The following is a 57671-nucleotide window of genomic DNA, read 5'->3' as shown; positions in this document are numbered from 1 at the left end:
TGTAATTTAAAAATCCTGAATCGGATTTCAGTTCTTCCATAATGGAATAGGGCAATGGCTTCGCACCAGGTGTGCTGCTGATGAGTTCATGTTTCTGGGTCAGGAGATAAATGGAACTTTGGTTAGCCAGCTCAATTTGCCGTATCATTTCATGCACCTTTGATTCATCTATCAGTACGGTAAGGTTACCTCTTATATCCGTTAAGTCATTAACCGGCAACGATTGCATAAAAGTGATTACCGACGGCGTACCATAAAATCATAACGGCAATCACGGGCAGAGATAGGGGGATAAGCTGCCTGATGTTGTTGATTTTGCATGGAACAGCTACCCTGGCGGTGCCCAGAAAGCGATCAGGGCCTGCTGCTGCTGCCCGTCATCTTATGGTTTGCTCTCTATGCGAATATCGACGTATTTAATCGTTATCCCAATATCCATACGATCGCCGGTCGCTGCTCCGGTCATCATATTATCTGTGCTGTTTGAAATAAGAATTTCCCTGAGCACCAACTGAAGAAAGATGACACTTTAAAAGTGCCACTTTCGGGTTGTTCGCGTTCCGAAATGGAGTGATGAATTATGGCAAAACGTGCGATGACTTCTGAAGCAAAGGCTTTAAAAGCTCAGGCTATTCTAGATAAAGCGGCAGAAATTTTTTTCTCATCAGAATATGAAAACAGCAATCATCAGTCTTTTTTTGTGATTCAACTTCATTCATTCACCGCGGTAATAGGTTATAAATAATTTGAGGTGACCACATTGTTAGAACTAAACAAACAACAACCGCTTTTATGAGCTGAACCCCGAGGAGCTGTGGACGAAGTGGGAAGCTCCGTCATGACGAATAGGGAAAAAGCCGTCCCGGCAGGTCGATAGACCTCTCAGGACGGCTTTTTACTTTTAAAAATAACGCAATTCAAGAACGAAGGATCGTTCGTTTTCTCAATTGAACCGCAAGATGGAAATATACTTTTGAGGAGCATACATCAAAAATGAATGAAATGGAACAATAATACAAAAAAAGGATGTTATATGTGAAGACCTTATCCACATGGCAGTTGTATGGCCTCTTGCTTCTGTTTTTATTGGGAACCAGCGTTGTCTTCGGTATTGCAAGCTCTGCTAAGCAGGACGCATGGATTACCGCTTTCATTAGCATTCTTCTTGGCGCCGCCCTCCTTTGGTTATATTCGAAACTTTATGAAACGCATACAGACAAGAATTGGTCTGGATTATTAACGGTCTCATTCGGACGATTTATCGGATCGATCCTATGTGTGACTTATGTTTTTATTTTTATTTATTCAGCCGGACGGGATTTGCGTGACATCGGAGAACTAACGAATACATTTTTGCTTCCGAAGACTCCAATCGGGATAACAATGGCTCTGTTCCAGATCCTGGTGTCCTACATTTGTTATGCAGGAGTGGAACGAATGGGGCGTTTGGCGGAGTTGAATGTTCCTGTTATCTTCATTATATTTCTGCTGGAAGTCATTTTATTAGTCGCTTCGGGTACCGTTCACTTATCGTTGCTGACTCCGGTCGCCGCAGAATGGAAACCGATTATTAAAGCCGCAATTCCGGGGAACTTGACCGTACCGTATGCGGAAGCCTTCGCTTTCGCCGCGTTTTGGTCAAAGACGATGCCGCCCAAAGGCTTCCGAAAAGCCGCCTTGCTGTCGTGTGTAACGGCTGGGTTGATATTTATCATATTGGATATTCTGGCGATCAGTACGATCGGGCCGGAACTTTTTTCCCGTTCTTTCTTCCCCCTGATGGCAACGTTTCATTTGGTCAACTTTGCGGATTTTATCCAAAATATCGATCCGCTCATCGTAACCGCCTTTATGATCGGTGTGCTATTCAAAATTTCGATCTTCACCTACGCGTCATGCGCGATGATTTCGGATCTGTGGAAGGTGAACGTCAGGTCTGCCGTCATCCCCGTATCGGCAATCGTTTTCCTATTCGCTTTTTACATGACAGAGAGCCTCAGCAGTCATCTTTTTACTGGTCATCAATGGGCCACATGGGTCGTCTTTATGCCTTTTTACGTTATTTTTCCCATGATTGCTTTACTCGTAATCAAACTTAAAAAAATGGTCGGCATAGGGGGGAGCTAGGATGGCACAGCAATCGATACGCTTATTAAATTCGACTGACTTGGAACAGTTTACGGAGGAGCTGAAACGCATGTTAGGCTCCATGCCCGATCTGGTCTTTCGTTCTGTAGGCGCTTCCCTGATCGTTTATATTTCCGGCCTTGCGGACGAGCAGCGGATCGAGCGGGAGATCGTTGATCCGTTATCGGTAAATCAGGAGACTGAACCCCTTTTTATCAAAACGCCTTCCGTGCAGCTGACAGATAATTATCAAGAAACGGTGCAAGCGATTTTATTCGGCAAGGCAGCAGTCGCTATATGCGGAAAAGATCAGGTGATATTGGCGAACGTGTCCGCATCCCCGAATCGCGGAGTGCCCGAGCCTCACGTCGAGACAGCCGTTCTCGGTCCTCAGGAAGCATTCTCAGAGGACCTTAATATCAATATCGCATTGATTCGCCGCATCACGAAAAGCGAAAAGCTCCGAATGAAGGTATGGCATTTCGGATCGGTCGCACATACTGAAGTCCGGTTGTTATACTTCGATCAGGTGGCTCCCGACGAACTGGTGGGGGAAATGTCCAAACGCTTGGATCGTGTCCATTTGGAAGATCTTTTAGGGAGCAATTATATTGCGGAGTCCATTAAAGACCAGCCGCTGAGCTGGTTTCCTACCGTACAAAAAACGGAGCGGCCGGATGTTGTCGCTAATGCGCTGATGAAGGGCAGAGTCGCTGTAGTCGTCAACAATACGCCTATTGCATTGCTTTTTCCCTTTACGTTCTGGAACTCCTTTGAAACGGTAGAAGATATTTATCTATCTTACAGCAGCGCCACGTTTTTACGCTGGATACGGGCAGTATTCATACTTTCGGCTCTGCTGCTGCCATCCTTGTATGTTGCAATCACAACCTTTCATAATGAAATGCTGCCCGCGAATCTGCTTCTGTCCATTGCGGCATCCCGGGAAGCCTCTCCCTTCCCCGCACTTGTCGAAGCATTAATCATGGAAAGCATCTTTGAAGCCATACGGGAAGCCATCGTACGAATGCCGCGTGTATTGGTTCAAGCTGTCAGCGTCGTCGGCGCTTTGGTCATCGGACAAGCGATCGTTCAGGCCGGCATCGTATCAATTCCCATGATCATCGTCGTCTCCATTACAGGCATCGCCTCCCTGATGATTCCCCATTATGAGACGACGTTTTCCATTCGGATTCTTCGTATCATTCTGCTCTTGTTAGCGGGAGGATTGGGTTTTTTCGGCATAGCGATGGGCTTGTTTTTTACCCAAGTATACTTGACCGGCCTCCGCTCCGCAGGGATGCCTTATTTGACTCCAGTCGCTCCGTTTACATGGAAAAGCTTGAAAAATTTAATTATCCGGCAGCCCTTTGAGCGGCCTTAATACTTTTTTCAGTATCGATTTGTTGGAATCAGGAAAAGAGGAGGATGGATCCGGCTTGAATAGAAAAATTGCCCTCTTAGTTCCCGTTCTATTGCTAACGGTATGGATTTGCACAGGATGCTGGGATCGAAGAGAGATCATAGATGTGGCCATTGTGATGATAACCGGAGTAGACAAAGGTCAAAAACCGGGGATTTATCGGGTACATGTACATATCGCCGAGCCGATCCAGATTGGCGGGCCGGGGGAGTCCGGATCAGGCCAAAAAAAGAAGGAACCCGTCACCCACATCGTTACGGAAGCACGCAATATCGACGAAGCGCGTTCGAATGTGGAGCGAATGCTGCCCCGGGACATCGTAACCTCTCACCGCCGCGTTTATCTTATAGGTGAGGCGTTGGCTCGCCAGGGAATTCAAGACCTACTCGATCAGATCAGCCGCAGTCCAATGAACCGGTTAAGCACCTTGTTGGTCGTAGCCGAAAACACAAAAGCGGAAAAGCTTATGGATTTACAAGTTCCGCTGGAAAATTTCGATGTGGAACTCTTTCGGGAGTTAAGCATTAGAAAAACACGTATTCCGACTTCGTTAAAAGATTATTTTATCGCTTCAACTACGCCCGGGCAGCAGCCAATAGCGATAAGCTTTGCCAAAACGAAAGAAAACAAAATCATGATGAGCGGCATCGCTATCTTTCGCGATAACAAGCTGAAAGGTTTTGTGAAGGGGAAAGAGGCCGTTGCCTTGACAGGTATGCTGGGCGGAAAAACAGGCGGAAGCATAACGATCCACCTCTCTAAGGTCAAAGGGGATCTCTCCATACGTCTTGACCGTTTAAAGCTGCGGCGCAAGGTAGCCATCTCAAAAGGAGAACCGAAATTCACCTTTCAAGTACAGGCTGTTGGGCGCATTTTGGACAATCGTACCAATCTTGATCTATCTGACCCCTCTATAATCGAGAAGCTGAACAAAGCTTTCGCCGAAGAAATGGAAAAAACGTTTCAATCACTGTTTCGCCGTTTGCAAAAAGATTTTCGTACGGACAGCACAGGCATGGGTGCAATGATTTATAAGAAGTATCCCGACTATTGGAAACGGATTGAGAAGGATTGGCCGAAAATATATGCGGATCAAACGATCAAATGGCAAGTAAGTGCCAAGATAACCGGCGTCGGTTCCATTGGAGCACAGCTGTTTATCCCGGAAAACGAGGTTAAGAAGTGATGTGGTTATCTATTTCGTTGTTCACTTTAGGGGCAATCATTGTCGCGGTGCAGCAATTTCAGTATTGGCACAAATACGGAAAAGGTACGGAAAAGTGGGTGTTACTGGGCTGGGTGATTGTAGCTTGGACTATTGGTATCCTTTTCATAGCCGGAATGAGGTTCCCTATTCCCGTTCGCCCGCTTTTTCCTGCGTGGAAATGACCTTGTGTCTGTTACACAATAAACGTTGAAATCGTAAACCGCTTGCTTTCGTGTCCGGCGGCCATTCGAAACTCGACCCCGCTCGAAGGGTCGGTCGCAAGGCGATTGTCACACACATACTTCAGGATAATTATGGACAAACTGATCGGTTATCGAGTTGGGCTATGGGAGGTTAAGATCGCAGCAACTATTTGCCTCTTTTAATTAAGCAATGAATTTGAGACAATACATTTTACCAAATTAATTTTCGAAGAAGGGAAAGCCATATGAAACTGTCCTATCTTAAGAAGCTTCCCATTATGGTTCAGTTATCTTTACTGGGCTTATTAATTGTGTCGATTATGCTGTTGATCATGGCGGCAAATTATATAAGTGCCATCCATGTTGTAAAGAAGAATAACACAGAAAATGTAAAAAGAGTTATTTCACAGCTGAATCAGTCCATTTCTTCGAACAATAATGATTACAAGAGAAGTATTGAGACGGTTGCCTACAACAAAACCGTACAAAAATTTTTAAGTGCTGCAGATCCAATCCAAAAGTTTGAATTGTTTACCCAGTTGAGAGCATATTTGTCAGACATGGCGGGGATGAAAGAGGGGATTCTGGATATCGCATTGGTCGACAAAAACGGCGTCGTCTACAATCTTCAGGCCAATGCGGATCAGCTCGCGCCACTTTCCAGGGAAATTCCGCGAAATAACTTGTATTATTTTTTGGGACTCAATATGATTGATTTGCCTTATAATCCAACGCCGGTATTGGTGGCGGGAGCCCGTATCTACTCTACAACTGATTTTGAGGCAGACAAAAATGAACTGGGCACTTTACTGCTGCTCATCAATAATCGATTGTTATTCGGCGACGGCAACCCTGTGCTTTTACCCGAGGGAGCTTTCGTTTACATGACGGATCGTAAAGGAAGTCTCCTTTATACGAATGATGATTCAAGCATGCTGGGGGAGCCTATTCCTAAAGATACATTGTTGAATGAAAAGCATGAATATATGATTCAAAGGGAGGCCATTCCGGATTTGAACGGCGAGATTATTATTAAAATGCCGAATCGTGTGCTTCTTCAAGGCCTCAACAAGATCCGTCAAGAGCAGCTTATCATGGTTGCAATCGCACTCGTTCTGATGATCATACCGCTTCTGTACGTAAGCAACAACATTCTGCAGCCGTTGAAGAAGCTTATGAGACTGATGGGGGAAGTCACGCTCGGGGAGAAAAAAAATCTCAGCAAACGAGTCGAAGTGGATGGTTATGCGGAAATGATTATTATGGCTTCGCGATTTAATGAAATGCTCGCGGAAATTGAGGATTTGACGGATCGTTTGCTGGAGAGCAAGCGTGTCCTCTACGAGACGGAATTGATCAAGCGGAGAGCGGAGCTCAGCTTTCTGCAAAGTCAAATCAACCCGCACTTCTTATACAATACGCTGGAGTCGATCAAAGGGCTTGCCGCGGATGAGGGCTCTTCGCAAATATTCGAACTGACAAAAGCGCTTTCATTGTTTTTCCGTTACAGTATCAAGGGACCCGATATGGTTTCCTTGGATAAGGAATTGATTATTGTAAAAAACTATATTTTCATTCATCAAATCCGATTCGGCAAACGGCTGCAAGTGGAATACGATATACGCTCGGATTGCCTCGCCTGTCTAGTCCCTAAAATGATTCTGCAGCCCATCGTGGAGAATGCCATCAAGCATGGCATCGAGCCGCTTGAGCGAACCGGTATGCTCAGGATCAAAGGTTATAGGGACGGAGAGAACTTGCTGCTATTCGTCGAAGATAACGGTGCGGGAATAAGTCCGGTCAAGTTGGCAGAGATTAACGCTTCGATTGAACGCCGCCAATCGCCAGCCGATACCCTTGACGGCTATTCCGAATCCGGCATTGGACTTGCAAATGTGCATGACCGCATCCGCATCAGTTTTGGAGAAGCGTACGGAATCGGGATAACGAGCGAGCTCGCAGGCGGAACGACGGTCTCGATTACAATTCCGGTCAGGAGGGAAGGGTAATGTATAAGGTCTTTCTTGTCGACGACGAAGAGTTGGTTATCAAAAGCCTTAAAGCGACGGTGGACTGGAAGGGCAGCGGCTATGAAGTTGCGGGCTATGCATTAAGCGGTGAAGAAGCTGTGGAAGCGGTCAAACGAATACGTCCGGACGTGATTTTCTCCGATATCCGGATGCCCGGCATGAACGGGCTGGAGCTGAAGAAACGATTGGACGATGCCGGCGTAACCGCCAAATTTCTTATCGTCAGCGGACTGGCGGAATTCGCTCTCGCGCAAAAGGCGATCCAGAACGGTATCTCCGGGTATTGCCTCAAGCCTTTCGACGAAATGGAAATCACGGGGTATCTCAGGAAGCTAAAGCTGGAATTGGATGCCTCTCGTCTGCTGCCTGAGGGGGAAATACTTGATTTGATCGAATCCGGTACGCCGGAAGCACACAGCAGATTACAGGATGAGTTGGCTTTGGCCGGCATTGCCGGCTCCGAGGAAGACGGCTTGCGGATCATGCTTTCCGTAAGAAGGGACAAGCTGCCGATCCATGAGAAAATACCATGCCTTACGGTACGCATCGGTTATCGCAAGTTTTTATACGTGATGGCTGACAGAGACGCGGATGAGTTAATGGCCAGCTTTGCTTCTGAAGACCGTCAATTCTTGAAAGGTATCGGTTTCAGCAAACGGGGTATCGATCCGGCGGGATTTGCGCTGGCCATCCAGGAAGCAGAACTACAGGCTTATCAATATTTCACTCTAGCCGAAATTTTCACCTGGGAACATTCATGGCAAACGAATGACATGAAGTCGGCATTTGCCATGCTGGCAGAAGGAGATGAGCAGGCGTTTATAACGCAGCTTGATTCTTTGCAGGCCATGTTTCGGAGCGGCCATCTGAATATCCGGCATGCCCTGTTGTTGTATAACGATTGCATTTCGCAGTTAAGCCGAAAGGGAATGGGATCGGACGAGTTATATCTCTATTCTTTTGAACAATTGGCAGAGCAGTTTGAAGATGTTCGGGATATGATCGATGATTTAAAGCGATTATTCCAGGAGGAGAAGGGCCAGATCGATCATCAGCAGGTTTCCGTACAACCAGGACGAAGCAGTACATTCTCTGTCATGCTGGAGTACATCAACGAGCATTTCGGCGAGGATATTACAATATTGGGCTTAAGCAAACGATTTAACTTAAATCCGAATTACATCTCGCAATTATTCCGTAAAGAACTGGATAAAACCTTTACCGAATATTTAACCGGTCTTAGAATGAACCAAGCTGCAGTGCTGCTCCGGACGACCTCCATCCCGATCAATGAAATCGCGGATCAGGTAGGGTACAAGGATTATTTTTATTTCAGTAAAATGTTCAAAAAAATAATGGGCGTTCCGCCAAGAGGGTATCGCTTCGACCAAAATCAGAATAACTCCATTCCGGCTCCTTTTTGACAAGGGGCTGTTTTTTTGTACTTCTTATCGAAAACTTGTTCTTGAATTAGTTTTTCGACATTTTCCTACCTTTTTCAACATGTAGTTGTTTTAGGTTACAAATAAAAACCGCTAATCGAGCGACATACCCTTAAGAAAGCGCTTGCTTTATAATTTTCCTGATAGAGAAGATTTGGAGGCGAGAGGGATAATGCAAAATTCAGTAAGCCAAATCAAGTACAGGAGGCAGTCGGGATTAGAAGCCAACCGTCGCAAGTGGCGGGAAGTCGTCAAGCATAAGTACTTCTATATGATGGTATTGCCAACCGTGTTGTTTTTTCTGATCTTCGCATACGTGCCTATGTACGGCGTGATCCTGGCTTTTAAGGATTTCAATTACATGTTGGGGATTATGGATAGTCCCTGGAACAACTTTCAAAACTTTCGTGATGTACTAGGCGATCCGAACTTTAAGCATGCGTTTAATAACACCTTGCTCATCAGCTTTGGGCGTTTGATTATCGAATTCCCGATTCCGATCCTGCTGGCGATCCTGTTGAATGAAATGAGATTCGGAAGACTAAAGCGGATCTTTCAAACCGTATTTACGTTTCCGCATTTCATCAGCTGGGTCGTGTTAAGCGGAATCATCACGAATATTCTGAACGATCAAGGTGTGCTCAATCAAATTCTGGTGCTGTTCGGATTCGAGAAAAATTCGATACTGTTACACAACGGGAGTTTTCTGGGCTTGATTTTCACGTCGAATATTTGGAAAGAAGCAGGCTGGTCATCCATTATTTATCTGGCGGCCATCGCGGGCATCAACCCCGAGCTTTACGAGGCGGCGGACATTGACGGCGCTAACCGTTACCAGCAAATGAAAGCCATTACATGGCCGGTGCTTCGCAATACGGCCGCGATTATGCTTATATTGGCAGTCGGCGGCATTATGAACGGCGGATTCGACCAAATCTTCAATTTGTATAACCCTGCCGTTTATGAACGTGCCGATATCCTCGATACGTTCGTGTACCGCAGCGCATTTGTGGATGCTACGGGGTTCGGCTACTCAACAACGGTCGGTTTGCTGAAATCGGTCATCGGTTGCTTGCTCTTGTTCGGGGCAAACTTTGTTGTGAAACGTGTTTTTAAGGAGGAGGGCCTCTATTGAAGCGGTTTTCGATATCTAATGCACTTATCACCCTCATCTTGGGGCTCGGCGCGATTGCGACTGCATTCCCGTTTTATCAGACGCTTGTTCAATCCTTGTCCACCATATTGGACATGAGGGCAGGAGGGGTTATGATTTGGCCCCGATCGATTGATTTTTCTTCGTATCAGTATATCTTTCATCAAGGGCGGGTCGTCAATGGCTTGTTGATATCGGTTATCGTGACCGTATCGGGCACATTGGTCAGTCTGGCGGTCACGACGGCAGGAGCTTATGCGTTATCCAAGAGCTCGATGCCCGGGCGCAATATCATCTTTATTGGCATCATCTTGACGATGTTTTTTTCAGGCGGCCTTATTCCCTTATATTTGACGATTCAGGGACTTCACCTGCAGAATAGTTTGCTTGTCATGATTTTGCCTGTGGCTGTAAACGCATTTAACTTGATCCTGATGAAAAACTTCTTCGGGTCCGTCAATCCTTCTCTTGAGGAATCGGCAAAAATCGACGGGGCTAACGATTTGATTATACTCATTCGTATCATTGTACCTGTTTCTTTGCCTATTATGGCGACCATGTCCTTGTTTTATGCGGTTGACCGATGGAATGAATGGTTTCTGCCGATGCTGTTTATTAACGATACCAGCCTGCACCCGATGCAGCTTGTGCTAAGAGATGCTATCACTAATCTGAGTCAGGTCATGAATAATTCGATGGGCGCACAGATGGCCGCAAAAACTCAAAACGTGTATAGCGAATCGGTAAAGTCGGCGATGATCATCGTCTCCGCCGTTCCGATTCTGATGATTTATCCCTTCTTGCAGAAATATTTTAATGCGGGAATCATGATCGGTTCCGTAAAGGAATGATAATAATGGCTTCGGCCGTTGTTATATATATTCAGGTTTCAAAAACATAAAGGAGGGTTTACAGATGAAGTTGAAACAAAGAGTAAAGGTTGGGGTGGCGCTGCTTCTTGCTGTAATGACAGTGTTAACTGGCTGCGGAAAAGGGGGAGATCAGTCTCCAAATACATCCCCGGGCCAAGCGGCTAACACGACACAAAACGCGGATGATTTGAGCAAGCCAATAGAGCTGAGCGTTGCCGTATGGGACATCCAGGCGGGATTTGAAGCTCCGAATGCAAAGGATGATACGGTTTACAACGATTTGACCGAGAAATTCAACATTACGATCAAACCGATTCAGATTACCTGGAATGACTGGCAGGAGAAGGCAAAAGTATGGGCCGCGTCCAAGCAGCTTCCCGATATGTTCGCCAACGAGGTTGATATGGGGGTGTACCAAACCTGGGCCAAGCAAGGCGTTCTCAAGCCGCTCCCTGACGATTTGAGCCCATATCCGAATTTGCAAAAATTTATGTCCGATGAGTCTGTGAAGCCGCTCAAGGTTGATGGGAAATTTTATTCGATTCCGCGTTTTGGTAGCGAGGATATCGGTGACGCCAGGTTGGGCAGACCAATCCGTTATCGGATGGATTGGGCGGAGCAAGCCGGATTTACAAAAGAGCCGCAAAGCTTTGAGGAATTCCTGGCTATGACCAAAGCCGTCATGAAGCAGCATCCTGGAATCGCCGGCTTGACGGTTAACAACAAAGGTTACCTGTTAACGCAATTCCTGGGAAGCTTCCCTGAAATGGTGGCCACCCGTAACTGGACTCAAGAGAACGGCAAGTGGATTCCTGCCTTTACGTCGGAGAGAGCCTATACCGGAATCCAGCAGCTTCGTACACTGTATACGGATGGTGTTCTTGACAAGGACTTTGCCATTCAGAAAGACGCCGACGGCACGAACAAGTTTTTGTCCGGCCAAAGCTTCGCGCTTTACGGCCTGGAAGGCGTAACAGACGATCAAGTAGCCACATTCAAAAAAGCGAATCCAGGTGTCAGCGCTTCCAAAGCAATCGGATATCTGAATATTTGGCCTGCGGCTGACGGCAAACGCTATACGTTGGCTGGCGCTCCTTACTGGTCCAATACGTTTTTCCCAGGTACGCTCAGCGATGAAAAATTCAAACGGGCGCTACAAGTGATGGATTACATGATGTCTGATGAATACAGAGTCCTGGGCATTAATGGAATCGAGAATGTCGATTATAAAGTGGAAAATGGACAATATGTTTCCCTGCTTAAACAAGATGAAACGCTTGCAGACAAATATCCGATCACGAACAAACTGGTTTGGCTTGCCGCATGGGATCCCCTTCTGTATAAGGGCAAAAAAGTGGTAAGCTCCGACCCTGAAACTGCCGCATTAATGAAGCTGCAGATTGATACCTTCAATCGATTTAAACAAGAAGATACGCCAATGCCTGTTAACTTTGAATTCGATGCGATTTCGACTCCAGCGAAAAATAAGTTATTGACTGTGGACTCAAATATTATGGATGACATCGTTAAAGTCGTTTTGGGCAAAGGAGATCCGATAGCCCAGTGGAAAGAAATCGTTAAGGGATACGACGCCAAAGGCGTTCCGGAGGCGATCAAAGAAGTCAACGAAGAGGCAGCCAAGAGAGGCATTAAGTAATTTTTAGTCCGGAACATGCACGACGTGTTCCGGACTTTCCGTCATTGTTTCGGCGCTAGAGCATCGTGCTTGTTATAAAGCCAAATTTAAAATGGAAAGGATTATATTGTTATGGAGGATAATTCCTATCTATTATCACAGAAGGGATCCTGGGGAGATCAGGGGGACGGTACCTATGTCAATCCTGTCTTGCCCGGCGATTACAGCGATCCGGATGTCATTCGAGTCGGGGATGATTATTACGGTATCTCCTCTACTTTGCATTGCTCTCCGGGGATGGCGGTGCTGCATTCCAAGGATCTTGTGAATTGGAGCATGATCGGGCATGTCGTGCAAGATTTGACAAGCATCGGCCCGGAATACAATTACGATCGCATGAATCGTTACGGCAGAGGAGTCTGGGCCGGCGCCATCCGATTCCATAAGGATAAATATTGGGTGTATTTTTTCACGCCCGATGAAGGATTGTTTATGAGCACGGCTTCCGATCCGGCTGGACTTTGGGAGCCGCTTCATCGGGTTTGGGAGGTCACCGGCTGGGACGATTGCTGTCCATTCTGGGACGATGACGGACAAGGCTACCTGGTTGCCACTCATTTTGCCGATAACTATCATATCCATTTAATTAAGCTTAGTGAAGACGGCAAAGAGCTGTTGCATGACAGCGATACGATTATCCATCAATACAAAGGGAGCGAAGCCAATAAGCTCTACAAAATAAATGGAACCTACTATTTTTTCCACAGCGAGGTTCGCTGTAAGGAAGGCGTTGAAGTCAGAGTCGTTATGATGTTAAGGTCGGAACATATTTATGGGCCCTATGAGGAAAAGGAAATTATCCATACGCACGGCATGGATGTAGACCGGGAGCCGAACCAAGGCGGACTTATCCAGACGGTTTCCGGGGAGTGGTATTTCATTAGTCATCAAGGAACGGGCGGGTATTACGAAGGGAGAACGCTTCACTTGCTGCCCGTAACATGGGTTGACGGATGGCCGATCATCGGAATCGATACGGACGGCGACGGAATCGGGGAGATGGTATGGGGAGGCAGGAAGCCCATCAACGGACACCCCGCGACGGTTCTTGCCGCGAATGACGATTTTGACCGGGCGGTGCTTGAGCCGAATTGGGAATGGAACCATCAGCCAAGAGCCGACAAATGGTCGTTAACGGAACGGCCCGGCTATTTGCGTCTTTACGCAAGCCAACCCATCGATAAGGATAATTTTTTTAGCGTCTGCAACGTCATTTCACAACGAGCGTTTAGAACCGTTCACAATGCGGCAACCGTAACAATAGAAATCAACGGCATGGCGGACGGGCAAGAAGCGGGGCTTTGCCATTTTGCGCAAACCTATTGCACGATTGGCGTTCAACAGCAGAATGGGACAAGGGTTCTGAAGTTTAACCATTCGGGTACCGTAGAATGGGGTCCGGAATTAACGGGTTCCACCCTTTGGTTAAGGTCTGTGTGGAACATAGACGGAATCAACCGGTTCGAATATAGCGTTGATGGGTTGAATTTCACAAGCTTTGGAGACGCATATCAGCTGGGGTGGGGGAATTACAGGGGAGATCGGATCGGGTTATACAGCTATAACTGCGAGAGTGAACAGGGTTATATTGATGTAGACCAATTTTGTTATGAGGTTGCGAGGAGTGGAGAATGAATGAAATCAATGAAATCGCCTTTGTTTAGGGACCCCATCTATGACGGAGCGGCAGATCCTGTCGTTATTTGGAATCGGCAGGCCAAGGAATGGTGGATGATCTATACGAACCGCCGTGCAACGCAGGAGGGTCCGAAATTCGGATGGGTGCATGGTACCGATCTCGGTGTTGCTTCTTCATCGGATGGCGGATCAACCTGGTTATACCGGGGAACCCTGGAAGGTCTCGAAACAGAATGGGGCAGAAATACGTTCTGGGCGCCAGAAATCATTTGGCATGATGGGCTGTACCATATGTATGTCACTTACGTCCACGGCGTACCGGAAGATTGGACGGGCAAGGCTCGTATCAGGCATTATACAAGCCCCGACCTTATTCGTTGGGAGTTCCGGTCCACGCTTGGAATTAGTGAGGAGAACGTGATCGATGCCTGTGTTTACCAACTGCCGAACGGCATGTTTCGAATGTGGTTTAAGCAGCGGAATCATACCTACGCTGCCGAGAGCAAGGATCTGTATGATTGGCAGCCGATTGGTCCGGTGATAACCGAAAGAAACCACGAAGGACCGAATGTGTTTCACTTACAAGGATATTATTGGCTTATTATAGACGAATGGAGAGGACAAGGCGTGTACCGCTCCGATGATCTTCAGACGTGGGAACGAAACGGCCTCATTCTCGACCAACCTGGCAAACGTGAGGATGACGGGACGATCGGCCTTCACGCAGATGTGGTCGTACAAGGAGATGAGGGGTATATCTTCTATTTCACTCATCCTGGCCGTGTTAATAGGCATCATGAAGATTCGAGCTATGGAACGCGTCGTTCGTCGATTCAGGTGGCCAAGCTGGAAGTTGTGGACGGTGTGCTGATCTGTGACCGCGACAAGGAGTTTGAGTTAAATCTTGGAGCGGAAGATTGATAGGACTGGGGAAGGGGATAAGCATGAATTTTTTTACTGCCGAAAATGGGAAGCTGATTTTTGAGTATAACGGGGAGACCTTGCAAATGGAAGCTTGGGGCGAAAACAGTTTACGTATCCGCTCCCGAATGATGGGTGAAATACGGGATACGGACTTTGCCTTGCTGCCTGTTAATGGCGATGCGGAAGCTGCGATAGAGATCGATCATGATGCTCAAACCGCTACCATTCAAAACGGTAAGATAAAGGCGGAGGTCAGACATTCGTGGTGGGATACTCCGGGACGAATTTCCTTTTACAATGATAAAGGAGAATTATTGCTTCAAGAAATAGGCGGCGGAGGAGCTTTGAAGCTTCGGTCAAGAGCATTCAAGCCAATTATCGGCGGGGATCATCAATTAACGGTTTCCTTTGTCGGAAATGAGGGTGAACGTATCTACGGAATGGGTCAATACCAGCAAGAAACCTTTGATTTGAAAGGCTCCACGCTAGAATTGGCCCACCGTAATTCCCAAGCCAGTGTTCCGTTCTATTATTCCAGCAAAGGGTATGGCTTCTTATGGCATAATCCGGCGATCGGAAAAGTGAACTTCGCGAATAATCGAACCGAATGGGTTGCAGAAAGCACCAAACAGATGGATTATTGGATAACGGCAGGCGATTCGCCGGCAGAAATCGAAGCCGCGTACGGAAAAGCGGTTGGTACCGTTCCCATGATGCCGGAATATGGACTTGGCTTCTGGCAGTGCAAATTAAGATATTATAATCAGGAACAGCTGCTCAAGGTTGCAAGGGAATATAAGAGAAGAAAGCTGCCGATCGATGTAATCGTAGTCGATTTTTTCCACTGGCCCAAACAGGGGGACTTCAGATTTGAGGAAGAATTTTTCCCCGATCCGAAGGCAATGGTGGATGAGCTGAAATCCATGGGAATCGAATTGATGGTTTCGGTTTGGCCTCAGGTTGACCGCTATAGCGAAAATTTTGAAGAAATGCGCCAAAAGGGTTATTTGATTAAAGCGGAAAGGGGAGTCCAGGTTGCCATGATGGATTGGTTCCCTTCCAGTATTTATTTTGATGCTACAAACCCTAAAGCCAGGGAGTATGTATGGTCAAAAATCAAGAAGAATTATTACGATTATGGAATCAATATCTTCTGGCTGGATGAAGCAGAACCTGAATACGATGTATATGATTTCGATAATTACCGCTACGCTATGGGACCTAATGTTCAAATCGGAAATATATATCCGCAGCGCTATTCCAAAACCTTTTATGACGGCATGCAGGCGGAAGGGCAGGACAATATCGTAAACACGGTTCGGTGCGCTTGGGCAGGCAGCCAGCGATACGGCGCATTAGTGTGGTCGGGAGATATTCATTCTTCATTTGAAGATTTCAGAAAACAAATCGTTGCAGGCCTTCATATGGGAATGGCGGGGATTCCTTGGTGGACGACGGATATCGGAGGCTTTGCAGGAGGTCACCCAGACGATCCCAAATTCCGCGAGCTGCTAATCAGATGGTTCCAATGGGGGGCTTTCTGTCCTGTTATGAGATTGCATGGCGATCGCAGGGGCGGCAAGGAAGTATTCAGAAAAGACGGCAGCAAAGCATTAAATACCGGCGGAAACAACGAGGTATGGAGCTTTGGGGACGAGGCTTACGATATATTGGTTAGATATATGGAATTGCGAGAAGCCTTAAGGGATTATACCCGTGAGCTGATGAAAGAAGCCCATGAGAAAGGCGCGCCGGTGATGAGGCCGCTCTTCTATGAATTCCAGAATGACGATAAGGTTTGGGATATGAAGGACGAATATATGTATGGTCCGGATCTGTTGGTTGCCCCCATCCTTTATGAAGGCGCTGTATCAAGAGAGGTTTATCTGCCTGAAGGTTCAAGTTGGACGGATGCGCGTACAGGAAGGATCTTCGAAGGCGGACAAACCATTCATGCGGAAGCTCCTCTAAGCACGATTCCGGTATTTTTACGGGACGGAAAACAAGCGTATCTCATCGGAAAAATATAATAAAGTTGAAGAGAGGACAGGAAATCCCTTATGAATATTCAATTTCAATCTCCCGCCGTTTATTGGACGGAAGCCCTTCCCGTCGGGAACGGCAAACTTGGCGCGATGGTGTTTGGCGGTGTGGAGAAAGAACGCATCGCTTTGAATGAAGATACGCTTTGGTCAGGGTATCCCAAGGATTGGAATAATCCTGCAGCGAAAGAAGTCTTGCCGAAGGTGAGGGAACTTATCGCACAAGAAAAGTACGAGGAAGCGGATCGGCTCTGTAAGGAAATGATGGGTCCTTATACCCAATCCTATTTGCCTTTCGGCGATTTACATATCGTGATGGATCACGGTCAGGTAAGCCGCCGCGATTATAGCCGGAAGCTCGATCTCTCGATCGGCGTCGCGACTGTTGCCTATAGCATCGGCGGCGTTCAATACACACGCGAAATATTCGCAACGCATCCTGATCAGGCGATTGTTGTACGGTTAACGGCAAGCAAGGAGGGCTTCCTCAGCTTCCGGGCCAGGCTGGACAGCCCGCTCCGCTATGTGTCGAAAGTGGACGGCGGCCACTTTACGATTTCCGGCGTTGCGCCGGAGCACGTCGAGCCCAGTTACCGTGATGCTGAGTATCCTGTGCGATACGGCGATCCGGAAACGTCCAGAGGCTTGAAATTCCAAGGACGCCTGGCTGTCGCCCTTGAAGGCGGAACGGTGAAGGCCGATGCGGACGGTTTGCATGTTATGGGAGCGACTGCCGCAACCTTGTACTTCAGCGCGGCGACCAGCTTTGACTCAGGACTTGGCGCGAGCGGTCCTGATCGCGATCCGGGACAATGGACCGACACGGTGATTCGTTCCATATGCGGGAAGGAATACAAGGATATTCTGAATCGTCATCTGGATGATCATTGCAAGCTGTTCGGCAGGGTTGCCCTGCATCTGGGACAAAGCAAGGCTCCCGAAGATATGCCTACGGATCGCCGAATTTCCGATTACGGGAGCGGCGATCCGGGCCTGGTTGAGCTCTTGTTTCATTATGGTCGGTATTTGATGATCGCCAGCTCGCGTCCGGGAACTCAGCCGGCCAATCTTCAAGGCATATGGAATGAGGAGACGAGGGCGCCGTGGAGCAGCAATTATACGCTAAATATTAATGCGGAGATGAACTACTGGCCTGCAGAAACTTGCAATATGGCGGAGCTGCACGGGCCGTTGATCGATTTCATCGGCAGGCTGGCGGAAAACGGCAAGAAGACGGCGGAAACGAACTATGGCGCAAGAGGATGGGTAGCGCACCATAATGCCGATATGTGGGGGCAAACGGCGCCGGTGGGCGATTATGGAGACGGAGACCCGGTGTGGGCGTATTGGCCGATGGGCGGCGTATGGCTGACTCAACATCTGTGGGAGCATTACGCATTTAGCGGGGACGAAGCCTACTTGCGGAATACGGCATACCCGATCATGAAGGAAGCGGCGTTGTTCTGTCTGGACTGGCTGATCGAAAATAAGGACGGTCATTTCATCACTTCGCCATCGACTTCTCCCGAGCTGAAAATCATGACGGGGGACAAGCGCTTCGCTGTAAGTGAAGCGACGACGATGGATTTATCCTTGATCGCGGAACTGTTCGACAACTGCATCCTGTCGGCGCAGCGACTGGAGATCGATGAAGATTTTGTCCTGACCCTTCAGGAAACGAAGCAACGGCTGCTGCCCCTGCAAATCGGCAAGCACGGCCAATTGCAAGAATGGTCCAAAGATTTCGAAGGCGAGGATGTCCATCATCGCCACGTCTCCCACCTTGTTGGGGTGTACCCTGGGCGGCTTATTACGGAGCAGTCCGCCCCCGACCTCTTCCAAGCAGCGAAGACTTCGCTCGAAATCAGAGGAGACGGGGGAACGGGATGGAGTCTCGGCTGGAAAGTCGGTTTATGGGCAAGATTCAAAGACGGCAACCGCGCAGAGCGATTAGTCTCGAATATGTTGACGCTCGTTAAGGGCGACGAACCGATGAATGCTCACAGAGGCGGCGTATATGCCAATCTGTTCGGTGCGCATCCTCCATTCCAGATCGACGGCAACTTTGCGGCTACAGCGGGAATTGCGGAGATGCTGCTGCAATCGCATCAAGGATATTTGGAACTGTTGCCGGCGTTACCCGATGCCTGGAAAGACGGATATGTCAAAGGACTGTGCGGCAGAGGCGGATATGAAGTCGATTTGGAGTGGATGAACGGAGCATTGTCAAAAGCGGAAATCGCAGTTTCAATAACGCAGACTTGCATAGTGCTTGTTAATCGGAAGGTCAGGATTACGCAAGATGGCGAAGAAGTAACTTATTCTCAAATGGGGAGCGGCTGCATCGGGTTCCATGCTGAAAGCGGAAAACGTTACGTCTTATCGGCCGATTAAGTAATGGCGCACGAGGATAGAAATTGGCAGCGAGCGGCATCCGAAGGGAGCCGCTCTATTCTTATATGGGAATCGAACGTTTTGATTCATAGGTCAGAGCAAAGGATGGTTCAGGCTGCGCCTACGGAGGCGTTCTATGCGATTTATCATAAAAATCAAAGCGAAGAGGACTTGTTAATCATGATGAGACACTTTCGTACACTTAGCCTTACGAGGCAAATCCTTTATTTGATATTGTTGATGCTCATCATCCTGCTGATCTCATTCGTTATCTCGAACACGATTGCTAAGCGCATCGTCGAGAGCAAGGTAACGGACTCCGCCGCCAAATTATTGAATCAGGTTGAAGATAATATGGGAAGCTTTTATACGGATATGGAGAGAATCTCGGATTCGATGCTGTATAGTCCGACGGTGCAAAACTACTTGGGCTTGGAGGATTTTTTGTCCAGGATTCTCATGTACGACGCGATCGAATCGGTTTTCTCCAATACTACAGCATTGAAAGCGAATATCCGGGGCATCCAGCTTTACAACCCGGAAGGAAAGATGATCGCCGATTCGGGTATGGGAATCGGCGAAACCGTCCGACTGCCGCCTCCAAGGATCGAATATTCCGGTTTATTGTCTAACCCGAATACGGGCAAAATAATGCCAAACTATTCCATCTCCGTTCCGGTTTATAATTTGGAAATCACACCGGCTAAAGTATACATGGGGACAAGCGTTTTTCTCATGGATGTCGGCAATTTCCGCAATATATTGAACAATGCAAAAATGACAGCCAATTCCCGGCTGCTTCTTCTGGACCAGAATAAAAATATGATGGCAAGCGATGGGAACCCCTCCAGCCTCCATATATCCCAGTTGGAGAAATGGAAAAACGACAGTCGATATATCATGCAGACGAGAACGCTGTCCCGGACCGGGTGGGAGCTGATCAGCGTCATACCGAAGAACGAGCTGCTGCAGGAATTGAATATCGTTCAACGGCTGAACATCACGACATATGCGGTCATGTTTTGTTTGCTCGGCCTCTTCCTGATCATTTTTTTCACCCGTATCTTACGACCGGTAAAAGCGCTCATGGATTTTATGAAGTCCTACCCGAAGACGGGGGGAGAAAGCCGCTTTTCTGTGATCTACCGTAACGAAATCGGCGTACTCGCCGCCAACCTGAATAAAATGCTGGACGAAATCGACAGCTTAAGCAAAGAAATTCAGTTGACGCAAAAGCAAAAGTACGAAATCGAAATTACAAAAAATCAGATGGAAATTTCGGCCTTTCGCAATCAGATTAACCCCCATTTTTTGTACAATACGCTGGAATGTATAAGCGCTATGGCCATCTTTTACAAGGCTCAGGATATAGGCGAAATCTCCGCCTCCTTATCCAATATGTTCAGGTATTCGGTCAAAGGAGGCGATTTCAGCACCATTCAGGATGAAATATCGCACATTAAGGAATACGCGAAAATCATCGAATACCGCTTCATGGGGAAAATCCGGGTCGTCGTCGATGCGGATGAACGTTTGTTGAAGCAGAAAACAATTAAAATGCTTCTTCAGCCGATGGTGGAAAATGCCGTGTTTCACGGATTGGAGATGAAGATCGACAGCGGCGTCGTTCGAGTGGAAGTGAAGATGACGGAGCAGAACCAGGTTCAATACATCGTACAGGATAACGGATACGGGATGGATGAAATCCAATTGAAAGAGTTGGTCGCCCGGCTTAGGCAGTTTGAAAGCCAAGGCTGGATGGCGAGGGAAGCAACGAAAGGAATCGGTTTACCCAATATTAACCGGAGAATCAAGCTTTTATACGGAGACAAGGCCGACATGTCCATCTATAGCAAACGCGGTACCGGAACTACCGTTATAATCACTTTCCCCTTACAAGACCATGCGGAACCATTGGAGGTTGAATAACATGTTTACGGTATTGATCGCAGACGATGAACCATGGGTTGTGTACAGGATTAGAGAAATGATCGAATGGGAAAGGCTCGGCTTTACCGTTATCGGAGAGGCGCACAACGGACTGTCGGCTCTGGAGATCATTCTGGAGAAGAAGCCGGATGTCGTGATTTCGGATATCCGCATGCCCGGTTTGAACGGGATTGAGCTTCTGGAGCAAATCCGTTTCCACGATTTGAGGAGCAACGTGATTATGATCAGCGGATATTCGGAGTTTGAATATGCCCAGAAAGCGCTGCGGTTCGGAGCCTTCGATTACCTGCTTAAGCAGATCGATAAGGACAAGCTGACCGATGCGTTGGAACGGTTGAAAGCGACGCTCGAGGAGAAGCAGAAAGTGCAAAAAGGACTGGAACTGCTGCTGGACGATCTCTTCGAAATATTCGAGTCCGATGAGAATATGAAGCTGCGGAACTTCTTGTCCAGCCGGGGAATTGATTGCGATTATCCCCACTTCCGGTTCATAAGCTGTCTGTACCAGGATTCATCGTTTCCCGATGCGGGCGAGACGCAGCCGGCGTTCTCCGGGATCCGTTATTTGCGGTTTCGTACGGGACAGAATAAAGTCTCCTTCCTGATCAATTATGACGAATTGAAGTATCCGACCGGTTTACTTGATTTTATTTCAAATCATTTATCCGACGCCCGGTGTATCGGGATCAGCGGAATCGGTGTCTATTCTACGCCTGTCGCCAAGCTCTATCAGGAATCGGATATTGCCCTTTGCAGCTTCTTCACCCGGCTCGAAAGCCGGATCATCGAATATAAACAGGCAGCCGATCATGCGTCGGCATGGATGGGAACGATCCTGCAAATCGAAGTGGCCGTAAAGGAGCAAAAGCCGGAGCAAGTGAACAGATTGCTGGATGAGCTATGCGCCGAATGCAAAGAGCGGTCCATGCAGATCGACCAATTATGCGCGCTGTACAATCAAATCGTTTTGCTCTCTTACAAATATTACAGCAGTACCGACGCAGATTATGAAATCGAATACATGAACTACGATCAATTGTTTCGCCAGTACCGCTCGGTCGAGGAGTTGTTCGGAAAGCTGAAGGCCATTTTCCGGCAGCAAACCGGCGAAGAGCTGCACATTTCCAATGAGATGGTAAAGAAAATCATCGAATATATCGATGCCAACTTTACGGAGGATATTATGCTCGTTGATTTGTCAAAGAAGTTCCATATCACTGTCGGATATGTGAGCGCACTTATGAAGAAGGAAACGGGAAAAACGTATATGGAGTATGTGATGAACAAAAGGTTGAATCTGGCTAAAGAATTGCTGCAGGATACTTCGTTATCCATACAAGAGATCGTGGAGCGGGCAGGGTACCGGGATTATTTTCATTTCAACAAAATTTTCAAAAAGTATTTCGGAATAACACCGGGTAAGTTTCGTAAATTGTAGCCTTGTCCAAAATTATCGAAAAGCACAAAAAGATTAAAATGGAAACATAGGCTGTCTGTACGTATGCCGTTATGCTAAAGAAGCAGTAAACAATATATGCAGGGGGATGATTAATATGAAAATGAAAGGGTTTACAATTCTGGCGTTGGCCGCAACGATTGCGTTGTCAGGCTGCAGCGCCAATAAATCGGGAAGCGGCACCGAGCCGACGAATTCGGCGGATACCGGAGCGACTGCTTCGCCGGGCGCGTCTGCGGCACCGGTTAATTTGAACTGGTTCGCTACAGTAGGAGGTTGGAACCCGCCTCAATGGAACACGGACGAAGGTACCGTTATGGGCGAATTGACGAAAAAGACAGGGCTTACCTTCAGCTACAACATTCCGGCGCAAGACGGCGATACGAAATTGAATCTGATGATGGTTTCAACGTCGGACGGTTTCCCGGATGTCATCACGACCATAGGCCCGGATATGGGCAAGAAGCTGGTTGATGCCGGCAAAGTTTGGGAGCTGGAAGAATTTCTCGAGAAATACGATCCGGAATCCCATTTGCTCAAAGATTTTCCAGCAGATGTGAAGGAGCAAATGGTCAAGCATTATGGCGGCTGGTTCGCGATTGGAAGTCACATGGTCAGCGATGACGCGAGAGAGGTATATCCTCCGTCAAGCGACTACTTTGCGGATGTAGCGAAGTATGCTGAAAACAAAGGCGTATTAGTCAACGCGAATATTTTGAAAGAGGCCGGCATTGCCCTTACCGATCTGAAAACCGAAGATGGCGTGCTCGCGGCTCTTAAGAAGGTAAAGGACATGAAACTGACGGTTGACGGACAGCCTGTCATGCCGCTTCAGATTCACGGCAAAAACTACCATGGCGAAACGCTCCAATACCTTCAAAAATCTTTTGGCGCGATGCCAATTGACAAAGACGGGAAATTTAGAAATATTTACATGTCTCCTGAAAACAAGCATGCCATTCAATTCCTGTTTAAGGCGGCCCAAGGCGGGTACTTCGACCCCGGCCAGATGACGACGGATGAAGCGTCGATCGAAGCGAACCTCTTGTCCAAACGTGTGTTCATGTTCATCGGAGGGACGCCCAAAGGCAAATTTGAACAGCTTGATTTCTGGGTTTCGCCCGGTGCGATCTTGTCGAGTGAAGGCACAAAGCCGGTGTTCCCGTTCTGGTCCGAACCGGGACGCGGCTGGATGCAAACGATGATTTCCAAATCGACAAAGGAACCGGAAAAGTTGGCGAAATGGCTTAGTTATGTGACCAGTGCCGAGGGGATGACGCTCAGTAACTTTGGTATCGAAGGCGTCCATTACACGAAAGACGACAAAGGTCTCATTACAAGAACGGATGAAGGAATTCAAGCTCAGAAGGACAGCAGCAAAACGGCAGTGGATATCTTCTGGCAATTCGTCAATATGGCATTTCTTGAAAACGTGCAGCCTGCTCCGACAAAGAGGGAAGGCGCCGGAGGATTGATTGAGATGGAAGCGAAGACCGCTTACGGCAGATCACCGGAAGTCGTTAGATATGATGCTTCCGTACTGACATTGCCTGGCGATTTCTATGCACCGGGAAGCAAAAATGCAATCACAAGAGATCAAATCCAGCTATATTATGAAGCTCAGGTTGCCAAGATGGTACTCGCGAAGGATGAGGCAGCGTTCAACAAACTCTATGACGAGTTTGTCACTAAGATGAAACAATTGAAGGTCGACGAGCTTGATGCGGCGCTGGACGCGGAACTTCAGAAGAAGTCTCAGGAAATGGGCGTAACGGTTAAAGGCGTTAATTCATAATTGTAAGATTCGAGTGATGAATAGTGCCAAAGTGCATGTGCATTCCATGCTGCACTTTGGCATTATCATTGTTTTTCAAGGGAGGGACGAATGATGGCAAAAGGCGCCACCCAGGGAGGCATCCCGACAGCAAATATCAAAAGAAAAAAAACGTTCAGGCTCGGGCACGATCTTCGAACCCAGTTGGAGCTCATGACGATGCTTTGGCCAGCAATTATTATCATTGTCATATTCGATTTTATCCCGATGTCCGGGCTGTTGATGGCATTCAAGGCCTACGATCCCATCTCGGGTTTTAAAGGGATTTTCACGAGTCAATGGAACAATTTCGAGAACTTTATGACGATTTTCCGGAACTTTGAGTTTTGGCCCATGGTGAGAAATACGCTAGGCATCAATCTCTTGGGGTCGCTGATCGGGATCCCGGTAACCCTGATTTTCGCGCTGCTCTTAAACGAGATCCAGAATGCCAAGTTTAAATCGTTTGTACAAACCGTCACGTATCTGCCGCATTTTCTTTCCTGGGTTATCTTTGGCGGGTTGTTCATTACGCTGCTCAATCCGGATGGCGGCATCGTAAATTTTTTACTCCTGAAGCTGGGCCTGATCGATGAGGCTATTCTGTTTCTGGGCGAGCCAAAATATTTCTGGGGCATCGCCATCGGAACCAATTTATTGAAAGAAATAGGCTGGGGCGCCATCTTGTATTTGGCTGCCATGGCAGGCATCGACCAGTCTTTATATGAGGCTGCCGCTATCGACGGGGCGAGCCGTTTGAAACGAATGCTGCACATCACGCTGCCCGGCATTTTGCCTACGGTTATGATTCTGGTCATATTCGCAATAAGCGGCATGCTGAACAATAACTTTACGCAGATTTACGTCCTGCAAAACTCTTTGAACATGCCGACCAGTCAAGTTATTGACACTTACGTGTATCGAACGGGTCTTGGGCAGTTCCAGTTTGCTTCGGCTACGGCGATCGGGTTAATGAAATCGGTGTTTGCGCTTGCGCTGCTGCTTGGAGCCAACCATCTATCCAAGAAGCTTACAAAATCAGGTTTGTTTTAAACGTATGCTTCCGAAGCGAGTTTTTCGCTTGCAGAGAAGATGATTTAGGGAAGCAGCGAGAATAACTTTTAGGAGGCGTCCGGAATGGTCGGAGGCAGGAGCTGGAGAGAACGTACTTTTAATGTGACGAATGTCGTCATCATGATCGCTATAATGATCGTGACGATATATCCGTTTTGGTTTTCTGTCGTCAATTCTTTGAATACAGGCGACAATCTTGTGCGCGGACCTATATTTGCTTGGCCAAGAGAATTTACATGGGCGAGCTGGGCGACGGTTATGTCGGATCCGGGGATGCTCAAGGCTGCATGGATTAGCGGTTCGCGGACGGTGATTGTAACGGTTATCTCTATTCTGTATACGGCGATGTTTACTTACGCTTTTTCCCGTTCTTATTTAAAAGGGAAAAAATGGTATGTGGCAATTGGCTTTACGAGCATGTACTTTAGCGGCGGTCTGATTCCTTCGTTTATGCTGTTGAATTGGCTCGGTTTATATGATACTTACTGGGTTTACATCATCCCTGCCCTTTTTGGCGGATTTTGGAATGTCATTATTTTCAATGCGAATTTCAAGGCGATTCCCGAAGCTCTGTTCGAATCGGCCAAAATGGATGGAGCGAATGAGTATACGATGTTCTTCCGTATTGTTATCCCGTTATCGAAGCCGGTTTTGGCTGCTCTTTCGGTGTTTACGGCAGTCGGCGTATGGAACGATTACGGAGCGACGCTGTATTTCACCCAATCCGCTGATTTGCAGACGCTGCAGTACCTGATCTTAAAGCTGATACAGTCGAGTAATGCGGTTGAACAGATGGCTAATGTCGCGGGCGCCAACAATGCCGCAGTCGAAGCACTCTATTCAAAAGCTCAAGGTGCGGGAATTGTTACAGCCCGAACCCTTCAGCTGGCGGCGATGGTTATCTCGTCGATTCCGATGGTCATTATGTACCCTTTTGCGCAGAAGTTTTTTATAAAAGGCGTGCTGCTCGGTTCTATAAAAGAGTAGACTGTTCCGATGATGTGGAGAAGTGGGAGCGGCAAGACCGAATTCTTGACAAGCCAGGCATGCGGGAGGAAGACTCAAAAATCCGCGGCGTTTTCAAATCAGCTTCTGTAATATGACAAGAAAATGGTGATGACGGTGGAGATCAACTGGAAACAACGTGAAAATGACAACGGCTATAGGTTCCGCTTGGGCGGTAGGACCATCGGCGACGTCTTGCCGTTCGAAGACGAACGCTTCGCAGCAACCGATACATTCAAACTGCTAAGGGAAGGACTGGCGCAATGGACGCGGAAGTTCACTTATCAAGGCGAGTCGCCTGCTTCGTGCAAGCTATCGATGGATTTCGCCGCCGACTACGAGCCTGAGTATTATATGATTCCTTCCGTCACCTACAACGGGAACGGTTGGGGCAGCGGCCTGGAGCCGAAAGGGCTGGAGCGAGATGGACAGCCTTGGGTATTTGCGTGGCATCGGACGGCGGTGGCCGGCGCAACCTACTCCGAGGGAGGCGGTGTTGCCGTGGCCTTGTTCGGCGAGCCTCCCCGTGTTATGCAAGGCTTTTCCTGCTCGCTCGTGCCGGCTGGAGGACGAGTCATCCACCGGCTGATCTGGCCGGAGGTAGAGTCGCCCGCGACCTACGATGACCGAGACCGTTACGGCGAGGCATACGAAGCGGAGAGGAACTTTGTGCCGGGCGAGACGTTTACGGCCCGTGCATTTCTGACGCTACATGCTTACACAGAGCCGCGCACGTCGTGGAGAATGATGCTCGAAGAGGCCTGGCGGCTGCAACAACGTCCGGTTCGGGCAAGGTATGAACCAGAGCGCATCTGGGAACTGGGCATGGCGTATGCCAAGAATAGCCTATGGGCCGAAGACGGGGATTTTCGGGGATTCTCGCTCGGCAGAAAATGGGACGGAGAGAAGTGGCGACAAGCTCGCAATTACGCAATCGGCTGGTGCGGGCAGAACGCTTCCCTGGCCAATTCGATGCTTGCAGATTATTTGAATTCCGGCAATGAGGATTCGCTTCGTAGAGGCCTCGCCGTACTGGACGGCTGGACAGCCGGCGGAAGGCTGCCGAACGGGATGATTCATTGTGAGTACGACTACGTCTTGCAATTCAAGCCGGCAGAGCAGGAAGTGCAGGACGCCTGCAACCTCGGCACGGCTGCGTTAAACCTGTTCGAGGCGGAAGAATTGGCCCGGAGATGCGGAGTGGAGCGGCCGATCTACCGCGAAACCGCGCTCGGCATTTGTGATTTCGTCTTATCCGTGCAATCGCCGGAAGGCCGGATCGGGAAGTCGTGGAAGAACGACGGGACTCCGCATGATCCGGAGGGCACGGTCGGCTGCTTCCTAGTCCCGCCTCTGGTCAAGGCATACGAGCTTACAGGCAATGAAGCCTACCTTCATGGGGCGGAGCTTGGCTACCGCTATTATATGAGGGAGCTGCAGAGCAACGGCTACACGACGGCGGGGGCGCTGGATACCTATTGCGTAGACAAGGAGTCGGCAATTCCTTTGCTCAAAGCGGGTCTTGCGCTGTTCCGAGTTACCGGCAAGCTGACGTATCTCGAATTGGCGGAGCATGCCGCCTGGTATCTGGCAACATGGCAGTGGCATCATACTGTTGGGTATGACTCAAGGACCGGACTGGGAGACATCGGGTACGATACGTTCGGAGGGACGGCAGTATCCACTCAGCACCATCATATCGATCCATTCGCGCTAGCTTTTGTCGAGGACTGGCTTGAACTGGCTGCACTGACCGGAAACATGATGTGGCGCGAAAGAGCCATCGCCGCATGGGCGAATGCGACGATCGGCATTTCGGACGGCAGCCTGATGATCAATGGCAAGCTGCGTCCGGAGGGCAGCCAAAGCGAAGGCTTCTTTCACACCCGCTGGGCGGAGCCGTTCGGCGTTTCGGAATGGCTGGTTGCGTGGCCGACAGCCTTCCGGCTTGAAGTATTGCGCCGGGTGGGCATGGAGGCGGTAGGAGAATTCGAACTAAACCTAACATCTGGCGGAGACGAGAGTAGATGAACTTGCAAGGGACTTAACCACCATAATTTGAGAATCAATGGCCGGCACATTCTGAGCCCGGAGTCCGGTAATTTCGTTATTGGCGAGCATGCATATAACATTGAATTCTATTAAAAGGAGAATTTACTTCCGCGGAATATTGGCATGGCAGGTACTCCGAAAGGGGGGTGAGGCAAGACAAGAGTATACGAAGCAAGATTGGGAATAGAAGAATCACTCAAAAAAAGGAGAAATGTCTTATGAAAGGTTCCATAGGGGACGTATTCAAACGAGTAAAGAAAACGAAACGACAATCCGGAAGGGTCATGATTATTCTCTTGATCGCCGCGTTGATTTTCCCGGGGCTCGTACCCGTGCCAGGTAAGGTGGTGCATGCGGAAGAAGGGCCGACAACTAACGGTTATTTGGACAAGCTTGATTTCGGCAATATTGATTCTGAAAGCGCTCACAACTTCAAGGACGCCTTTACGAGCGTAATTACCGGTTTCATGGGCGAAACAGCCCGTGTGTCGAATATTCGCACAGCTGATGGGGGCGGGGGGGAGTTGACTTTTACAATGAAAGTCGATCCGTATCTCCGCAACTATTTCACCGTGAAATTTTCAGGGGAAGAATCGTCCACCTCCAACGAAATGATTCATATTAACGGGGAGCAGATTGGATATACCACAAATGGGGATTATGAACCTATAAACACGGGCTGGGTGCTTTCGAACCGCTTTTTTTACAAAACGATCATGCTTCCGCTGGAATCAACGGTTGGGAAGGATACGGTCGAGATCACGATTAAATCCCATCCCTGGAACAGTATGACGACTGTTTCAAGGGGCTATTATAGCGCCTATACCCATACACAAGCCTATATTCATGCGGATGGGGAAAAGCAGGGCTTTAAATTCAAGCCCGACCAGAATCCGGATAACATGCTGGCGCCGGATCTGACGGATGCGGAGAAACAGGCTCTGATCGATGGCTACGTGCAAGAACAGGTTAATCTGTTTAACAATTTATCGGCCAAAGTGGATGGAAGCGCTGGCGGCAAGTTGGCGATCCACAAATATATTGAAGAGCTAAAATTTTACGCCAACGTGTTGAAGTACGATTGGTCTCCGGCGCAGACGCCGGAGGAGAAAAGAGCGGCGCTTCAGCGCATATTCAAGACGATCGATAACCATGTGAAAGATTATTACGGCAATACGAGACTCGTGCTGCGCGGCGGACATCAGGGCGACTGGGGCGGTTACTATATGGCTCTTGGCGAAGCGCTGTACATCGTCGAAAATCTGATTAAGGACGATTCCGTTTATGGAGAAGCGGCGTTTAATGAGTTTCTGGATGAACCGTTCGCGACCGGAACAACAGAAGGGGAATTTTCTCTGGCGGGCGTAGACTGGGACGGCGGCGAATTGACTCGGCGCGCAGCCTGGGAACGGGTGATGAAAGCGAACTTCGACTTTGCCCGTGCGCGGCTTTCATATATATATAACCAGGTCGTTTATATGTACGAAGGTGCGTGGAAATCTCACGAGGGGCTGCGCATCATCGGCTCGCCATTCTTTGAAGGCAAAGAGCGCAGTCACCGAATCCTGCTTGAAACTTTGGGGATCGCGCCATTCCTGGGTGAAGAGGTGCTGGTCGGTCCCGGCGGCGAAGAATTGGATTTGTACCATTCCCTGTTTAAACATGATGGAAGCGCGGTCTTTACGGACGATTTCGTCCACATTGTCGGCAAAGGGCTGGCTAAGAGCAAGCTGGACGCGGAAGGCAACGTGGTTAGAAGATTGCCTTACGGCAAGCATTATACCGGCTTAACCGAGGCTGGACTTACAAGGGAAAACGGTTATGTAGCCAACTACGGCGAGGCCGCCAACTATCTTTTGGTTTATTTCTATAAAACGCTCGGCCACGCCGGCGACGAAGAGGTTAACGACGAAATCCTGAAAGCGGCGCTTACATCCATCCACGCCCGCGGATTTGTCCGTTATCCGTCATTGGATGGCGACGGTAAAAGAATCATGAGAGCGGAACAAGTGACCGATGAGCGAAATCAAAGCTTTTCCGGCTTCATGGCATACGGCGCGAGAACCGGCAGAGGAATGAGCTTGCAGTTCGCATCCCTGGAAATGGCGATGGCCGGGAACGAGCAAAGATACAGCGGTCCGGAGTGGGACAAGTACTGGCAATATGCGGGAGAAGCGGTCGGTTTCGTGCAGCAGCAGCTTGCGGATCGCCAGCTGTTGCATGTGAAAGACTTCGGATATAGAGGAAGCATGAGCGGAGTAAATTTTCTGCTTGAAGAAACCTACCATTACATCACGGAAGGCCGGGCCAATTACGGACGATTTGACGGTAATGCGATGGCTGGGGTTGTTCTTCCGCACACGGATTTCGACGTTTATAAGCCGGAAGAAATTGCCGCGCTCGGAGTCAATCCGGACGACTACGAGCAGTTGGCATGGGCGGATATCGACAATATGTACGTGTCGGTAAGAGACGGCGATTTCAGAATGTTCGGCGAGCTGAATTTCCGCAATCGCGGTATGGCAAGCAATGGACGCCTCCATGTGATCAAAGACAATTACGATCATGTCGTCCAGATCGCCGCGAATAACCGATTCCGGTATGAAGATTACTACTTGCGGGCACCCCAGATCGACTGGGATTATCATTCCGGATCGGCGCAAAATTTGAATTGGACCGGTGCGCCGCCGGTGCTGGCAGGCGAAGCTGTGCCAGCTTCTTATCAGCCGGGCGTAGGAACGATTAACCGCGACAACTTTGAAATAGACAATCCTTACAACAATTATCCGGAATTGTCTACGTCAAGGTACGGCAAGTATTTCATGATTTTCAACACGACCCGCGACGAGTACGGCAACAAGATGACATACGAGGTAGAACTGCCGGCCGACTTCGCGGGCAGCGAGGTGCTCGATCTTGTCACGGGGACGAATGTGCCGGTCGTGAACGGCAAAGTGACCGTCCAGCCCAAAACGGCAATGGTGCTGAAATTGACGTCGGATTTCGAACTCGCTTCGAAGCCGTTCCATGTTGACTTTGTCCATGCGCTTGCAGGCAACGGTTATGTCGGCATCACCTGGAAAACGACTTCAGGCGGGCAATCCTACACGATTAAACGTTCGGAAGCGGAAGACGGACCTTATGTGATTATCGCTGAAGGAGTAACCGGCAATTACTACAAAGACACAACGGTTCATAACGGCAACGTGTACTACTATAAAGTTTCGGCCGTCAACGGGAACGGAGCGGGCTGGGATTCGTGGCGCGCGAAAGCGGATTTGACGGCGCCGATATCCGGTAATACCGATGAGGCATGGCGCGACGACCGGATCGGGACCACGGGAGGCAACGCAGTAATCGACGGTTCTTCCGTATCGATCGATGCTGTCAACGGGACAGGTTTCGATCAAGGAGACGACTCCAATATTTACAAGCGGGATATTAACGATTCGCTGCATTTTGTAAGCCGGGTCGCTTCCGGCAACAGCTCCGTCAGTGCGAAGATCGGCAGCGCTTCGGGTGAAGCGGGCGGCATTATGATGCGCGACCGGCTCACAAAGGACAAAGCCCGCTACATCTATTTCGGTGCGAACGAGAACGGCGGCCTTGTGCTGCAAAACCGCACGAGGGTCTCGTTCGCTCAATTTTCGATTCCGGTCGCAAGCCCGCTGAATGCGAATATTCAAGGCTACACCGCGGCAGAGTATCCGTACGTCAAACTGATGCGGGATCATGATTCGCAGACCGTGTACGCCTTCGTATCCAAGGATGGGACGAATTGGACGTATGTGACGAAGATGTCTACCTTGCTGCCTTATGCGTACTATACCGGAGTAACCGCAAGCGATCAGGCGCAATTCAGCGAAGTCACGATAACGGAAACGCCGCAAGGCATCGTCACTCCTTTCGCCGCCAGAGTGAAGGATCAGATAACGCTGAACTGGAATAAACCGAAGCAAGCCTCCTGGTTCAACGTATATCGCACCTATGATGAAGAGGCGAGCTTGACCGATCCGGTATTGAAACCAGGCACAACAGAACTGGAAGACGGCTCTCCTTGGGAGGAGGTTCTCAAGGGTACAAGAGCGACTTCATTCCAGGACGGCCTGCGGTTCGGCAGCGTGCATTACAAGGTGATGGCCGTTCACGGCGACGGCTCCCCGCAACCGTTCTCGGCCGCCGCAAGCGCTTATGCGGATTCGATTTCGACGGTGCTGGAGGATGCGGAGAGCTTGCCGGCTACCGACTATACGAAGGCGAGCTTCTACCAGTTCCATAAGGTATTGGATCGAATCAAAGCGGAGATGGCAGGCCCGGAATTTGATGAGGCGAAGCTTATTAACGACATTTATGAGGCGAAAAAATTATTAGTTTCGTTCAGGGTGAATCTGGCGAAAGTTCAGGTACAGCCTTCTATGGTCAGAGCCTCCGAAAAAGGCTGGGGTAATGATAATATCTCTGAAGAACAAAACGGATGGTTCATATTCGATGGCATAGAGACTAACCTTACCCATACCAGGTCAGCTGTAAGCTGGGTTGATGTAGATTTTGGCGCAGGTAATGAAAAAGTGGTTGACACCTTCCGCTATCTTCCAAGGCAGAGCCATTTAAGCCGTGCCAACAATACGATATTCAAAGGCTCTAACGATGGAGTGAATTGGGTAGATCTGCATAAGATTACCGCCGTAACGGAATTCAAATGGTATTCCGCAATCAATCCGGATACGACGCCATACCGTTATATCCGAATCTATGATGATCATTCCGGTTTCGTGAACTTTCAGGAAGTAGAGTTCCTTGAGAGAGGCATTGACAAAACCTTGCTTGCGTACTTGCTGGATGAATCAGCTGCTGCAATTGCTGCTGAGGTTTATACGGCTGAAAGCTTGCAGTCTCTCGAGCAGGCTGTAACTGCAGCAACATCGTTAGAAGGCAACGCCAGTGCAACACAGGAAGAGATCGATGCGGCGGCAGAGAGCTTGGTGACGGCGCTGGAAGGACTGCAGTATATTCCGGGAATGCCGGTGATTGCTTCCATAGGAAATAAAACCGTCATTGCGGAAAGTAAACTTACATTCACCGTTCAAGCGGAGACTGAAACTGCCGGAATCGTTTACGGGATCAGCGGTCTGCCTGAGGGAGCAACCTTCAACGCGGATACTCAGGTCTTCGACTGGACGCCAAGTAAAGAACAAGGCGGCATATATTCTGTAATCTTTACCGCAACAGCCGGTGAATTGTCTTCTTCCAAAACGGTCAAGATCACGGTCAAAGGGCAGCCGGTTTTCGAATCCGTTGCGACCGTTGAACTGATGGCGGAGAAGTTATTTACCTATCAGGTGCCTGCAACCGATCCAACGAATGAGCCGCTTGTTTATAGTGCCGAGAATTTACCTGCAGGTGCGGTATTTGACGTACCGAAAGGCACTTTCACATGGACTCCGGATCAAGCGAATTATGGAAGTCATCCTGTAACTTTTACCGTCAGCAACGGAAGCTTTAGTGTTAGCCAAACCGTGGACTTCAAGGTAATGCTTCATATCCTTCCGGCAGCTGACTACACGAAGGGCAGCTACTACCTGTACTTCAAAGAGGCAGAGCGAATCGAAACGGAGATCATGAAGCCGGGAGCCGATAAGCTGAAGCTTATAGCTGAGCTTGACCAGGCTGAAGGGTTGCTTGTTCACATTCCTATCTCGCTTTATTCGTTCGAAGGCAACGCGGACAATGCCATCGGATCGACGGGCGGAACCGTTTATGGAACCCCTGAATATCCGGCCGGCAAGATCGGACAGGCTGTCGATCTGAACGGACAACACCATGTGATGCTGCCTGAGACGCATCCGGTTGCCAATTACGACGAGATGACATTTGCAACCTGGGTGTACTGGAAGGGCGGCAACCAGTGGCAGCGCATCTTTGACTTTGGCAACGACACCAATCAGTTTATGTTCCTCACGCCAAGGTCCGGCAACAATACGCTGCGTTTCGCGATCAAGAACGGCGGCGGCGAACAGATTATTCAAACCTCGCAGCTCGCTAGCAATAAGTGGGTGCATGTAGCGGTGACGCTCGGCGGCGGTACGGCGAAGCTGTATGTGAACGGCGAGGAGAAAGCAACAGCCGGCAATTTTACGATCAAGCCGAGCAATTTCAAACCGAAGAAAAACTACATCGGCAAGAGCCAGTTTAACGATCCGCTGCTGAGCGGCATGATCGACGAGTTCCGCATCTACAACTATGCCTTGAGCGCGGAAGAAATCCAGGCCGTTTACAACAATACGGCGAAATGGATCGACAACAGCTTGCTTACGGTTCTGCTGGAAGAAGCTGCTGCCATTAATGCCGAATATTATACCGAAGAAAGTGTAGCGGTCCTGCAGATGGCGGTCTCCGAAGCGGAGCTTGTGGGCGGGAATGCCGATGCAACCCAGGAGGAGATTGATGCGGCAGCTGCAAGTCTGCTGCAAGCACTGGAAGAACTGGAGATCAAGATCACGGCGTCGCTCGATCCTTCCGAACCGAACGGCCTGAACGGGTGGTACACGGCGCCGGTAACGGTGACGTTGTCGGCTCAAGGGAATGTGCAGTACAGTGTGGACGGCGGCAGCAACTGGTTCGCCTATGAAGCGCCCGTTACACTGAGCCAAGAAGGCGCGAACCAAATGCTGTATCGACCGGTTACGGTGACCGATTCGGTCTATCCGAAATCGGTGAATGTCAAGATCGATCTGACTGCACCGCAAGTCACGATTGCCGGCGAAGCTTCGTATACCATTGATCAGACGATCAATATCACATGCAATGCGGTTGACACCGTATCCGGCGTCACTTATTCGCCGTGCGATCAGCCGGTGCTTCAGGTCAAGGCGTATACGCTGGAATCCGGCGAGCATACGGCTACGGTCACAGTGGAGGATATGGCGGGCAATCAGACGACAGCCGACCATACGTTTACGGTGATGGTCACGTTTGACAGCTTGAAGACCGTGACGAACGTATTCCTGCAGGAGACGAATGCCAAAGCATCGGATCCCGTGGCGAAATCGCTGAATCAAAAGCTGGACCAGGCGAAAGCTGCGGCCGGCCAAGGAAAAATAGACGCTGCGAAGAGCATGATGGCCGACTATATCAAACAGGTAACGGATCAAACCGGGAAATATTTCACGCAAGAGCAAGCGAATAATCTGATCCGCTGGGCTCGGATCGTGATCTAGCTCAAACGGAATTTCGCGGGAGCATCTGGCGAAAGCGTGATCAGAGGCCCCAATCTCGATTTTGAGGTTAGGGCCTCTCTTCATTAAGCTGTAAGAGCTATGCGGGAGGTTATGAGAAAACCTCTATCGAGGCCTCTCAAAGATGAACGACCGCGTTTAGAGGTAGGTTTTATCGCCAAATAGAATTTCGGTCTCCGATGACTCGGAAACTTATAAATTCTATTGTGGTCAGAAAATCAGGCTATGAATGTTCGAAAAAAAGGAGGCAAATGATATGGACTTATCGCAAATAAGAGCGCTTACCAAGAAGGTTATTTCTAGTATTCTTTGTTTTACGTTAGCCATGACTTTTACAGGTTTTGGAGGCATCGAAACAGCGAATGCGGCTGTTTCGCCGCTCGTTACTTCTTACAAACCGCAGGCAGTAAGTGCCGATGTAAATGCTTCTTACACGGACGCTAGCGGAAACACGGAAACGGCGAAGATCCATCATCCGGGCATTGCCATGTCGCTGGCCGATCTGGACAATATGCGCGATCATGTAAGAGCAGGGGACGAGCCATGGAATACGGCGTTCCAGGCGTTTGCGAGCGATCGCAGATCCGGCAAAACTCCGCGTATATTCTATGAAGAAGGAAGAGACGTGTTTGTAAATATCCGCGGCCCCTGGGCTGCAACCATCGATGGGATCTATTACTCCAATCCCAGCGACTATGCGGGAACCCGTGCGAATACGGATTCCGAAACTGCTTTTCATCAAGCCATTATGTGGTACATTACCGGTGATGAAACGTATCGTTCGAATGCGATGTATATCATAAGATCTTATGCCGGCATCCAGTCTGTCGCTGCGCATACGAGCTTCCGTTTCGCAACGATGACTTATTTGCTCGCAGCAGCGGCAGAAATTTTGCGTTATTCCGATACACCGACGGGGAGTCTGAAATGGAATGAAACCGATACTCAGAATTTTATCAATATGATGGAACTTTGCTCGGTCACTTATAACGCGCATTATTTTTTCATGAATCAGCACCAATTCACGGTTATGGGAACCATGGCGCGAGCGATCTTTACAAATGACTTGGAGCTTTATGCGGAAGCCGTAGAAGCAACAACAGTGAATGCATTAGGCGATGATGGGGGAAGAAACGGTTCGATCAAGCAGCAGATGAGGTGGATGACGAAAAATGAAATGACAGGTGAACCGCTCGACCCGTCGGATTATCATGTGCAGTTAATCGAAATGGGGCGCGATCAGGGGCATACTTACGCCGATATCGCCGGACTGTCTACATTGGCGCAAACGATCTATGCCCAAGGGACGAAGGTTGACCCGGAAGATGGAACGATGTCAACTGCAGCGAATGCGGTGAATGCATTCAATTTCCTCGATGACCGCTTGCTGGAAGGGACGACTTATGCTCTGAAATATCATTTGGGTTATGATGTTTTATATTCACCTGCATGGGCAAATCAAAGCAGCACATTCCAATATTTTGAGTCGATAAGCCCATGGCCGGGCAGGGGTAGATTCGATCCTTACTTAAGTGTTCTATATAACTATTATAAATATATTGAAGGGCAGGATATGACCCAGGAAAAATTCAAATACTTGGCCTATGCCTATGAAACGAGAATGCCGGAAGTTGCAGGAAAGGATTATCCGCTTGCGACTTTGTTGTACACGCCTGATGCGGCTATAGCGGATGGCTTGAGCAACAAGATCTCCTTAGGCGGCATAACAGGACTAACGGCAACGATGGACGGCTCGGATGCGATCAACTTAAGCTGGACGGCTGTATCGGGAGCGCTCGGTTACAACATTTACAGATCAACAGAAGAAAATGGAACGTATACACAGATTAACAGTGCGCCAATGACAACAACGTCTTATAGCGATACAGGCTTATCACATAATACGATCTACTATTACAAGGCAGGAGTGTCCGGCGGACCGACGTCGGCCGTTGTATCGGCAACAACGGGACGAACCGGCGTTCCGGCCTTTGATGTAAGCAATTATGTCCTTAATGTCAATCATACGCACCAATCCGTACTAAGAGTCATTCATCCGGATCGAAGCAGCCAGGAGCTTACAAGTCAAGCAAGCTTTACCTCATCCGACCCGGCTGTGGCAACCGTCGATTCGGCAGGTTTGGTGACCGGGATAAGTGTGGGTACGGCTACGATTACCGCGACATATAACGGTCAAGCTTATCATGCAACCGTAAAAGTCATCGTCGACACCAATTTAAAAGCCTGGTATAAATTTGATGAAACGAGCGGGACTTCTGCCGCAGACGCATCTGGATATGGCAATACCGGGACAGTATATGGCGGCGCAGCCTGGACAGCCGGGCCAACAGGCAACGCAGTAGATCTTGACGGGACAAACGGCTATATTGCGCTTCCTGCAGGTAGTGTCTCCGATGCCGACACAATCACGGTTGCGGCGTGGGTTAATCTGGATACCGTGAGCAACTGGACGCGTATATTTGATTTCGGTTCGGGAACCTCTACCTATATGTTACTTACGCCGAAAAACGGAGCAAATGAAAAAATCCGCTTTGCGATCAAAAATAATAATTCGAGTGAGCAATTCATTGAAGGCCAATCGGCGCTGCCGACGGGAGGCTGGCATCATGTGGCCGTCACATTAAATGGTTCAACCGGCACTCTCTATGTTGACGGTGCCCAAGTAGGGAGCAATACGTCGATGACGATTAAACCGTCCGATCTGGGCGCAACGACTCAGAATTGGATCGGACGCTCCCAATACTCCGACCCGTATCTCGACGGACGGGTGGATGATTTCAGAATCTATACCCGTGCGATAAGTTCATCGGAAGTTGTCAGTGTGATGAACGGACAAACATTGGGCACCGTAACGGCAGCGCCAACAGGTATAGCGGCAACAACTGCAGACCAGAGTTCAATTGCCTTAAGCTGGTCGGCTGTACCGGGAGCAACGGGATATCATGTATACGTCGCCGATTCTTTGGCGGAGAATGACATCTATACCAAGGCAAATAGCGATTTGATCACAGGAACATCGTATGCCAGCCTGGGATTGAAGGCGAACACAACCTACTATTACAAGGTAACGGCAGTAAATGCAGCAGGAGAATCAAGCGTGTCGGCAATTGCTTCGGCAACAACGGGCAGTATGCCGGACGTCAGCCTTATATCCTGGTATAAATTCGACGAAACAAGCGGAACTAAAGCCGCAGACGCATCGGGATACGGCAATAACGCGACGATCAATGGCGGTGCAGCCTGGACGGCAGGTCAATTCGGAGGCGCAGCGGAGCTTGACGGAACAGACGACTATATTGCGCTTCCTGCAGGTAGTATCTCCGGGGCCGATACGATCACCATTGCGGCTTGGGTGAATCTGGATAGTGTGAGCAACTGGGCACGTATTTTTGATTTCGGTTCCGGAACTTCGACCACTATGTACCTCACGCCGAAAAATGGAGCGAATGGAAAAATCCGCTTTGCGATCAAGAACAATGGTTCAAGCGAACAAATCATCGATGGGACTGAGGCGCTGGCAATTGGAGGCTGGCATCATGTGGCCGTCACATTAAATGGATCCACCGGCATTCTCTATGTTGACGGTGCCCAAGCAGGGAGCAATACGTCGATGACGATTAAACCGTCCGATCTGGGCGCAACGACTCAGAATTGGATCGGCCGCTCCCAATTCTCCGATCCGTACCTCGACGGACGAGTTGATGACTTCCGAATTTATAACGAAGCTCTGCCTGCCGACGAGATCGCCTCCCTTGCCACGGCCGGTCTGATCACCTGGTATAAATTTGACCAAACAAGCGGGACAGCAGTTGTAGACGCGTCTGGAGACTTCAATAACGGGACTCTAAATGGCGGTGCAACCTGGACAGCAGGCATGAGCGGCAACGCAGCAGATCTTAACGGAACAAACGGCTATATTGCACTTCCTTCCGGTATTGTCTCCGGGGCCGACACGATCACCATTGCGGCTTGGGTAAATCTGGATAGCGCTAACAACTGGACGCGTATTTTTGATTTCGGTTCCGGAACTTCGACCAATATGTTCCTCACGCCGAAAAACGGAGCGAATGGAAAGATCCGCTTTTCGATCAAGAACAATGGTTCGAGCGAACAAATCATTGACGGGCAGTCGACGCTGCCTACGGGAGGCTGGCATCATGTGGCCGTCACTTTAAATGGTTCGACCGGTACGCTCTATGTCGACGGTCTTGAAGTGGGGAGCAATACGTCGATGACCATTAAACCGTCCGATCTGGGAGCTACGAATCAAAATTGGATCGGCCGTTCCCAATATACCGCCGATCCGTATCTCGACGGGCGAGTGGATGATTTCACGATCTATAACCAAGCTCTCTCTGCCGGCGAGATCGCTGCCTTGCAGGATTGAAATAGGCGGATAGTTCATGTAAAGCTGGGATGTCGCAGCGCAACAAAGTTATAGAAGAGTGAGTTTCAGTCATCGGCTTCAATTTGTTTTAGCAAGCTGGCATTTCCGTGCGCCCCCTGTACTTTAGTGCAGGGGGCAATTTTTTTCCATGAATTGAAAATCAAAGATATTGTTTTAATAAATGAAGTCTATATCATGCTACTTTTTGTCCTGAAATTCAAGGTTTAGTGTTATAACATCATATATAATCCGTATTGAAGAGAAATTCAAGAAATCGGGAGTGTGAGTAGAATTGTCAGCATAGCGAAAATGGGGGTTAGCATGAAGGCCGACTACAAGACAATATATTCGGCTTTGTAAAAAGTAAGCGGTTACACGTTCGGAGACGCTACTTTCATTGATACCCTATAACGTGACAACGAATGTATGCGCTGGAGGCGGCTGTTTCGTTCGCAGCCAAGCAGCCCGGCGGCTCCTGAACCGATCCGTGTCGCGCAGCCAGACAGCGATCCTTCTTTGTCATTCGATGAGGACACAAAAAAAATATAGAGGGAGTTGTTGTTGAGATGTCAAATCAACCGGGTGGGGGGAGCAAGATGGAAGCGAAACTGAATGATCAAGCTTATACGTCAGTTGCGATGAAGCGGTATCCGTTTAAAGAGAAGCATAAATTATTCTTCATGGCTTTTCCTTTTCTGGTGCTCGTCTTTATATTCTCTTATTTGCCGCTTTACGGCTGGATCTATGCCTTCTACGACTACAGACCCGGCATTCCATTGTCCCAAACCGAGTTTGTTGGCCTGCAATGGTTTACATCGTTGGTGTCGAATCCGTACCAGATGGAGGAAGTTCTCAGAGTCTTGCGAAACACGTTCGCGATCAGCGCGCTTGGCATTCTGACTTCGGTTCTTCCGGTTATATTCGCGATATTCTTGATGGAAATAAAGAACAATTCATTTAAGAGAATCGTACAGACGCTGACTACTCTGCCGAACTTTATCAGTTGGGTGCTGGTGTACTCCTTCGCCTTCATGTTGTTTTCTGTCGACAATGGCTTACTGAACAACTTGCTCATGAGCATGGGCTTGATCGAACAGCCGCTGAATATTCTTGGATCGGACAACCACACCTGGCTGTCTATGACTTTGTGGGGGGTATGGAAAGGACTCGGCTGGGGAGCGATCTTGTACATTGCCGCGATTACGGGCATCGATCCGGAATTGTATGAGGCGGCGAGAGTGGACGGAGCAAGCCGGTTCCGGCTGATGTGGCACGTGACGGTTCCCGGGATTATGCCGACATTCTTCGTGCTGCTCATACTCGGGATCGCGGGTTTTATCAATAATGGATTTGAGCAATATTTTGTGTTCTCGAACGCGATGAACATGAGTCATATCGAGGTGCTTGATCTTTACGTATACAACGTCGGGGTGGTAAACAACAACTTCGGGTTCGCGACAGCGATCAGTATTCTGAAATCGATTGTCAGCTTGGTCTTGCTGTTTGCAGCCAACAGCCTGTCTAAGCTGGTTCGCGGCGAAGGCGTCATCTGAGTCATCCGAGGAAGGAGAAACAACATGGGGAAAAATAACAGGATTACAATTTTTGACGTAGTTAACTATACGCTGTTTGCCTTATTTACTTTGGCTTGTTTCTTTCCGTTTTATTATTTGTTCATCAATACAATCAGCAGTAACGACTTGAGCAGCAGAGGACTTGTTATGTTCTACCCCCAAGAGATTCATTTCAGCAACTATATACAAGTGTTCAAGATTCCAGGGCTGAGCCAAGCCACGCTTGTATCCTTTGGACGCACTGTGATCGGCACGGTGCTGACCGTGGCCGCTTCGGGTTTTCTTGGTTACTTGTTTTCGAAACCTACAATGTGGGGGCGCAAGTTCTGGTACCGATTCCTCATCACCACAATGTACTTTAATGCCGGTTTGATTCCCTGGTTCCTGGTCATGCTTAAGCTTGGCCTCATCAACAATTTCCTGGCCTATGTTGTGCCTGGGATCGTCTCGCCGTTCTTCATCATCCTTGTCAAAACGTTTGTCGAGTCGACGCCGATTTCCCTGCAGGAATCGGCGCAACTCGAGGGAGCAGGCAATTTGACGATCTTCTGGAAGATCGTCATGCCTTTGATCACGCCGATTCTGGCCACGATCGCCATCTTCACGGCCATCGGACAGTGGAACTCGTTCCAGGACACGTTGTTTCTGGTCACGGATTCGAACCTGTTTACGCTGCAATTTATTCTGTATCGCTATTTTAACGGAGCTACATCGTTGGCAACTCTGATGCAGTCCGGGGCTAGCGAAAATTTGGCCAATATACAGACGGCTACTTCGATTCGGACGACGGTATCAATGGTTGTCGTCATTCCGATATTGCTCGTCTATCCGTTCTTCCAACGATACTTTGTCAAAGGAATCATGATCGGCGCTGTAAAGGGGTAAATGGGGAGTACCGGGAAGGAGGTGAGGGCGGGTCGTTGTAAGCATGAAAATTCACCAAATGGGAGTCAGCATTCTCAGCAATGAAAGAGAAGGTTTTTGCAGGTACATGACAAGGAGGTTGACAAAGACATGACAAAAAGAAATAAATGGACAGCAGCTGCTGTCGCGATTATCGCCATGCTTGTATTCTTATCCGCGTGCTCCGGTTCAGCGGGAAGCAACTCGGGAAGCAACTCGGGAAGCAAGGCAGGCAATAACGCAGAGACGGAAGTAAGCCCCGATCCTTCGGAGCAACCGGAGATCACGCTGAATGTGTTCTCGAACCTGTCCAACTATGCCGGTGAGCAACCGGGTTGGTTCGGGAAGTTGATCAAGGATAAGTTTAACATCAAATTAAACATTATTTCCGGCGGGCAAAGAGAATCTACGATGATGGCCTCCGGTGATTTGGGCGACATCGCGGTCGCAATCAATATAGTGGATGCTACCAAAGCCGGCTTGCTGCTGGATTGGAACAAGGACGGCCTGCTTGACAAATACGGCCGGGACATTAAGGAATATGCCGGTCAGTCGCTCGATGCCATCAGCAAGCAGTATGGCGGCGGCACGGCGGTTTACGCTGTCGGCCATAACGTCGGAAGCGGCAGCGGCCCGAGCGAAGGCGCCAATATGACGTTTGGCCCGTGGCTTCGTTGGGACTTATATCAACAACTGGGAAGCCCGGAAATCAAGACGGTGGAAGACTACCTTTCCGTTATGAAACAAATGCAGGAGCTTAGTCCGAAGAGTGACTCCGGCAAGCCTGTGTATGGGTTTTCGTTATGGTCGGATTGGGACGGCACCGGTTCAATGAACGTCGGATCCATTGCCGCATTATACGGCTATAATGTAGGGGACGGATTTAACATCGCCGACTTAATCCTAACGAAAGCCGATGAAGCGAAGTGGCAAGGCTTGATCGACGAAAACAGCGCCTACATGAGGGGCTTGAAATTTTTCTTTGAAGCGAATAAGATGGGGCTGCTCGATCCGGATTCTTTGACGCAGAAGTTTCCCGACGTGGCTAACAAGTATAGTGACGGTCAAGTTCTATTCGCGCAATTCCCTTGGGTTACCGATGGCTACAACACCGAGGAGCACGTGAACGAAGGCAAAGGCTTCGCGTTCGTGCCATTCGCCGAAGAGCAAATGTCTACTGTCGGATACAATCCTTATGGCGGTAATTGGTATTGGTCTATTGGCGCGAAGACCAAATATCCGGAGCGCGTGATGCAATTCATGAACTGGATGTTCTCGCCGGAGGGCGTTCAGGAGAGTCGAACAGGTCCGAAGGGCTTGATGTGGGATATCCAGGACGGCAAGCCGACTCTGACCGAATTTGGTTACAAAGCGATCACCAACTCCGTCAATATGCCTGACGAATATGGCGGCGGGCTGTTCAAGGACGGAGGAAACCAAATCAACAACAGTACGCTTAATTTGTCCACGATCAATCCGGAAACAGGGGAACCGTACGATCACACGATGTGGACCTCTTATTTGGAGAACAATCCGAATCCGGTCACGAAGAGCTGGCGGGACGCTATGGGTGAACTGACGGTGAAAGACTATGTTGTCAAAAACAACAAAGTAGCCGTGCAGCCTCCATACTTTAGCGAGCAAGCTCGAACGGAGGAACCGTCCAGCATTAAGCAGAAGAAATCCGAAGTGGGCAAAGTTATCAAGGAATATTCCTGGAAGATGATGTACGCGAAGGACGATAATGAGTTTACCAGGTTGAATGAGGAAATGGTATCGAAAGCCAAAGGCCTGGGCTACGATGAAGTAGTTAAGTGGCAAGCCGAGAATTACGAAAAAACGGTCGGTGCGGCTTTGAAAAAGTAATCAACCAGGAAAGAGCTTCGTGAAGATCAAATTCCGTGGGCGAAATAAGCTCGCGGAATTTTTTTTATCTTCAACAGTGTAGAAACACAAAGCGCCTGGAATGCAATTGGCTAAATCATGCTAATCGATGACCTGAAGATCAAGGTTCAATCTAATGTCGTGTTTTATAATCCGAATGGAAGGACTTTGGTATCGCATCAAACAATCTTAGCCAGATTTGCTCAGCAACTGAAGGGCAAGCCTATTACGTATTATATTATTGATGCAGGCTGGTTCGCTATGAAAGGAAAAGGTTGGGATAATAATTCACGGAGAAGCAGGATTGATGCCTGCTCCTCTTTTTTTGAGGCTTTGATTTTATCAAAAGTCCAATTCCCGAAAAGCTGTGGCAAGAGGGAGCGGGTTGGAGTGCTTAAGGAGGGAATCTGACACTGAGCTGCTTACTTTATGCAGCCTCTCCTTACTTCCCCGTTACAGCGTACTTCACCTCGTCGGTGATCGTGCCGCCGCCGGAATCCATCCAGGTCTTGACGTAATCGTCGAAGGCTTCCACCGGAAGCTCGCCCATGACAATCTTTAGGAAGGTATCGTTTTCCAATCGCTCCAATTCACCCCAGTAGTTGGGCATGGAATCTGACGTATCGTAGAATACGCCCCGGACTTTAACCATAGGGGTAGTGACCAGTGCCTTCACGCCGGTTTGGAAGGCCAAGGCTGTCATACTGTTGTAGACGTTGCTCTTGGGGTGAGCCTTCTCCTGAACGATACTTTCGTAGACGAGCCTTGACTCTACATCGAGTGAAGCTGGATCCTTCTTTCCCTGGAGGACACTCTCGACATCCACGTATCGCTTCTCGATGGCATCGGTGAAGTCCAAGAGGTGATCAATCGGGAAGTAATTACGCAACTGAATCCCGCCACGGAGGAGCTCGTCCTCCAGCTTTTTTACTTTTTCATTATTGGGATCCTGCTTCCGATTCAGCCGGGTTTCGATGTTCAGAACCTTGACGACGGCTTCAGGATGCGGGTATCCCTTGCGCACGACCAGATAGCTGTTCATGACAGGAGCGATGTGGGTTACGAATTTGCCATCCTCATTCAGGGGAACCGGATAGGCCTTCCAATCCGCGCTCGGATCGATGCTGTTGAAATTTCCCAAAGGCCAATAAGGCGCCCACCATGGTCCGAAAAACAGTCCGGTCTTGCTCGAATGGATCGGTTCATGGGTATTCTTGTTGAGGGCGAATCGGTTATCGATGAGCCCCCGCTTATACCAATCCGCCAGCTTGGAAAGTGCCTGTTTGTTCTCCGGCATGATGGAACCATAGAGGATCCGTCCTGTGGAGTCCTTGATCCAATTCTTCGGGTAAGCCCCGAACGCGTGGAAGATGGAGTCAAAGCCGCACACCGCAGGATGCTTGCCGTAGACGATATTCCGATAGCCGCACAGTCCTATCGTATTGTCTTTCCCGTCTCCGTCAGGGTCCATGTTGATGAAAGCCTGGGCGATCTGCTCCACATCGGTCAAGGTCCTTGGAGTCGGAAGATGCAACTTGTCAAGCCAATCCTGGCGTACCCAGAGCAAGGAATGAGAATCGGATTCATAGGTCGCATTGGGCAGCGCATAGAGCTTGCCGCCGATGCTGGCAGCCTGCAGGGCGGTATTGTTCGCCGAAGCATAGATGTCCTTAACCAGCTTGGAAGCGTAGGTTTCATAGATGGCGCCTAGGTCCTGGATCATGTCCATCTCCGTCAACTTGCGAAGCTGGCTCCGGTTCACGATCATGGCGTCCGGCAGATCCTTGCTGGCAATGGCCAGCTCGACCATTTGATTATAGGAATCCGCCCCCTCCGCTTCCCAAGAGGGAACGACCTTGACGTTAGACAGCTCTTCGATATACCGGACAACCGGGTTATCGAGGGTGGCCGGGATCGGCATGCCAACCCGCATGGTGACCGGTTCAACCATTCTACTGAAGGCAAGCTCCCCCACAGCAGCGTCGATGGAGGAATCCCGAGAAGTCCCGGCGTGGTCTGAACATGCGTTTATGAACAGGGCTAGCAAGCAAGTAAGAATAAACCAACGCCTTTTCACTTGAACTCTCCTCCCGACAACTTATTCAGAACGGTTTCCCGTTCATCCGAAACTCTGTGGGATACTTGCCGAACAGATCCCGGAACAGCTTGCTGAAGTACTTGTCATCCTCGAAGCCGACGGACATGGCGATCTCATAGACCGGGGTATCGCTCTCCAACAGATAAGCCTTGGCTCGTTCCATCCGCATCATGCGCAGCACGTCTTTGAAAGGCTGTCCGGCGAAACGGGAGAAGCATTGGCTGAAGTAGCTGCGGCTCATGTTCACATGATCTGCTACATCGGCCTGGTTCATCTTGTCGTATGCATGGAGTCTCATATAGATCATGGCCCGGATCAGGCACAGGATGACTTCTTTGGACAGGCCCAGATCCAGCATCCGCCGCTTCGCAAGATCCGCGATCCGTCTAAGCCAGACCGTCCAATCAGGCCAATTCCGGCACGAGCGGGAGTCTTCGAGCAGATGCTCCGCTTCCGTCTGGCTGAATAAGCTGCCTTTCCAATCTCTGCACAGGGCTTCGCCGAACGCCAGCAGCCGGTCCGAACCGGGACGGCGTTCCTCCACCTCGCCGATCAGGCGGTTCCAATCCTCCGTGCCGAATGCCCACCGCAGGTCCTGATGCCGGTTCAGCCACTCCTCCCCCGGAGCCGAGTCATTCCCGGAACGGGAGGGGGAAGAGTGGATCAACTTCCCGTAGGTCAATTGGGCCAACGTTCCGGATCGGCTGTGATAGAACAGGGCGTTCTCCAGATGCATCCGCACCGTCTCCTTGAACTCTTCCAGAGGAACATCCTGGAGATCCGTAATCAGCGTAATCTCCCACCGTTCTCTTATCGCACGGGTCAGCTCCCTAACCAATCCGTCCGATGGTATGGGATGGACCAGCGGCACCATGCCACCCTCCTCCCACTCGATGAACGGATTGTTCCGTACGGGAGACAGAGCGAACAACTCGCTCTTCTCTGATTCCGGCAGCAGGGGACGGAAGACGAGGGCGGATGAGGCCGGCATGAGCCTTTCGGCGGAACCGTTCGAAGAGCTCGCCCGCATGGCTTCCTCCCAGCGGTACCGTTCGATGATCCGGGCGATGGTGTCGTCCGCATTTTCCATTTCCAATAGCGTCTTCACGATGTAATCGATCACACCGAGCCGCAGAGCTTCTTGAATATAATCGAATTCATGATGACAGGTCAGTACGACTGTGCGAACATGGGGGAATTGCAGCCGGGTCTGCTGGATCAACTCAAGGCCGGACATTCCGGGCATGGTGATATCCGTGAACATCAGGTCGACCGGCGTGGACCGGATTAGCTTCAATGCGGAGGGTCCGTCTGCCGCTTCCCCAACGATGGCAATGCCTAAGGCCGACCAGTTGATCATGGAGATTAACCCTTTGCGGACCAGCTTCTCGTCATCCACTATAACGGCTTTAATCATCGAACTCCTCCATCCTTCTCATGGGTATCACAATGGTAATGATCGTTCCGACATTCTGTTCGCTCTCTATGCTTAGCTTCATATGAACTCCATAATACCGCTTCAGCATCCGATGCACATAGGACAGCCCGATGCCCAACCCCCGCTTCCTGCCTGCTTCATCATCCGTAAGGAGCCGTTCCGCCGTCTCCTGATCCATCCCCGTTCCGTTGTCTTCCACCCGGAGCATCACCCAACTATCGTCTTTGATCCGGATCGTGACGGCGACCTTTCCGCCGTGATCACCGGTCCCATGGTAGATGGCGTTCTCGACCAACGGCTGCAGAAGGAACCGGGGAACCGCCACATGAAGGGCTTCGTCATCCGAATCCAGCGAGTAATGGAATTCATAATCATACCGTATGCGCTGCAGGTCCATATAGTTGCGCAACGCGTCGATCTCGTCGGCCACGGTAACGATCAGGCTTTTTTTCCCCAGGTTGTAGTGCAGGACCTTGATCAAGAGAGTGACCAGCTTGTCGATGTCCTGCTGGCCATTCATCCGGGCCAGCCATTGGACCGTATTCAAGGTATTGTGAAGGAAATGGGGGTTGATCTGGCTGAGCAGCTTTTCCACCTCGAACCGGCCCTTCTCCTTCTCGTTGGTTTCCACCGTGTGAATCATTCGGTTGATCTGATCCTTCATCTCCTGGAAGTTCTCCAGGACGAAGTTGAACTCCTGGACATTCGTGTACGAGACCTGACTGGAGCGGTTCTCGACCATGCGGACGATCTCCACATTGACCTTATGCAGAGGCCGGTAGATGTGTCTCCAGATGAGCCAGGCCAGCAGCACAGCGAAGATCAGGGTGGACAGTGCCACAAGGATCATGGTCCTAAACCAAGCCACAATCTCGCTGTTAAAGGTGGAATTATGGACAACTCCAATGAGCTGCCAGCCTTGGCTGCTGGCGTAGCGGAACAAATGGCGGGACGAGAGGAACCGGTAGTCACCGATCTTATTTTGACTGATGGCATCTCTTATATTCTGAGGCAGCTCCGGGTCCTCAACATAGGCTGTCTTATTGTTCACGTTGACAAGGACATGCGATACTTTCATGCCATAAGATTGCTTGTTCAAAATATTATCTATAAGACTGTAATGGGTCTCCATATAGAGGAATAAGGGACGTTTGCCTGAAACGCTGACGGCGCGCATTGCCGATAGGACCAAGCTGCCCCTGCTGCCGTATTGGGTCGGATGGGGGCCGAAATAATCCGCCCCGTTGTAATGGATGAATTCCGGCAGGGTACTGCTGCTGAAGGTCTTGCCGATGTCCGGATTGGCGAAGAGAACCGACTCGGCGTTCCCGGACTCCCCAAGCTCCAGGAAGGCGGTCAAGCCCAGATAAGGGTTGGTGAAGGCGGCCAGATTCATCCTCTCCTTAATGGAGTCCATAATCTGGGTTTTGTTAAAAACCTGGCTGTCCCGCAATGACAGATAGTCCGACACCTTGTTCACGATCTGACCGTCCAGCGCAAACTGCTTGGTTGCTAAATCCAGGTTGATGACAGCGTTTTCGAGGTTGGCGGCCTCCTGCATCAGGGTGGCGCTGACTCCACTTTTAATCTTGTTTGAGAGAATCGAGTATATGGATGAGTAGGTAAGGACACCGACCAGAACGAGCGGAAGCAGGCAGCCGAGCATCAGGTAGATGACAAGGGTTCGCCGGAGGGATCGTGCCGCTATGCGACCGTGATTGACGGGATGTCCGGGCATCTTAAGCATCTACTCACTTTCGGGAATCATAGGAGAACGGTTATTGTAAGCGTCTTAAATTATAACATTAGATGGAGCGTGTGTTCAATGACAAGGAATTACCTATTCCAGCTCTACTCGGTTCTTTTATGCTGAATGGGTAGAAAACGGTTGCTCAAGGTAAGAACTTTGTTCGATAACCTCCATCCAAAGCTCTAAATGTCGAAACAGCCCTCACACCTAGCTAGATTGCTTATTCCGTTATTCTAAAGAAGAGTAACGAGCGGCTAATTATAAGAATTCCCTAACGGGAGGCTGGGTTCAGGGGAGGGTGACATTTTGAAGATCGTTTATTTGGAATGGTTTACGAAGGACGAGACTTTCCCATTCTTTATCCAATACGGCGGGCACGACGAGGACACAGACTTTCACAAGCATAACGGCTTCTCCGAGATGGTGATTGTGTTAGAGGGGAATGCTACGCATATCGTCAATACCGAAAGCTCCTTAATCAAGAAGGGTGATGTATTTGTCTTGAACGAAGGGACCTGCCATGCATACAAGAATCCTAATAATTTTAAGATTTGCAATATTATGTACCGTTCCGATATACTGCTGTCAGCCGGTCCGGACTTATGGACTTCAAGTGAATATCGCAATTTTCATACCTATAGCAGCAAGCTAAGTTTATCAATTTCCAGCTTTGAATATGTCTCCTCGCTGATCTCTGCCATGATCGATGAACATAAGAGTAGGCTTCAGGGGTATCAGACAATGCTGATTTCTCAGTTTTTGGCGCTTGCGGTCTATTTGTCCAGACAGTATGACAGTACGGAGAAGGGCATGACGAGAAATCAGATGCATCTGGCGAATGTGATCTCCTATATCGGAGATCATTATAACGAGCCGCTAACTTTGGAGAAGATCGCAGCCGAAACTGACATTTCGGTCCGGCACTTGAACAGGACCTTCCAAGCCTATTATCAAACGACGCCGATTTCTTATCTGCAGACGATCCGATTAGAGCGCGCATGTACGCTATTAAAACAGACTAACCTCTCCATTACGGAGATATCCGGCAAATGCGGGTTTAACGACAGCAATTATTTCACCCGTCAGTTTACCCGTACTTACGGGCAATCACCCAGGGCTTACAGAATGAGCCGGCAATCTTATCAACGCGAAAGAAACGGACGAAAGGTGGTACTGTAGCAGTAAATACGATATAGAATTGTGCACTTCTAGATTTGCCGCTCAATCTCGTTTTGGCGGCTTTTTTTGCGCCGAGCTTACATTACACGATTCCAAGTATATCTAATTCAGAATGAATCTGAATAATCTGGAAAGTTAGGATGTCTCTAATATGCTATTTCAATGACTAGAAAATCAAGGCTCCTTGGTGTGCCTTGCTATATAATTGGAAATATTTTGTATCGCAGAAAGGTTGAATAACGTGCCCGAATTTGTTCGATGCGCATCCTCCGCTTCAGATCGACGGCAATTTCGGCGGCACCGCCGGTATCGCGGAGATGCTGCCGCAGAGTCATAGCGGAGAAATCCGTCTGCTTCCGGCACTTCCGGCAGCGTGGCCGACCGCTTTTGTCAGCGGTTTGCGGGCGCGGGGCGGTTTCGAGGTCGATATGGCCTGGAAAGACGGACATATTGCCGAAGCCGAACTGAGAGCGGCGCGGGATGCTCTATGCAGCATACGCGTTTCGAGCGCCATTCGCGTAACGCGGGCAGACGGCTCTGTACTGGCTCAAAGCGATGGTGTGTCGGTGGTAAAGTTTCAGGCGGCCGCAGGGGTCTTATATGTCATTTTCGTGCTATTTTGTGGCCTGAAAATCAAGGTTTTGTAATCAAGCTGTGTCATATAATCATTTAGAAGGCCATATGTATGCGCTTTCGTAAAATAAAACTATTAAAAAAAGGAGACTAGCTAGATGAACATAAGGAAAAAGTCGAGTGGATTCACCCAATCAATCGTTTCATTATTTGTGTCCGTTTCGCTTCTGCTGATGTGCGCGATTCCCGCCGCAGCTGATGACAACGATCCGTTTCTGCCTCCCGGAGGCGCGGACTGGAACAAGCTGAAGGAACTCGCGATCAACGATTTTGCATACGGCTACGGCAATACGGTAACCGATGCAACCTATCTGGGCAAGGCAGGGAGGAAAATCGCTGTCGACAGCTTTTGGGGGGCCAATTATACCCTGAACGGTTGGCAGACGTTGGATATAAGCCCGTACGAGAATGGCACATTAGAGTTCGATGCGGTCGGAGCGGTTGGCGGCGAAACCTTCTCCGTGGGATTTGTTGATGTCGTTACGGAACGGTTGGAGGGCGGAGAGTTTTTTAAGGATAACGATGAGCATCCGCATCAAACCGCTGTGACTGCATCGATTCCGTTAGGAGAGGAACTTACGACAGAATGGAGACATTATTCTGTTCCGCTGAAGGATATCTTTGATTCCAACAGCATATTCAGCAGTTCCAGTGTGCAGTTGCTGAACTTCACCGGTGATAATAATCCGAAAACGTTCTGGATCAGCAATATTGTCATCAAATCGCCTGATAAGGCGGCAAGTTATGCTCCGATCAAGGTGAATCAGATTGGTTATATTGTTGATGGCGAGAAATACGCTCTGGTAAGCGGCTATTACGACGAGCTGACTGCGATGCCTGGCACACCTTTTCAGGTGAAAAAGGCATCGGATATGAGCGTCGCTTACTCCGGCGCGTTGTCCTTGGTCGCAGCCTATGATGCTTCCTCCGGGGAGAAGGTGCTGAAGGCGGACTTCACCGGCCTGAACGAACCGGGCGAATATGTGCTGACTGTGGATGGGATCGCTGAACCTTCCATTGCCTTCCAGATCGGCGATGGCAGCATTTATAGCACTCTCTTGAAAGATGTGCAGAAGTTCTTCTACTTCCAGCGCGCCAATGAGGATCTGTTAGCGGAACACGCAGGGATCTTCGCCAGGACCGGCGATCGCAAGGAAGACCACAACCTTCCGTTCCAATCCGATCCGACGATCACAAAGGATGTTTCCGGCGGATGGTGGGATGCCGGCGACTTGGGCAAATATGTCACAGTGGGAGCGACAGCCATCTCTGATCTCCTCTGGGCATACGAGAGCTTTCCGAGCCAATTCCAGGATCATTCGATGAATATCCCGGAAAGCGGAAACGGCATCCCGGATTTGCTGGACGAGATCAAGGTTGAAACGGATTTTATTCTCAAAATGCAGGATGAGGCCACAGGAGGCTTCTATGCTTACGTCATTCGGGATCATGCGCCGAATCGCTATATCATGGATGGAACGGCAAGCAATAGACTCATACCGACGTTCCACACCGGCGCAGCAGTTGGGGCTCTGGCTCATGCGTATATCGTCATGAAGGATTTTCCCGGGTTAACGGATTATGCCGAGACATTGAAGGTCGCCGCTCTCCGCGGATGGAACTATCTGGAGGAGCATCCGGAATTCATCCCGCAGCCGGATGGTCCATACAACTCCAGCAGCGATGTGAACGACCGCTTCTATGCCGCAGCGACGCTGTACCGGGCAACCGGAGAGCAAGTGTATAACGATTACGTCGTCGCTAATTACTTGAATTTCGCTTCCATTTTCGAGGATGAAACGTTCTCGCACAATACTGGCTCCTTGCATAGGATGGGATTCTACCATTATATGATGGGGGAGCAGCCGAACGCCGCAGTGAAGACATGGTTTGCCGACAAATTTGTACAATGGCGTGACATTATCATCAATGCCAATAGGAATAAATCGGTGTGGGGGAATTCCACCCTGGATGGATTTTATTGGGGAGCGAACTCCAATAATGCCGGCATTCCGGTCGGCCTCGCGATCGGCAGCCGCCTACTTGGACTGTATAATGAAGATGACCGAAATGTAGCAAGCGGCAATCTGAACTATCTGCTTGGGATAAACCCGCTGCAGATGAGCTATATTTCCGGGCACGGAGAGCGCCGGGTGACGAGAACCATCCATGAAGTTTACAATGGCGACTATCTCTTGGAGATGCCGAGCGGTTACATGCCTGGCGGTCCGAATAACAACGGACGCTATACCTTCAGCGCCAAGGCTTACAACGGTTCCTCCATCGACTGGGAAACCAATGAGCAAGCCTTGAATTACAACTCGCCCCTGACCTTCTTGGTTGCGATGTTGTCCGAATCGAATTCGGCTCCAGCCGTCTCGATCACCTCGTATGAGGAAGGCCAGGCAATCCATTTGAATAATCCGCAGATTGACTGGACGTTCCTTGACGCCGACGATGCGGATGTACAAGCTGCCTATCAGGTTCAAGCCTCCGGCAACGGTTGGGAGACGGTTGACGCGGACAGCGGTGAACGGGCTGGCGCATCCGGTTCATACACATTGGATGGATTGGCGGACGGAGATTGGTCGATCAGGGTTCGATTGAAGGACAATCGGGGCGCCTGGTCGGAGTGGGCGTACAGAAGCTTGATCATTGATACGGTTGCTCCTACCCTGAATGTTGTCCTGAATAAGGAAACATTGTGGCCGGCCAACAACCGTCTGGTTAAGGTAACGGCAACCGTTGAAACCGGGGATGAGCTGTCTCAGGTGAAATTGCTGTCCATTACGCCGAACGTAGTCGTCGACAGCTACGAATCCATGGTACAAGAAGCCGATTTCGGCACATTCGATACGGAATTCATGCTGCTGGCCAAAAAAGCCAAGGGTAAAGATCCTCTGGTTTATACAATTACTTACAGAGCGATAGATCGAGCAGGGAATGTTACGGAAGCATCTGTCACCGTAACGGTTCCCCATGATCAGTCAGGAAATAAATAAGCTTGTTCAGAAGCTTGATACCTCCGACCGGAATGGTTCGGAGGTATTTTAATTGGTTTGAATCATCCATCAAGGTGGTGGAGCCGCTATAACAGCAAAAGAAGCAGATCAATCATTGAGGGGGAATGTCTATATGATGCTATTTTCCTGGCTTGAAAATCAAGGTTTATTATCTAGCAATGTAATATAATCGATGATGTAATATAGTATCATATAAATGTATGCGTTTTCATGAAGCAAAGACTTAAAATAAAGGAGACTATCATGATGAAAACAAAGAAAAAGTCGCTTCGCATCATCAAACAACTCATTTCCTTATGCATGTCCGTTTCACTTCTGCTGATGTGCGCGCTACCCGCCGCAGCTGCTGACAGCGATCCTTATCTGCCTCCCGGCGGTGCGGAATGGAACAAGCTGAAGGATCTTATGATCAATGATTATGCATATGGCCACGGCAATACGGTAACCGATGAAACCTATCAGGGCAAGGCAGCGAAGAAGATCGCAACCAACGACTCTTGGGTAGCCAATTATATCACGAACGGCTGGCAAACCTTGGATTTAAGCCCGTACGTGAATGGCACATTGGAGTTCGATGCGGTCGGAGCGGTCGGCGGCGAAACCTTCTCCGTGGGCTTCATGGACGTCGTCTCGGAAAGGCTGGTCAACGGCGAGTTTTATAAGGATAATGACACGACTCCGCATCAAACCTCCGAGGAAGCCTTGATTTCCTTTCCGGAGAGTCTTACGACCGAATGGAAGCATTATTCCATTCCATTGAAGAACATCTTTAACGCCAATAGCATATTCCATAGTTCCAGCGTGCAAATGCTGAGATTCAAAGGGAGTACCTTCCCGACGACGTTCTGGCTCAGCAACATCGTCATCAAATCGCCGGATAAGGCGGCAAGTTATGCCCCGATCAAGGTAAATCAGGTCGGTTATATTCTTGACGGCGAGAAATATGCTTTGGTGAGCGGCTATTACGACGAGTTGACCGCATTGCCCGGCACTCCTTTTCAGGTGAAAAAGGCATCGGATATGAGCGTCGCTTACTCCGGCGCGTTGTCCTTGGTCGCAGCCTATGATGCTTCCTCCGGGGAGAAGGTGCTGAAGGCGGACTTCACCGGCCTGAACGAACCGGGCGAATATGTGCTGACTGTCGATGGGATCTCGGAACCTTCCGTTGCCTTCCAGATTGGAGACGGCAGCATTTATAACAGTCTTTTGAGAGATGTGCAGAAGTTCTTCTACTTCCAGCGTGCCAATGAGGATCTGTCAGCGGAACACGCAGGGATCTTCGCCAGGACCGGCGAGCACAAGGAAGATTACAACCTTCCGTTCCAGTCCAATCCGACGATCACGAAGGATGTTGGTGGCGGCTGGTGGGATGCCGGCGACTTGGGTAAATATGTCACAGTGGGAGCGACAGCCATCTCCGATCTCCTCTGGGCGTACGAGAGCTTTCCGAGCCAATTCCAGGACCATTCGCTGAATATCCCGGAAAGCGGAAACGGCATCCCGGATCTGCTGGACGAGATCAAGGTTGAAACGGATTTTATTCTCAAAATGCAGGATGAGGCCACAGGAGGCTTCTATGCTTTCGTCATTCGGGATAACGAGCCGAATCGCTTTATCATGGATGGATCGGCAAGCAACAGACTCATACCGACGTTCCACACCGGCGCTGCAGTCGGGGCTCTGGCTCATGCGTATATCGTCATGAAGGATGTTCCGGGGTTGGCGGCTTATGCCGAGACGTTGAAGGCCGCCGCTCTCCGCGGATGGAACTATCTGGAGGAGCATCCGGAATTCATCCCGCAGCCGGATGGTCCATACAACTCTAGCAGCGATGTGAACGACCGCTTCTATGCCGCAGCGACGCTGTACCGGGCAACCGGAGAGCAAGTGTATAACGATTATGTCGTCGCCAATTACTTGAATTTCGCTTCTGCATTCGAGGAAGAAACGTTCTCGCACAATATCGGCTCTTTGCATAGGATCGGATTCTACCATTACATGATGGGCGGGCAGCCGAACGCCGCAGTCAAGACTTGGTTCACCGACAAATTCATCCAATGGCGTAACTTGATCATCAACGCCAATTTGAATAAGGCTGTGTGGCGGAATGCCACTTTAAATGATTTCTATTGGGGAGCGAACTCCAATGCGGCCGGCGTTCCGGTTGGCCTCGCGATCGGCAGCCGCATTCTCGGCCTGGATAATGAAGATGTCCGGAAGGTAGCCGCCGGCAATCTGAACTATCTGCTTGGGATTAACCCGCTTCAGATGAGCTATATTACCGGGCACGGGGAGCGCCGGGTGACTAGAACCATTCATGAAATTTACAATCAAGACTATCTCTTGGAGATGCCGAGCGGTTACATGCCTGGCGGTCCGAATAACAACGGACGCTATACCTTCAGCGGCAAGGCATACAACGGTTCCTCCCTCGACTGGGAAACCAACGAGCAAGCCTTGAATTACAACTCGCCCCTGACCTTCCTGGTTGCGATGTTGTCTCATTCGAATGAAGCTGCCATTCAACTTGAAGCCGAACAAGCTGAGCTATCAGGCGGGGTTAAGGTTAATACAAATCATTCGGGATACACGGGCAGCGGCTTTCTGGATGGATTCTGGAATTTTGGAGGAACAGCGACTTTTAACGTTAACGTTCCGGCTACAGGAGAATACAAAGTAACTGCACGTTACGGCAATGCCGCTTCTAATCCGGCTACAGTGAGTCTTATTGTAAATGGAACGAAAATCAAGCAGACAAGCTTGCCTATTCTCGCGAACTGGGATACATGGGGCAATCAAACGGAAACGGTGACATTAAATGCCGGCGTCAATACGATCGCTTACAAATATGACAATGGCGATACGGGAATCATTAACCTTGACCATATTCGGGTTTCTCCTGCGCCAATGGAAGCGGAAACTGCGACCAGGCTGGGATTCGCTTCTGTCTACAATGACTCCTCAGCGTCAGGCGGTCAAGCGGTTGAGTATCTTCATGTGAGCGGCAATGGCATTCAGTTCAACAATGTTCCTGCTGCAACCAGC

The 57671-nt window shown here is 49.4% G+C and carries 32 protein-coding genes and 1 pseudogene (1 of these 33 running past the window's edge); 28 read left to right on the top strand and 5 right to left on the bottom strand.

The genetic code is table 11. The features are described 5' to 3' along the window. Together H581_RS34635 and H581_RS38965 are read right to left on the bottom strand one after the other, a co-directional pair. Positions 1–148: the beginning of a PDC sensor domain-containing protein gene (locus H581_RS34635; RefSeq protein WP_245600094.1), read on the bottom strand. The gene continues 1337 nt to the left of window position 1, outside the view; the window shows 148 of its 1485 coding nt (coding positions 1–148); it begins with the start codon at positions 146–148; its stop codon lies beyond the left edge, outside the window. A gap of 237 nt (positions 149–385) precedes the next feature. Continuing rightward, positions 386–517 (bottom strand): annotated as a pseudogene (locus H581_RS38965) (carbohydrate ABC transporter permease); the annotation flags it as partial. A gap of 63 nt (positions 518–580) precedes the next feature. On the opposite strand from H581_RS38965, the gene H581_RS38960 reads away from it, so the two are divergent. The 24 genes from H581_RS38960 (at position 581) to H581_RS0119720 (ending at position 44487) form a co-directional block, all read left to right on the top strand. Then, positions 581–745 carry a hypothetical protein gene (locus tag H581_RS38960; protein ID WP_245600093.1) on the top strand — a complete coding sequence of 55 codons (165 nt, stop codon included), beginning with the start codon at positions 581–583 and terminating at the stop codon, positions 743–745. A gap of 290 nt (positions 746–1035) precedes the next feature. After that, positions 1036–2127, top strand: a complete 1092-nt coding sequence (locus tag H581_RS0119835) for a GerAB/ArcD/ProY family transporter (RefSeq protein WP_028611549.1) — start codon at positions 1036–1038, stop codon at positions 2125–2127. A 1-nt stretch (position 2128) separates the two neighbouring features. After that, positions 2129–3511, top strand: coding sequence for a spore germination protein (locus H581_RS34630; RefSeq protein WP_036719470.1), 1383 nt, complete (start codon positions 2129–2131; stop codon positions 3509–3511). A gap of 55 nt (positions 3512–3566) precedes the next feature. Then, entirely contained in the window at positions 3567–4736 is a 1170-nt protein-coding gene (locus H581_RS34620; RefSeq protein WP_169507523.1) for a Ger(x)C family spore germination protein, read from the top strand. Positions 4737–5205: 469 nt separating this feature from the next. Next, positions 5206–6969: a sensor histidine kinase gene (locus H581_RS0119815; protein ID WP_028611546.1), complete on the top strand. Its 1764-nt coding sequence runs from the start codon at positions 5206–5208 to the stop codon at positions 6967–6969. Continuing rightward, positions 6969–8414: a response regulator gene (locus H581_RS0119810; RefSeq protein ID WP_028611545.1), complete on the top strand. Its 1446-nt coding sequence runs from the start codon at positions 6969–6971 to the stop codon at positions 8412–8414. Before H581_RS0119815 ends, H581_RS0119810 begins: the two co-directional genes overlap by 1 nt. Positions 8415–8604: 190 nt before the next feature. Next, complete coding sequence (locus H581_RS0119805; RefSeq protein WP_051251089.1) at positions 8605–9567, top strand: ABC transporter permease; 963 nt, start codon at positions 8605–8607, stop codon at positions 9565–9567. Further along, on the top strand, positions 9564–10436 hold the full coding sequence (locus H581_RS0119800) for a carbohydrate ABC transporter permease (protein ID WP_028611543.1): 873 nt from the start codon (positions 9564–9566) through the stop codon (positions 10434–10436). Before H581_RS0119805 ends, H581_RS0119800 begins: the two co-directional genes overlap by 4 nt. A 64-nt stretch (positions 10437–10500) precedes the next feature. Beyond that, positions 10501–12114: an extracellular solute-binding protein gene (locus H581_RS0119795; RefSeq protein WP_028611542.1), complete on the top strand. Its 1614-nt coding sequence runs from the start codon at positions 10501–10503 to the stop codon at positions 12112–12114. Between the two features lie 111 nt (positions 12115–12225). Then, the gene (locus H581_RS0119790; protein ID WP_084134666.1) at positions 12226–13788 is read left to right on the top strand and encodes a glycoside hydrolase family 43 protein; all 1563 of its coding nucleotides are present in this window, start codon (positions 12226–12228) and stop codon (positions 13786–13788) included. After that, on the top strand, positions 13789–14712 hold the full coding sequence (locus H581_RS0119785) for a glycoside hydrolase family protein (protein ID WP_028611540.1): 924 nt from the start codon (positions 13789–13791) through the stop codon (positions 14710–14712). A gap of 23 nt (positions 14713–14735) precedes the next feature. After that, entirely contained in the window at positions 14736–16745 is a 2010-nt protein-coding gene (locus H581_RS0119780; protein ID WP_028611539.1) for a glycoside hydrolase family 31 protein, read from the top strand. A gap of 30 nt (positions 16746–16775) precedes the next feature. Continuing rightward, the gene (locus H581_RS0119775; protein ID WP_028611538.1) at positions 16776–19151 is read left to right on the top strand and encodes a glycoside hydrolase family 95 protein; all 2376 of its coding nucleotides are present in this window, start codon (positions 16776–16778) and stop codon (positions 19149–19151) included. Positions 19152–19331: 180 nt separating this feature from the next. Further along, positions 19332–21080 carry a cache domain-containing sensor histidine kinase gene (locus H581_RS0119770; RefSeq protein WP_169507522.1) on the top strand — a complete coding sequence of 583 codons (1749 nt, stop codon included), beginning with the start codon at positions 19332–19334 and terminating at the stop codon, positions 21078–21080. 1 nt (position 21081) lies between these two features. After that, entirely contained in the window at positions 21082–22539 is a 1458-nt protein-coding gene (locus H581_RS0119765) for a response regulator transcription factor (RefSeq protein WP_028611536.1), read from the top strand. 115 nt (positions 22540–22654) lie between these two features. Continuing rightward, positions 22655–24352 (top strand): extracellular solute-binding protein, encoded by a 1698-nt coding sequence (locus tag H581_RS0119760; protein ID WP_028611535.1) that lies wholly within the window; start codon positions 22655–22657, stop codon positions 24350–24352. A 90-nt stretch (positions 24353–24442) separates the two neighbouring features. Continuing rightward, positions 24443–25423, top strand: a complete 981-nt coding sequence (locus H581_RS0119755; RefSeq protein WP_245600092.1) for an ABC transporter permease — start codon at positions 24443–24445, stop codon at positions 25421–25423. An 84-nt stretch (positions 25424–25507) separates the two neighbouring features. Then, positions 25508–26431: a carbohydrate ABC transporter permease gene (locus H581_RS0119750; protein WP_028611533.1), complete on the top strand. Its 924-nt coding sequence runs from the start codon at positions 25508–25510 to the stop codon at positions 26429–26431. 129 nt (positions 26432–26560) lie between these two features. Continuing rightward, positions 26561–28480 carry a hypothetical protein gene (locus H581_RS0119745; protein ID WP_028611532.1) on the top strand — a complete coding sequence of 640 codons (1920 nt, stop codon included), beginning with the start codon at positions 26561–26563 and terminating at the stop codon, positions 28478–28480. A 239-nt stretch (positions 28481–28719) separates the two neighbouring features. Next, positions 28720–35718 (top strand): LamG-like jellyroll fold domain-containing protein, encoded by a 6999-nt coding sequence (locus tag H581_RS36565; protein WP_051251087.1) that lies wholly within the window; start codon positions 28720–28722, stop codon positions 35716–35718. A gap of 274 nt (positions 35719–35992) precedes the next feature. After that, positions 35993–40144, top strand: a complete 4152-nt coding sequence (locus H581_RS34610) for a LamG-like jellyroll fold domain-containing protein (protein ID WP_036719462.1) — start codon at positions 35993–35995, stop codon at positions 40142–40144. Positions 40145–40740: 596 nt separating this feature from the next. After that, a complete protein-coding gene (locus tag H581_RS0119730; protein WP_028611531.1) occupies positions 40741–41697 on the top strand; it encodes an ABC transporter permease in 957 nt (318 codons plus the stop codon). A gap of 24 nt (positions 41698–41721) precedes the next feature. Next, complete coding sequence (locus H581_RS0119725) at positions 41722–42603, top strand: carbohydrate ABC transporter permease (RefSeq protein WP_028611530.1); 882 nt, start codon at positions 41722–41724, stop codon at positions 42601–42603. 129 nt (positions 42604–42732) lie between these two features. Further along, complete coding sequence (locus H581_RS0119720) at positions 42733–44487, top strand: type 2 periplasmic-binding domain-containing protein (RefSeq protein ID WP_028611529.1); 1755 nt, start codon at positions 42733–42735, stop codon at positions 44485–44487. 460 nt (positions 44488–44947) lie between these two features. Here H581_RS0119720 and H581_RS0119710 read toward each other — a convergent pair whose 3' ends face one another. The 3 genes from H581_RS0119710 to H581_RS0119700 are packed head-to-tail and all read right to left on the bottom strand — an operon-like array spanning position 44948 to position 49788. Next, entirely contained in the window at positions 44948–46582 is a 1635-nt protein-coding gene (locus tag H581_RS0119710; protein WP_156889644.1) for a type 2 periplasmic-binding domain-containing protein, read from the bottom strand. A 25-nt stretch (positions 46583–46607) separates the two neighbouring features. Next, positions 46608–48020: a response regulator gene (locus H581_RS0119705; RefSeq protein ID WP_028611526.1), complete on the bottom strand. Its 1413-nt coding sequence runs from the start codon at positions 48018–48020 to the stop codon at positions 46608–46610. Next, positions 48013–49788 (bottom strand): sensor histidine kinase, encoded by a 1776-nt coding sequence (locus tag H581_RS0119700; protein ID WP_084134663.1) that lies wholly within the window; start codon positions 49786–49788, stop codon positions 48013–48015. The genes H581_RS0119705 and H581_RS0119700 overlap by 8 nt, the downstream gene beginning before the upstream one ends. Before the next feature lie 309 nt (positions 49789–50097). Here H581_RS0119700 and H581_RS0119695 point away from each other — a divergent pair, with 309 nt between their 5' ends. The 4 genes from H581_RS0119695 to H581_RS34600 form a co-directional block, all read left to right on the top strand. Further along, the gene (locus H581_RS0119695) at positions 50098–50970 is read left to right on the top strand and encodes a helix-turn-helix domain-containing protein (protein WP_028611524.1); all 873 of its coding nucleotides are present in this window, start codon (positions 50098–50100) and stop codon (positions 50968–50970) included. Between the two features lie 251 nt (positions 50971–51221). Further along, a complete protein-coding gene (locus H581_RS39480; RefSeq protein ID WP_028611523.1) occupies positions 51222–51617 on the top strand; it encodes a glycoside hydrolase family 95-like protein in 396 nt (131 codons plus the stop codon). Positions 51618–51701: 84 nt separating this feature from the next. Beyond that, on the top strand, positions 51702–54605 hold the full coding sequence (locus tag H581_RS34605; protein ID WP_051251083.1) for a glycoside hydrolase family 9 protein: 2904 nt from the start codon (positions 51702–51704) through the stop codon (positions 54603–54605). A gap of 264 nt (positions 54606–54869) precedes the next feature. Beyond that, positions 54870–57671, top strand: a 2802-nt coding sequence (locus H581_RS34600; RefSeq protein WP_156889643.1) for a glycoside hydrolase family 9 protein, incomplete at its 3' end; no start/stop codon positions are given.

The sequence above is a fragment of the Paenibacillus harenae DSM 16969 genome (assembly GCF_000422465.1).
Taxonomy (GTDB): Bacteria; Bacillota; Bacilli; order Paenibacillales; family Paenibacillaceae; genus Pristimantibacillus; species Pristimantibacillus harenae.
This window is presented reverse-complemented; position numbering and strand designations above follow the sequence as displayed.

Bases quoted from the DNA above. Each gene is read 5' to 3' on its own strand.
- H581_RS0119705 (WP_028611526.1), bottom strand. From the start codon at position 48,020: ATGATTAAAGCCGTTATAGTGGATGACGAGAAGCTGGTCCGCAAAGGG.
- H581_RS0119805 (WP_051251089.1), top strand. From the start codon at position 8,605: ATGCAAAATTCAGTAAGCCAAATCAAGTACAGGAGGCAGTCGGGATTA.
- H581_RS0119790 (WP_084134666.1), top strand. From the start codon at position 12,226: ATGGAGGATAATTCCTATCTATTATCACAGAAGGGATCCTGGGGAGAT.
- H581_RS38960 (WP_245600093.1), top strand. From the start codon at position 581: ATGGCAAAACGTGCGATGACTTCTGAAGCAAAGGCTTTAAAAGCTCAG.
- H581_RS34610 (WP_036719462.1), top strand. From the start codon at position 35,993: ATGGACTTATCGCAAATAAGAGCGCTTACCAAGAAGGTTATTTCTAGT.
- H581_RS0119785 (WP_028611540.1), top strand. From the start codon at position 13,789: ATGAAATCAATGAAATCGCCTTTGTTTAGGGACCCCATCTATGACGGA.
- H581_RS0119725 (WP_028611530.1), top strand. From the start codon at position 41,722: ATGGGGAAAAATAACAGGATTACAATTTTTGACGTAGTTAACTATACG.
- H581_RS36565 (WP_051251087.1), top strand. From the start codon at position 28,720: ATGAAAGGTTCCATAGGGGACGTATTCAAACGAGTAAAGAAAACGAAA.
- H581_RS0119750 (WP_028611533.1), top strand. From the start codon at position 25,508: ATGGTCGGAGGCAGGAGCTGGAGAGAACGTACTTTTAATGTGACGAAT.
- H581_RS0119765 (WP_028611536.1), top strand. From the start codon at position 21,082: ATGTTTACGGTATTGATCGCAGACGATGAACCATGGGTTGTGTACAGG.
- H581_RS0119730 (WP_028611531.1), top strand. From the start codon at position 40,741: ATGGAAGCGAAACTGAATGATCAAGCTTATACGTCAGTTGCGATGAAG.
- H581_RS0119780 (WP_028611539.1), top strand. From the start codon at position 14,736: ATGAATTTTTTTACTGCCGAAAATGGGAAGCTGATTTTTGAGTATAAC.
- H581_RS34605 (WP_051251083.1), top strand. From the start codon at position 51,702: ATGAACATAAGGAAAAAGTCGAGTGGATTCACCCAATCAATCGTTTCA.
- H581_RS34630 (WP_036719470.1), top strand. From the start codon at position 2,129: ATGGCACAGCAATCGATACGCTTATTAAATTCGACTGACTTGGAACAG.
- H581_RS0119720 (WP_028611529.1), top strand. From the start codon at position 42,733: ATGACAAAAAGAAATAAATGGACAGCAGCTGCTGTCGCGATTATCGCC.
- H581_RS0119795 (WP_028611542.1), top strand. From the start codon at position 10,501: ATGAAGTTGAAACAAAGAGTAAAGGTTGGGGTGGCGCTGCTTCTTGCT.
- H581_RS0119755 (WP_245600092.1), top strand. From the start codon at position 24,443: ATGATGGCAAAAGGCGCCACCCAGGGAGGCATCCCGACAGCAAATATC.
- H581_RS0119700 (WP_084134663.1), bottom strand. From the start codon at position 49,788: ATGCTTAAGATGCCCGGACATCCCGTCAATCACGGTCGCATAGCGGCA.
- H581_RS0119745 (WP_028611532.1), top strand. From the start codon at position 26,561: ATGACGGTGGAGATCAACTGGAAACAACGTGAAAATGACAACGGCTAT.
- H581_RS0119760 (WP_028611535.1), top strand. From the start codon at position 22,655: ATGAAAATGAAAGGGTTTACAATTCTGGCGTTGGCCGCAACGATTGCG.
- H581_RS0119815 (WP_028611546.1), top strand. From the start codon at position 5,206: ATGAAACTGTCCTATCTTAAGAAGCTTCCCATTATGGTTCAGTTATCT.
- H581_RS0119770 (WP_169507522.1), top strand. From the start codon at position 19,332: ATGATGAGACACTTTCGTACACTTAGCCTTACGAGGCAAATCCTTTAT.
- H581_RS0119775 (WP_028611538.1), top strand. From the start codon at position 16,776: ATGAATATTCAATTTCAATCTCCCGCCGTTTATTGGACGGAAGCCCTT.
- H581_RS0119810 (WP_028611545.1), top strand. From the start codon at position 6,969: ATGTATAAGGTCTTTCTTGTCGACGACGAAGAGTTGGTTATCAAAAGC.